This is a genomic window from beta proteobacterium MWH-UniP1 (assembly GCA_036362785.1).
Taxonomy (GTDB): Bacteria; Pseudomonadota; Gammaproteobacteria; order Burkholderiales; family Burkholderiaceae_A; genus Lacustribacter.
Map to the genome: position 1 here is coordinate 1031387 of CP143625.1, position 57671 is coordinate 1089057.

Genomic DNA, 57671 nt, shown 5'->3' on the forward strand with positions numbered 1-57671 from the left:
AGGCTCGGAAGACGAACTGAAGTTCGAGGCCGTGGTCGAGGTCTACCCCGAGATTGCCTGCCCCGATGTGTCCGGCGTGGAAATCAAAAAAACCACCTGTGACATTACGGATGCTGACCTGGAAAAAACACTCGATACCTTGCGTCGTCAGCGCACCGAATTTGTCGATGTGAGCCGCGCTTCGCAAAAAGGCGACCGCGTCACACTCGACTTCAAAGGCGAGATTGATGGCGTGGCCTTTACAGGTGGCAGCTCCGAGAACTTTAGTTTCGTGTTGGGCGATGGCTCCATGTTGAAAGAGTTCGACGAGGCGGCCACCAACATGAAGGCGGGTGAGAACAAATCATTCCCCTTGAGTTTTCCTGCCGATTACCACGGCAAAGATGTGGCCGGAAAAACCGCAACCTTTTCCATACGGATTCGCTCTGTCTCCGAGCCCAAGGTGCCAGAACTCAATGCCGAGTTCGCCAAATCCATGGGCATTGCCTCGGGTGATTTAGATAAGCTCAGAGAAGACGTGCGCAAGAACTTATCGCGTGAAGTCACCAATCGTTGCAAGTCCCGCACCAAGGCTGCGGTCATGGCGGCATTCGAGCAGTGGACCAGCTTTGAGGTGCCCAAGGCCCTGGTTGAAAACGAATCCCAGCGGCTGGCTGATTCTGCACGCCAAGACATGGCCGCCCGTGGCATGAACATGAAAGACGTGCCAATTCCAACCGACTTGTTTAAAGAGCAGGCCACCAAGCGTGTAAAACTTGGCCTGTTGATTGGCGAAGTGGTCAAGGCACAAAAGCTTTCCGCCACCACCGAGCAGGTCAAGGCCTTCGTGGAAGAGATGGCATCGGCTTACGAAAAGCCTGAGGTGTTCGTGAACTGGTTTATGGGTCAGGAAAAGCAGCGGGCCGAAGCAGAAGCCGTGGTCATCGAAGAGAATGTGGTGAACTGGGTGCTGGCCAACGCCAAAGTGGTGGAAGACCCCATGACGGTAGAAAGCCTGATGATGGCCGAGGCCAATCAGGCGGCCTGATCAGTATCATCGCGGTAGCGAAGTTAAAGAAACAGGAGCGCGGATGTCGAAGTTCGATGAAATCGTAGGGCTTGGCCTGGTGCCAATGGTGATTGAGCAGTCGGGCCGTGGTGAGCGTGCTTATGACATCTATTCGCGCTTGCTGCGTGAGCGGGTGGTCTTCATGGTGGGTCCGGTCAATGACCAAACCGCCAACCTGGTAATTGCTCAGCTGCTGTTTTTGGAATCCGAAAACCCAGACAAAGACATTTCGCTCTACATCAATTCCCCCGGCGGTTCGGTGTCGGCGGGCCTGGCCATCTACGACACCATGCAGTTCATTAAGCCCGATGTCAGCACGCTTTGCGTGGGCATGGCAGCCAGCATGGGCGCCTTCTTATTGGCGGCAGGCGAAAAGGGCAAGCGGTTCACGCTGCCCAATAGCCGCGTCATGATTCATCAGCCCTTGGGCGGTGTTCAGGGACAGGCCTCTGATATTGAAATCCACGCCCGTGAAATTCTTGCGCTGCGGGATAAGCTCAATGGCATTTTGGCCGAGCGCACGGGCCAGACGCTAGAAACAATTGCACGCGACACCGACCGTGACAACTTTCTGTCGGCACAAGATGCGCTAGAGTATGGCATCGTTGACAAGGTACTGACGCATCGCGAGAAAACGGATGGCTGAGAAAAAAGGGTCTAGCGAAAAACTTTTGTATTGCTCCTTTTGCGGCAAGAGCCAGCACGAGGTTAAAAAGCTTATTGCGGGTCCGTCGGTCTTCATCTGCGATGAATGTATCGATCTATGTAACGACATCATTCGTGATGAGCAGGCCGCCACACCGGAAGACGGTGCCAAAGATGGCCTGCCCACACCCCAAGAAATTTCTGCGCGGCTTGATCAGTTTGTGATTGGCCAGTCCACGGCCAAGCGCATTTTGTCGGTCGCGGTCTATAACCACTACAAGCGGCTTCGCCACCGTGGTGAGACCAAGGCCGAGATCGAGCTGGCCAAGAGCAATATTTTGCTCATCGGCCCCACGGGCTCGGGCAAGACCCTGCTGGCCCAGACCTTGGCCCGTCTTTTGAATGTGCCCTTTGTCATTGCCGATGCCACCACCCTGACCGAAGCCGGTTATGTGGGCGAAGACGTTGAAAACATCATTCAAAAGCTGCTGCAAAACTGCAATTACGAAATCGAGAAGGCCCAAAACGGTATCGTCTACATCGACGAGATCGACAAGATCACCCGCAAATCAGATAACCCATCAATCACCCGCGATGTGTCGGGCGAGGGCGTGCAGCAGGCGCTATTGAAACTGATCGAGGGCACGGTGGCATCCGTTCCGCCGCAGGGTGGCCGCAAGCATCCGAACCAAGACTTCGTTCAGATCGACACGACCAACATCTTGTTTATCTGCGGCGGCGCCTTTGATGGGCTGGATAAGGTCATTCGGAACCGAACCGAAAAGACTTCGATTGGCTTTGGTGCCGAGGTCCGCTCACCCAGCGATCGTGATGTCGGCGAACTTTTCCGCGAAGTGGAACCCGAAGACTTAATCAAGTTTGGGTTAATCCCCGAATTGGTGGGCCGTCTGCCCGTGGTGGCCACACTGGACGAACTCAATGAAGACGCCTTGGTCGAGATTTTGATCGAGCCCAAAAACGCCCTGGTCAAGCAGTATCAGGCGCTTTTTGCCATGGAAAATGTCGAACTCGAGATTCGCCCGGCAGCCTTGGTGGCGATTGCCAAAAAGGCGATCAAACGTAAAACCGGCGCCCGTGGCCTGCGTTCCATTCTGGAAGCGGTGCTGCTGGACACCATGTACACCCTGCCGGGCCAGGCCAACGTCACCAAGGTGGTGATTGATGAGCCCGCCATCACCGGCGATGGTCAGCCGCTTCTGATCTATGGCGAGTCGCCCAAGGTTGCCAGCAGCGCCTGATTCCGAACAACTGCCAGATTCCCCTCAGCACTCGGGGAATCTGCAAAGATCCCGGTTTTCTGCCCTTGTTTTTTCTCAGCTTTGCCCCCATCTTGGTGGCAAGAACCTGAATTGGAGGACGTCATGTCCAAAATAGAACTACTCCCCGAAGAGCCGATTTCCCTGCCCATGCTGCCGCTGCGCGATGTCGTGGTGTTTCCGCACATGGTGATCCCGCTGTTTGTGGGCCGGCCCAAATCCATCAAGGCCATGGAAGTGGCCATGGAAGCGGGCAAACATATTTTCTTGGCCGCCCAGAAAAGCGCCGCCCAGGACGACCCAACCGCCGCCGATATTTATGAAATTGGCTGTGTGGCCAGCATTTTGCAGATGCTAAAGCTTCCCGACGGCACAGTAAAAGTGCTGGTCGAGGGCTCTCAGCGCGCCCGAGTGTTGGAAGTGGAAGACGAGGGCACGTATCTCGCCTCCCGCTGCACACCCATGACCCCGGAAGTGCCCGAGGGCCCCGAGATCGAGGCCCTGCGTCGCACGATCCTGAATCAGTTTGATCAGTTCGTAAAACTGAACAAAAAGATTCCTGCTGAGATTTTGAATAGCCTGATGAGCATCGAAGATGCCGGCCGACTGGCTGACGCCATTGGTGCCCATCTGCCCATGAAGCTTGAGCAAAAGCAGGCCGTATTGGAAGTGGTGCCGGTGATCGAGCGCCTGGAAAAACTCTTGGCCCTGATTGAGACCGAGCTGGACATCCTGCAGGTCGAAAAGCGCATCCGTGGCCGCGTGAAGCGGCAGATGGAAAAAAGCCAGCGCGAGTACTACTTAAACGAGCAGGTCAAGGCCATCCAGAAAGAGCTGGGCGAGGGCGAAGACAGCGAGCTTGATGAGTTGGATAAAAAGATCAAGGCCGCCCGCATGCCCAAAGAGGCACTAGAAAAGGCCAATGCTGAGCTGAAAAAACTGCGCATGATGTCGCCCATGTCGGCCGAGGCCACTGTGGTGCGCAACTACATTGATGCCTTGGTCACGCTGCCTTGGAAAAAGAAGAGCAAGATCAACAACAATCTGGAAGACGCGGAGAAAGTACTCGAGGAAGAGCACTATGGCCTGGAAAAGGTCAAAGAGCGAATTCTGGAGTATCTCGCTGTGCAGCAGCGCGTTGATAAGGTCAAAGCGCCGATCTTGTGCCTGGTTGGGCCACCTGGGGTGGGTAAGACTTCCTTGGGCCAATCGATTGCCCGCGCCACAAACCGAAAGTTTGTGCGCATGGCCTTGGGTGGCGTGCGTGACGAGGCCGAGATTCGCGGCCACCGCAAGACCTATATTGGCTCCATGCCCGGCAAGGTGCTCTCGAACCTGACCAAAACAGGGGTGCGCAATCCGCTCTTCTTGTTTGATGAAGTCGACAAGATGGGCATGGATTTCCGTGGTGACCCGGCCAGCGCGCTGCTAGAAGTCTTGGACCCCGAGCAGAACCACGCTTTTGTGGACCACTACATTGAAGTCGAGTACGACTTATCCGATGTGATGTTTGTCGCGACGGCAAACTCATTGAATATTCCGCCAGCCTTGCTTGATCGTATGGAAGTCATCAAGCTTTCGGGCTACACCGAAGAGGAAAAGATCAATATCGCCACCCGCTATTTGCTGCCCAAGCAGATCAAGCAGACGGGCTTAAAGGCAGGCGAGATCGACGTGGATGACTCCGCGATTCGGGAGATTATTCGCACCTATACCCGTGAGTCGGGTGTGCGTGGCTTAGAGCGTGAAATCTCCAAGATCTGCCGCAAGGTCACCCGCATGGTCTTGACCAAAAAAGCCGCACTTCCGGTCAAGGTCAATGCCGAGAACATTGAAGACTTCTTGGGCGTGCGCCGCTTTACCTATGGCGTTGCCGAAAAAGAAGATCAGGTGGGCGAAGTCACTGGCTTGGCCTGGACCGAGGTGGGCGGTGAATTGCTCACCATTGAAGCCACCATGATGCCCGGCAAGGGCCAGATCATCCGCACGGGCTCCCTGGGCGAGGTCATGAAGGAGTCGGTCGAGGCCGCGCGGTCGGTGGTGCGTAGCCGTGCCCGTCGTCTGGGCATCCGTGACGACGCCTTTGAGAAAAAAGACTTGCACATCCACGCGCCAGAGGGGGCCACCCCCAAGGATGGCCCAAGTGCGGGTATCGCCATGACTACGGCCATGGTCTCGGCCATGACGGGGATTCCCGTGCGTGCCGATGTGGCTATGACCGGTGAGATCACGCTGCGCGGTGAGGTCTTGCAGATTGGCGGCCTGAAGGAAAAGCTGCTTGCTGCACATCGCGGTGGAATTAAGAAGGTCTTGATCCCCGAGCAAAACGTTCGGGATCTTGCCGAGATTCCGCAGAATGTGAAAAACGCGCTTGAGATTGTTCCGGTCAAGTGGATTGATCAGGTGTTAGATTTGGCGCTTTCAAAAGCGCCAACACCGCTTCCCGAAGAAGAGGACGCTGCAGCGGTGGCATCCAAAACCGATGCAACTGCGCCAGAGTCGCGCGTTATTTCGGGGACAACTTCAGATCAGTTGCCGCATTAATTTTTTGGTGCCGCGTATCAACCCGATCCCCTGAAAGCCTTTGTTAGCAAGGCTCTCAGGGGATTGTCTTTTTTGTTCGCAACTTGACAGCAATTTCGAATTGCGCGTTAATGAGGGCGTTTGCTCTAGTCGCTAAACTTAATTCTTAAGCGGTTCCCACAGAGCACACAAACCAAAACACTATAAAAATGTGATTTCAATCCGATTCGGCCAGCACTAAGCTGTCGGGTCTTTATTTATCAGCGAAGAGAGGACATGAATTGAATAAGACTGACATGATCGAGCACATTGCCAAGCAGGCAGATGTTTCCAAGGCAGCGGCAGGCCGCGCTTTGGACGCTGTGATTGGTGGCATTAAGACCACCCTGAAAAAAGGTGGCTCTGTGACTCTCGTGGGCTTTGGTACGTTTGCAGTTGGCAAGCGCGCGGCTCGCACGGGCCGTAACCCCCAGACGGGTGCCGCGATCAAAATTAAGGCTGCCAAGGTGCCTAAATTCCGCGCCGGCAAGGCCCTGAAAGACGCCATCAACAAGTAAGCGTCGGTCTAAACCGCGCCAAAAGGGGCTGCTTGATCTAGCGGCCCTTTTTTTTTATACTCTCGTGCTTGCTTGGGCGCACAGTAATTTTTGGGTGCTTAGCTCAGTTGGTAGAGCGGCGCCCTTACAAGGCGTAGGTCGGGAGTTCGACCCTCTCAGCACCCACCAAAAATTCTTGGCTTTGCGCGGGGCAGTGGTAGAACAAAGCAGTTCTAAGTGGTCTGTAGATATGGTTTTAAGGAGTGGTAGTTCAGTTGGTTAGAATACCGGCCTGTCACGCCGGGGGTCGCGGGTTCGAGTCCCGTCCACTCCGCCAACACCTTTGCCGCACATAAGGCGAGTCCCCATGTTTGAATCCGTCCGTCGCCACCAGCGTATTTTCCTTGGCGTAATCCTCCTTCTGATCATTCCTTCGTTTGTTGTCGTTGGTGCCTGGGACATCATTGCCCCCGGTGGCGGTGCCAATACCGTGGCCAAAGTTGGTAAACGAGAAATTACCTTGCAGCAGTGGGAGCAGTCCCACCAGCGTGCCATTGAACAGGTCCGCGCCCAGCTGGGCGGCCGCATTGATCCGGCGATCTTAGATAGCACTGCATCTCGTTTATCCACCCTGAATGACCTGGTCACGCAGCAGGTGCTCTTTGCCGCAGCGGTTGATCTGAAGGTGCGGGTGACCGACGAGCAGATGCGCCGCGCCATTGCCAGCATTCCGGCGGTTCAGAAAAATGGTCAATTCGATATGGCCTTGTATCAGCAGGCCTTAAAGGCCCAGGGCCTAACGGCCGAAGGCTTTGAGCAACGTGTGCGCGCCGACATGCTGACGGAAATTTTGCCCGCATCGATTGCGGGCAGCAGCATGGCGTCCCGATCTGTGGCGCGCCGGCTGGCCCAGTTATCGGCCGAGACCCGTAGTGTGCGCATCAAGAAATTTGCAGTGGCTGAGTTTGCCTCGGCCGTGAAGGTCTCAGACGCCGAGATTGAAGAGTTTTACAAAACCAATGCGGCCCAGTTTCAGACGCAAGAAGAGTTGGATATCGCCATTGTGGCTTTTGCCAAACCCGGTTCCGCTGACATGGTCGAGCAGTTTTCTAACCTGGTCTATGAGCAGTCCGACACCCTGGATCCTGCTGCCAAAAAAGTTGGGCTGCCCGTTCACACGGTAAAAAGTGTTCGCCGAAGCGGCCCGACTGTGATCGCGCCGCCAGAAGTGCTGCGTGCCTTGTCGGACCAGAAATTTATGACGGCGCTATTTAGCAGTGACACTATTGTGAATCGCCGCAATACCGAAGCGATTGAGATTGGTCCCGGCCTGTTGGCCAGTGCCCGTGTCATTGCCCATCGGCCAAGCGCCCCAGTGGCACTGGCCAGCGTGAAGGCCCAGATCGAGCGCACGATCCGCGACCGCAAGTCTTCCGAGCTTGCCAGTCAGGCCGCAGAGTCGGCATTAAAAGAATTCGCATCCAGCAAGGCCTTGCCGGCCGGCACGATGGCGGCCCGTTCGCTGGGCCGAGCTGATGCTCAAAAGCAGAGCAGCGAACTGCCAGCCGAGGTCCTGCAGGCGGTGTTCACTGCGGAGTTGAAGTCGCTTCCTGCAACAGTGTCGGTGCCTGCATCGAATCGGAATAATGCCGCATGGCTGGTGGTGGTGGAGTCGGCTCAGGTGCCTGCAGCAGACGCCCAGGTGGTCAAAGATCAGGTGGGCCGCTACTACCAAATTCTGGAGCAGTCGGCGGCCCGCGATACGCTTGACCGCTGGGTTGAGTTGCAGCGTGCATCGATTGGTGTGAAGACTTATCCGGAAAAACTCGCGAAGTCTGAATCGCGTTAATCAAACCGAATCAAACGCAAACCGATTTGGACTGCGTTTGATCAGTCGGGATAGCAGCAAGGAAATTTAAATCAGCGCAGTTGCTGCCGGGTGCTGGTTGATCATCTCGGCCTGCCCGTACTGGGCATAATTTTTCTCCATCGACCGCCGATAGGTCGGGTCGTAGTGGTGCACCAGCAACGACTCAACAAGCCGTGACCAGTCTTTGGCTTGAATAGCCTCGACCCATTCATTGAGTCGCGTACCGCCCACCAAGGGTTTGAGTCGGGTGAGCTGGGCCACCAGCACATCGGGCTGCTCAAAAAAATGGGCATAGTCCTGGCAAAGAAAATTCACGCGATCGGCAAGCGTTGGCGTGATCTCAATGCAGCGGCTCTCCCGCATCTTGGTAATCACCGCATCGGGCACCTGAACGGTGCCGATCTTTTTGCTCTCGGATTCCACAAAAACTTCTTGTTGTGGATCGAAGTGCCGAAGCTGGTCCCAGATCAGGGTCTCGAAAAATTTCTGGCTCGGCTGCTCTCCAATGGGTTCGTTGCCCAGCAGGGAACCACGGTGATGGGCAAGCTTTTCTAAATCCAGAACCTGATAGCCCTGGGCAGCGAGCTGCCGTAGATACAAGCTTTTCCCAGACCCGGTCACACCGCAGACCACCGCATACTGAAACTGTTCGGCAAGCCTTGCCATATCGCCCACCACATGGCGGCGATAGGCGGTATAGCCGCCGGTAAGCACATGGGCCCGCCAGCCAATGCGCTGCATGATGGTGGCCATGGCATTGCTTCGATTACCACCGCGCCAGCAATAAATCAGCGGCCGCCAGTTGCGGGGCTGATTCATAAATTGTGTTTCGAGTGCGATGGCAATGTTGCGTGCTACCAGGGCCGCGCCGCGTTTTTTGGCGTCAAACGGTGAGCTTGCATAAAGCGTGCCCACCTCGGCGCGCTCTTCATTATTTAAGACCGGCGAGTTGATCGCACCCGGTAAATGATCGTGGGCGAATTCGGCTGGCGAGCGGACATCAATAATGCTGTCGAATTCGCCCCAGCGATCGATTGCCTGATCTATGGTGATTTGCATGGCCGGCGAAGTTTACTTTCGCATCTCCGCAAAGATGGCTAGGCCGCGTTGTACCGCAGGCCGCGCCTCAATGGTGCGAAACCAGCGCTCGACATGCGGAAACGCAGCCAATTCAACGCCTTGGCGTTCATAAGAGGCTACCCAGGGCCAGGTGGCGATATCGGCAATGGAATAGCTTGAAGAGCCCAGGAATTTCGATTCGCCAAGCCGCGTATTCATCACGCCATACAGACGGTGGGCTTCTTTGGTGTAACGGTCAATGGCATAGGGAAGCTTTTCTGGCGCGTAAATGCGGAAGTGATGGGCCTGGCCCAGCATAGGCCCCACGCCCCCCATTTGAAACATGAGCCACTGCAAGACATCAAAACGTTCACGATCTGTCTTCCCCAGAAAGTGTCCAACCTTACCGGCTAAATAGATCAGAATGGCACCGGATTCAAACATGGCATAGGGTTTGCCGGGCTTAGCCCCTGGGCCCTCGGTGTCGGTGATCGCTGGAATTTTGTTATTCGGGCTAATCTTCAGAAAGTCGGGGGCCATCTGTTCATTGGCCGAGATATCGATCGGCACGGCGCAATAGGGCAGGCCGGTTTCTTCCAGCATGATCTGAACTTTTTTACCGTTGGGTGTGGGCCAGGTGTAAAGCGTAATCATCGGTTCGGTCTCCAGGGGTGTTGTTGCAGCTGTTGTGCGGTCAGCAAAAAGACATTATCCGATTGCTCGTCGGTTTCGATCCACAGCGCATGCAAGCCAGGAAATTCTTTTTCTAAGAGTGCCTCGCAGGCGGCGCGCTCGTGGCCAATTTCAATAAAAATTACGCCATCGGTTGCCAGATAATCCCCAGCGGTTTTGAGAATCTCACGAACAATGGCCATGCCATGGTCATTGGCAATCAGCGCCATATCCGGTTCGTGCTGAAACTCTTTGGGCAGGGTTTCTCGTTTGCTGGGTGGTACATACGGCGGGTTCGAAATTATTAGATCGAAGCGTTGATCAGGAATTTTTTGAAAGACGTCTGATTGAATCAATGTGATTTGATCGGTCAGTTCGTAGTCTTCCACATTGAGCGCCGCAACCTGCAAGGCGTCTGCACTTAGATCACTAGCGAGAACATGGGCATTCGGGAATTGGTCAGCCGCGATAATGGCCAGGCAGCCAGAGCCGGTGCATAAATCTAAAATGCTGCGCACGGCCAATGGATTTTGTATCCAGGGCTGGCAGTGATCGAGCAGTAACTCCGCGATGAACGATCGTGGAATAATCACGCGCGAATCTACCCGAAAGGGATAACCCTTTAACCAGGCTTCACCGGTCAGATAAGCTGCCGGTAAGCGATTGGTAATGCGCCGATCCAACAGGTCTTGCACATGGCGCACCTGATCGTCATTCAGGCTGGTTGATTCAATCTCTTGGGGGCTGTCGATTGGCAGACCAAGGCCCGCCAGCACGAGCCATCGCGACTCGTCCCAGGCGTTGAGTGTGCCCTGGCCAAACGCCAGACCTGCGGCCTGAAAGCGTGATTCGCCCTGCGCAATCAGTTCGCCAATATTCATGCGGGCAGCAGGCGGCGGATCGATTCTTCGTAGATGCGCGTAAGCGGTTCGAGATCAGCGACCGCGATGCGCTCGTTGATCTGATGGATCGTGGCGTTGGGCGGGCCAAATTCAATGACCTCGCGGCAGTGTTTGGCAATAAAGCGGCCATCGGAGGTGCCGCCAGTGGTCGATAGCTCTGCGGTCTGGCCAGTCACATTCGAAATGGCGTCGACCACCGCGTGGCAGAGCTTTCCCGGCGCGGTGAGATAAGGGTCGCCGCCCAGTGTCCACTCGATTTCAAAGCTGAGATTGTGTCGGCTTAAGACTGACTCAAGCCGGGTCCGCAGATCGTCGGGCGAACTCACGCTGCCAAATCGGAAATTAAACTGCGCACGCAGTTCACCCGGAATGACATTGGTGGCGCCAGTTCCGGCGTTTAAGTTAGACACCTGCCAGGTGGTGGGTGGGAAATAGGTATTGCCGTCGTCCCAGCGCATGGAGGCGAGTTCGGCAAGCGCCGGCGCAAACTGATGAATCGGATTGATCGCCATGTGCGGGTAGGCAATGTGGCCCTGCTTGCCGCGCACAATCAGGCTGCCCGACAGCGTGCCACGGCGGCCATTTTTGATCATGTCGCCCAGTGTTTTGACCGAGGTCGGCTCACCAATAATGCAGTAATCCAATAGCTCACCACGGTGGGCCAATTCACGCACCACCTGCACTGTGCCATCAATGGCGGGGCCTTCTTCGTCTGAAGTAATCAGGTAGGCGAGTCGGCCTTTGAATCTTGGGGTGCTCTGAACGAAACGCTCGGTGGCCACCACAAAGGCCGCAAGGGAAGACTTCATATCCGCAGCACCACGGCCATAGAGTTCACCCGCATCAATGGCTGCAGAAAATGGATCATGTTTCCACTGGTCTTTCGGGCCGGTGGGCACGACGTCGGTGTGGCCTGCCAACACCAGCGTGGGGCCGGGCTCGCCGCCTTCGCGCACGGCCCATAGATTGGTCACGTCGCCAAACCGCAGGAATTCGTTTTTAAACCCAAGGGCGGCCAATCGATCGGCAATCAGGTCGCAGCAGCCGTCATCATTGGGGGTGATGGATGGCCGCTGGATCAAGGCCTGGGCCAGCGCAAGGGTTGCAGATGAAGTGGGCATTAGTGGCTCGCAACAGTCGTAAACAGATTACGGTACAGGGCTTCTGAGAATCCGACGGAAATTTTTTCACCAAATTCCAGCACTGGGCGTTTGACCAAGAGCGGATGGGCCAGCAAAAGCTCGACCGCAGATTGCTGATCCACGATCTGCGCTCTGACCGACGGGTCAAGTTGGCGCCAGGTAAGCCCACGGCGATTCAGCAAAGCATCCCATGGCAGATGGGTGAGCCACCGATCCAGGGTTGCTCTGGAAAGGCCAGCTTTTTTAAAGTCAATAAACTCGGCTTGAAGAGACTGGGCTTTGAGCCAGGCGCGGGCGGCACGGACCTGATCACAGTTGGTGATGCCGTAGAGCCGAATTGGACTCGTCACGGCGATCAGGGCAGTGGGGGCATTCATGGCGTTTGGGGTGTCGATAGGCAATGTGTGAATGTCTGGCCGATGGGCGAGGGTGGATTAGTCGCCGCGCAGCAATTCGTTAATGCCGGTCTTGGCGCGGGTCTGTGCATCAACACGCTTCACAATGACAGCGCAAGCCAGCGAATAGCGGCCATCTTTCGAGGGCAAGCTTCCTGGCACAACCACGGCACCAGAGGGCACGCGGCCATAGGTGACTTCGCCGGTTTCGCGATCAAAGATCTTGGTGGACTGGCCAATGAACACGCCCATGGACAGCACCGCGTTGTCTTCAACGATCACACCTTCCACCACTTCGGAGCGTGCGCCGATAAAGCAGTTATCACCAATAATGGTGGGGTTGGCCTGAAGCGGCTCCAGCACGCCACCAATACCAACACCGCCAGAGAGGTGCACGTTTTTACCAATCTGCGCACACGAGCCAACGGTGGCCCAGGTGTCGACCATGGTGCCTTCATCGACATAGGCACCAATGTTGACGTATGACGGCATGAGCACCACATTTTTGCCAATAAAGGAGCCATAACGTGCCGTGGCTGGGGGCACGACACGAAAGCCACCCGCTCTAAAGTCGGCATCGGTGTAGCGCGAAAACTTGGTGTCGACTTTGTCGTAAAAGCGCAGGGCGCCGGATTCTTGTGGTGCGTTGTCACGCAGGCGGAAACTCAAGAGCACAGCCTTTTTGATCCACTGGTGGGTCACCCAGTCGCCATTGATTTTCTCGGCAACGCGAAGCTGGCCCTTATCCAAATGATCAATCACCTGTTGGACGGCATCTCGAATATCTTGCGGTGCATTGGTGGGGGCAAGGGCGGTGCGTGCTTCCCATGCGGCATCAATAATTTGGCTAATGTGGTGATCGTTGGTCGTGCTCATAAGGAATCGTTGTCCTGGTTGGGTGTGAAGTGTTGAAGTGTTCTGCGTGGTCTGCCAGAGTTACCGCTGGGCCATGGGTGAAGATGCCGGCCCGAAGTCACCGAGATCCACGCGAACGGGTGGCTTCCAGCCACGGGCGCGATGCTCGGCCACCACCGTGGTAAAGATGCCGCCACGGACATACCATTTGCCGGTGAGCCGCATGAAACGAGGTTTGGTCGCGGCAACAAAATCCGACAAGATCTTATTGGTGACCGCCTCGTGAAAGGCGCCTTCGTTTCGGTAGGACCACATATAGAGTTTCAGGGCCTTGAGTTCCAGATTTTTTTTCTCAGGAATGTAGTCAATCGTGAAGTGGGCAAAATCAGGCTGGCCGGTGAGTGGGCACAGGCAGGTGAACTCTGGAATTTCGATATGCACAACATAGTCCCGGCCCGGTTCTGGGTTGGGGAAAGTCTGAAGTGCTTTGCTGGGTTTGGTGGACATTGGCGTTGTATTTAAGAGTAGACGACGAAGACGGCAGTAAATTACGTTTTAAGCGAAGTTAGCCGTAGTTCAACCAGTTTTTACGGGAAAACCCGGTGAATTGCTGGGTGATATTATAGCCCGTGTCCCAATTTTGGCTTCATTTAACTGGATTTCTACAGAGCGGTTCAACGTGCGACTTTCTTATCTAAAACTCTCCGGCTTTAAATCCTTCGTGGACCCCACCACCTTGCATTTCCCGGGGTCCTTGGTGGGCATTGTTGGGCCTAACGGCTGCGGCAAGTCCAACGTGATCGATGCGGTGCGCTGGGTGTTGGGCGAGTCCAAGGCCTCTGAGCTGCGTGGCGAGTCCATGCAAGACGTGATCTTCAGTGGCTCGGGCACCCGCAAGCCGGCAGGCCGGGCCAGCGTGGAGCTGGTCTTTGAAAATACCGAAGGCCGCATTTCCGGCCCCTGGGGCCAGTACTCCGAGATCTCGGTGAAACGAATCCTGACCCGTGATGGCCAGTCGACTTACTGGATCAACAACCAGTCGGTCCGCCGTAAAGACGTGTATGACTTGTTTATGGGCACCGGCCTTGGGCCACGGGCCTACGCCATTATTGGCCAGGGCATGATCTCTCGGGTGATTGAGTCGCGGCCAGAAGAGCTGCGCGTGTTTCTGGAAGAAGCCGCTGGTGTATCCAAATACCGCGAGCGCCGCAAGGAAACCGAGGGCCGCCTGTCCGACACCCGCGAAAATCTCGCCCGCATTGAAGACATCCGGCTTGAGTTAGACGGCCAGATCACCCGGCTTGAACAGCAGGCCGAAGTCGCCCAGCGCTATTCCGAACTGACCACGCGCCGTGATGAGAAGCAGCGTTGGCTCTGGTGGACCCGTCGTGAAGAGTATGTGCAGAATTTAGAAAAGCTATCGATCAAGCGCCAGGAAACCGATCTTCAAATTGAATCGCAGACCGCATCGCTGCGCGCAATTGAGCGGGAACTTGAAGTGACACGTTCGGCCTATCACGAGGCCTCCGATGCGGTGCACGATGCCCAGCAGGCGGTCTACGAAACCAATACTGAAATCGCTCGTATCGAGAGTGAGCAGCGCAGGCTTCGCGACAACCGTGACCGCGCCGTCTTGGTCAAAGAGCAGGCCCAGCAGGTGATTGATACCGAGACCGCTGCCCAGTCCCAGGGCGACGCCAAGCGGGTGGCCGACCAAGAAGCCTTTGCCATGGCCGATATTGCACTGGCCGATAAGCGTGCCGAGCTGGAGCGGCTTCAGGCCACGATTGGCCCGCTCGAGCAGACCCTGGCATCGCGTAACGAATCCCTTGCTGCGGCCCAGGCCGATGTGGCGGCTGCCCAGGCAGAGTTACGCGCCTTATCCGACCGTCAGAATGATTTGTCAGGTCGTATCCGCCGAATTGAGCAGCGTATTGAAGAGCAAGACCGCGAGCGGCTATCGATTGAGCGCGTGGACCCGTCAGCAAAGTCTTTGATTGCCAATCAGCGTCAAGAGAGCTTGGCTGCCGCGCAGGCTGCGACTGAACAACTGAGTGCTGCTGAGTCGGCAATCGAGACGGCCAACACAGAGCGTGACCAGATGTCGCAGGAGTTACAAAAAGCCCGCGAATCACTGGCCCACGTGCAGGCGCAATCCGAGGCATTAAAAGCGATTCAGGCCCAGGCTGATGCCAAAGACGAATTGCGCCCGTGGCTTGCCCGCCAAGGCATGGAGTCACGGCCCCGACTCTGGGAACACATCAAGGTGAAAGAGGGCTGGCAGACTGCTGTTGAAGCTGCCCTGGCCGATCGTATTGGTGCGGTTGAGATTGGTTCTTTGGACACGGTGGCAGGCTTTGCTAACGACTTGCCACCAGCACGTTTGACTGTTTTTTCTGCCGAAGCCGCATCTGGCGCAGAATATGCGGGCGACAGTCTGGCCCACCAGATTCAAGGCGATGGCGCGATTGCATCGGTGGTCAAAGCATGGGTGGCCCAATACCGTTGCGCCGACAGTGTGTCGGCTGCAATTGGCAATGCGAAGTCTGCGGGCAGTGAGTCGGCCTGGATCACCAAAGATGGCCACATGGCCAGCCGTGGGGTCGTGCGGTTTTATGCCGAAGAAGATCTACAGGCGGGCCGCCTGGCCCGGCGCAGCAAAATTGAGCAGCTCGATACCGCCCTGCGGGCCCAGCAACTGGTGGTGGATGAATCCGTGCTGGCCTTGCAACGTGCCGAGCTTTCTTTAAACGAGCGCAAACAAGAATTGGTCGCCCTGCGTGAGCGGGCCAAGACTGCCCAGGCCCGTGCCCATGAACTAGAGATGGCCGAACTGCGCTTAGATGAAAAGATCCAGCGTCTGGCCAGTCGTGACGACGCCTTAAATGCATCGATTCAGGCGCTGCGTGCCGAACTTTCTGATTTGCAGACCCAGCAGACCAATGCGGCCCAGTCGTTTGAAGATGCTGATCAACGCTTTGCCGCCCAGCAGGAAGAGGCCGAGCGCCAGAAAGAATTGCAGGCCCAGCAGGCCCAGGAAGTGGCGCGTGCCCGTGAGCAGCGCCAAAACGCTGAGCGTGGTGTGCAAGAAGCCATGATGGCCCAGCGTGTGGCCGAAGAGCAACGCCGAAGCTTCGAAGAAAAAATGCGTGAATCGGCCCAGCGCTTAGCCGATGCCAAGCAGCGCTTTGAATCGGCAGAAGCCGAGCTGGCCCAGATCCAAACCGAATTGGATTCAAGCGACCTGCAGCCATTGCTTGAGCAGCGTGTGCAGCGCGAGGCGACCGTGGCAGAGATTCGAGAGCGTGCTGATCAGCTCAGCCAGAAATTAAAGCAGGCCGAAGAGCAACGGCTGCATGTTGAGCGAGCGCTTGAACCCCTTCGTGCCGTGCTCGCCCAGTGCGACGCCGATGCATCCGGTGCCCGCGTGGGTATTGAGCAGATTGATGAGCAGCTCACCGACAACAATCTGGTGGTGTCCTCCATCGCCCAAGAACTTCAGGCGGCATTTCCGGATAGCAAGTGGCCCAAGCCATCGGCACTGCATTCCGAAGTGCAGCGTCTTTCTAAAGAGATCGACGCCATGGGTGCCGTTAACCTGGCCGCACTATCGGAATTGGAGCAGTCGCGTGAGCGTAAACAATTCTTGGATGCGCAGGCCGCCGACTTGCTGTCGGCTGTTGAAACGCTGGAAGACGCCATCCGTAAGATTGACCGTGAGACCCGTTCACTCTTGCAAGAGACGTTTGACACGGTGAATGCCAACTTTGGCCAGCTATTTCCCCGGCTCTTTGGCGGCGGCGAGGCCAAGCTGGTCATGACCGGCGAAGAGATTTTGGATTGTGGTGTGCAGGTGATGGCCCAGCCACCCGGCAAGCGCAACACATCGATTCACTTGCTCTCGGGTGGTGAGAAGGCCTTAACGGCCACCGCCCTGGTGTTTGCGCTCTTCCAGCTGAACCCGGCACCATTTTGTATGCTGGATGAGGTCGATGCGCCTTTGGATGACCCGAACACAGAGCGCTTCTGTAACCTGGTTCGCCATATGTCGTCGTCGACGCAGTTCATTTTCATTACCCACAACAAGATTGCGATGGAGATGGGCCAGCATTTGATGGGCGTGACCATGCAGGAGCAGGGTGTCTCCCGGATCGTTGCGGTGGACTTGGATGCTGCAAACTCGATGGTTCAAGAAGCCGCATGACCGATTTACAGATAGCGATCTCGGTAGCCGCCGTGATCGCGGTCACACTGGTATTGGCGTTTAACATCCGCGAGTGGTCCAGGGCTAAAAAACGGATCGCACAACAACAGGTGGTCGTTGCTGCCGATGAGCCAGTCTTGCAGCCCGCGGTCGAGCGGCTGATTGAACCCGTACGTCCCTCGCTGATCTCGGAGTCAATTGCAGAACTCACCTGGCCATCGCCCTGTGCGTTTTCGCGGATTCAGCAAGAGATTCGGGGCTGGCGCCGTGTGGGTTCCAAGCCATTGGCCTTTGGCTGGAAAGTGGCGGGCTCGGATGAGATGCAGGCGGAACCCGTTTCGCAAGAAATTATTGGTCTGAGCGTTGGCGTTTTGCTGGCAACCCGGCAGGGGCCTTTAAACGCCATGGAATATTCCGAGTGGCAAGAGGCATTGACCAAACTTGCCAGCAATCTTGGTGCGCAGGTGGCCATTCCCTCCATGACTGAGACCTTGGCCAAGGCCAGATCTGTGGATCAACAATGCGCTGCTGTTGATGCACAGCTCACGATTGCCGTCACAACCACCAGTGTGTTGTCGGCCGCATCCATCACATCGGCAGCCCAGGCGGCAGGCCTGGAATCTCGTGGTGAGCTGCGGTTTGGATTGGGGCCTTTGCATCAGCAGCGATTCGCTGTGTTTCCTGGTGATCGCGGCTTAAGCCTTGTGTTGTTATTGGATGTGCCGCGCACGGCCGACCCACAGGGGGCATTCCAAGAAATGCGATTGGCTGCGCAGACCATGGCCGCAGTCTTATCCGGGGCCGTGACCGACGAAGCTGGCAGGCCGCTTCAGGCGGCAGACTTTGAGCGCATCGAAAAGCAGATCGGCCAAAAGGCGGGCCAGCTATTGGCCATGGGCATTGAGCCTGGGTCGGCGGTTGCACAGCGGCTCTTTCTCTAAGGCGCAAGAACTGCAGTGATTGAGATACGCAATCGTATTTTGCAGTTGCGCGGTGAAGTTGCGCAGCATCAGCGCGCCTATCACCAAGAAGATGCACCGCTCATTTCCGATGCGCAGTACGACGCATTGGTTCGCGAGCTGGAGACGCTGGAGTCCCAATACCCCGACTTAGTGCCCGGGCCATCGCCCGTGGATCAGGTGGGTTTCGCACCCAAACGTGAGTTTTCTGAAGTGGTGCACCGCGTGCCCATGTTGTCGTTGAATAACGCTTTTGAGACGACGGACGTTGAACAGTTTGTGGCCCGACTGGCCAAGGACCTTGCGCTTTCAGCTGCGGACTTACGATTTAGTGCGGAGCTTAAGTTTGATGGCATTGCGGTGAGCCTGCGTTATGAGCGGGGCAAGCTCGTGCAGGCTGCCACCCGCGGTGATGGATCGGTGGGCGAAGACATTACGCCAAACCTGTTGGTGGTGAAGGGTGTGCCGCATCGTTTACGGGGCAGCAACATTCCCGATGTGTTGGAAGTTCGTGGGGAAGTCTTGATGCAAAAAGCCGACTTTGCAGCACTGAATGCCCAACAGGCCGCCGCAGGCGACAAGGTCTTTGTGAACCCGCGCAATGCGGCAGCCGGCAGCCTGCGTCAGCTCGACCCCAACATCACCGCACGCCGGCCACTGACATTTTTTGCTTATGGCACAGGTGAGGTGGTCGATCACGCTGGACTAACCGAACACTTAGACACCCACTCTGCCTGGCTTGCCTGGCTTGCCGAGTTGGGGCTGCCCGTTGGACAAGAGCGTGGCAAAAATCTGGATGGCGCAGGGCTGCTGCAGTTTTATGAGCGGATTCTTTCTAAGCGAGCCGCGTTGCCCTTTGAGATTGATGGGGTCGTTTACAAGTTAGAGTCGATAGCGCTCCAGACACGGGCAGGCTTTGTGTCGCGTGCACCGCGATTTGCTCTGGCCCACAAATTTCCAGCGGAAGAGGCCAGCACGATATTGTTGGACATTGATGTGCAAGTGGGCCGCACGGGCGCCTTAACGCCTGTTGCACGACTAGAGCCGGTGTTTGTTGGCGGTGTGACGGTGACCAACGCCACCTTGCATAACGAAGATGAGATTGCCCGCAAGAACCTGATGCTTGGCGATACGGTGTGGGTGCGGCGGGCAGGCGATGTCATCCCAGAAGTGCTTGGCCCGGTATTAAGCCTGCGGCCAACAAATGCGCGGCTCTTTAAAATGCCCAGCCATTGCCCCGTGTGTGGGTCGCTCGCCGTCCGTGAGGCAGGCGAGGCCGTCAGCCGCTGCCCCGCGGGGTTGAGCTGCAAAGCCCAGCGTAAGCAGGCCTTTTTACACTTTGCGCAACGCCGGGCCATGGATATCGAGGGTCTGGGCGAAAAGATCGTGGACCAGTTGGTGGATCAATCTTTGGTCACAACGCTTGCGGATTTGTATCGCTTGGATCTACCCACACTTGCAGGCCTTGAGCGCATGGCCGACAAATCGGCCCAGAATTTAATTGATCAAATTAATCGTTCACGCCAGGCCAGCCTTGCCCGGTTTTTGTTTGGGTTAGGCGTGCGTCATGTGGGCGAACGAACCGCCCGTGATTTGGCGCTGCATTTCCAGTCGATTGACGAGATTCGAAACGCCAGTATTGAGCAGCTCATGGCCGCACCCGATGTGGGCCCCGTGGTGGCCCAGTCGATTCGTACATTTTTCGATCACCCGCAGCAGTCTGTTGTGGTCGATCAGTTGCTCCAAGAAATCACCATTGATCGCCTGGATGATCGGCCCGCAGTAGCGCCCACGCGCAGTACTAACAGTGGTGCCGCGGGGGCGGGTGCTGAGGCATCTGCGTTGCCGCTTGCCGGCATGACCGTGGTGCTAACCGGGACCTTGTCAGAGATGACGCGGGACGAGGCTGGTGACTGGGTATTGGCTCTGGGCGGCAAGACCAGTGGCTCGGTATCGGCCAAAACATCGCTGGTGGTCGCGGGCGAGGCGGCTGGCAGTAAGCTTGAAAAGGCCAACGCTCTGGGGGTGCGTGTGATTGATGAGGCCGCCTTCCTGGCTATGATTGCACCCTATCGATAACGGAAATTTTCTATGAGTCAATTCGCAGGCAAAGTACGCAAGGCGGTGTTTCCAGTGGCGGGCCTTGGCACACGATTCTTGCCCGCCACCAAGGCAAGTCCTAAAGAGATGCTGCCGGTGGTGGATAAGCCGCTCATTCAATATGCGGTGGAAGAGGCCGCCGCCGCCGGCATTACCGACATGATCTTTATTACCGGCCGATCAAAGCGTGCCATTGAAGATCATTTCGACAAGGCTTATGAGTTAGAGGCCGAACTCGAGGCCAAAAACAAAACTGCGTTGCTCGATGTGGTGCGTAGTGTGGCGCCTGCCAGTATCAACTGCATTTATATCCGCCAGCCCGAGGCGCTTGGCCTGGGCCATGCCGTGCTGTGTGCTGAGCCAGTGGTGGGCAATGAACCCTTTGCCATTTTATTGGCCGACGACCTAATGGATGCCGGCATTGGCGGCACTGCGGTCATGCGGCAGATGGTGGATGTCTATGCGCAGCACAAGGCCAGTGTGATCGCGGTAGAAGAGGTGCCGAAGCAAGACACATCGAAGTACGGCATTGTGAGTGCCGCGCCCTTTAGGGATCGGACTGAAAAAATTACGGCGATCGTGGAAAAACCAAAGCCCGAGGTGGCACCATCGAACCTGGCGGTGGTGGGCCGTTATCTCTTGTCCCCGCGCATCTTTGATCTAATCCGAACCCAAGGCAAGGGTGCCGGTGGCGAGATTCAGCTGACCGACGCGATTGCGCGATTGCTCAACGAAGAGCTTGTGCTGGCGTATCGGTTCGAAGGCAAACGCTTTGATTGCGGCTCTAAACTTGGCCTGATGCAGGCCGCGGTCACGCTCGCGAAACGTCATCCAGAGATCGGGGCTGAGTTTAGCGGCTGGCTAACAGAGCGTTGAATCGCATCGTGTTCAACTAAGCCCGTCGGTCTGTCATTGGGCCTGCCCCGGCTCCAAGCGTTCGCCGGGTTCAGATCCCAATGCCCACCGACCGTTCTGCGACTGATAAGAAATAATTGACTGGATATCGGCCGGAGAGCGTCGGGGATCCGTCGAGCGAAAACTTTAACGAGGGCAACGCCCTCGGTTTTCGCGAGCGGGCACCGAGGCTAGGCCGGCCGATTAAAACTAAGCGTTGGTATTAAGCAATCGCCTTCAGCAGATCTGCCTCCAGTGCGATCTGCGCCCTGGGGTCTTCCACCGCATCGCCCTCCACTAAGAAGACGTCTTCCGCGCGCTCGCCAAGCGTCATCACGCGTGCGGTTTGAACCCGCACCGCATGTTGGGCCAGCGTACGCGCAATGGCGTAAAGCAGACCCGTGCGGTCTGCGGCGGTTACGTTTAACACGTGGTACTGGCCGCGTGAGTCGGCCCGCAGATCAATGGTGGGGCGGATAGGGAAGTAGCGCGACAGCCGAGAAACACGGCCCTGTGATGGCTGAGGCAGGGGGCCCGATTCGCGAAGGGCAGCGCCAAGACCCGCCTCCACAATCGTGACCATCTCGCGTAAGTGTTCTGGAAATTGCTTCGGGTCCACGACAAAGGTGTCCATGGCATAGCCATCGCTGGTCGTGTGAATTTTCGCATCCAGGATGCTCATGTTCTGGCGATCAAAATAGGAGCAGATGCGGGCAAACAAATCGGCTGCATCGGGCTGATAGACCACCACCTGCAGGCCGGCTTCGTCTGGTGCAAGCCGTGCAATCACAATCGGGTCATCTGCGTTGGCCCGCCATGCAATGCGCCGGGCATGCCATTCAATTTCATTGGCGTCGTGCCGCAAGAAATATTGAAGTTCCAGTGTCTTCCAAAATGATCGTGCCGCATCAATTTCTTTGCCGTGTAGCCGCAGCAGGCGCTCGGCCTCGCCGGTCTTGGCCTCAAAAGCATCTTGCTGGCGCAAGGGTTCGTGTTGTTGGCCAGGCTGTGTCTGGGTTAGCAGTTTCATGGTCCGCTGATAAAGCTCTTCCAAGAGCCGCGCCTTCCACATGTTCCAGACCTTGGGGCTGGTGCCACGAATGTCGGCCACCGTAAGCAGGTAAAGCGCATTGAGCCGATCGGTGGTCTTCACCACTTTTGCAAACGCCATGATGGTCTCTGGGTCGGCGAGATCTTGCTTTTGTGCAACCACAGACATGGTCAAGTGGTGCTCCACCAAAAACATCAATAGCTTGCTGGTCTCGGTATCAAGCCCGTAATCTCGCGCAAAGCGTCTTACCTCGGCCTTGCCCAAGACCGAGTGATCGCCGCCGCGGCCCTTGGCAATGTCGTGAAAAAGCGCGGCGATGTAAAGCCGCCAGTAGCCGGGAAATTCATTGGCAAGTTGGCTGCACAAAGGAAACTCATGGGCGTGCTCGTCCATGGAAAACCGGCGCAGATTACGAATCACCTGCAGGATGTGCTGATCCACCGTGTAGACATGAAACAGGTCATGTTGCATCTGGCCGACAATTTTTCGAAAGACCGGCAGCATGCGGCCCAAGACACCCAGGTTATTCATCAGCCGCAGGCCATGAACAATTCCTGCCGGCTGCTGAAAGACCGAGAGAAAGAGCTGGCGGTTTTCTCTAGAGCGACGGAACTCGCTATCAATGCAGTCACGATGGTTCCACAGGGCACGCAGTGTGCGCGCAGTCATGCCGTGTAGTTCCGGGTGCTGCTGAAAGCATAGAAATGCTCGCAAAATAGCGGCGGGGTCTTGGGTAAAGAGCTGCTCGTGCCGCATGTCCAAGAGCCCATAGACATCTTGGAATTCGTCGTCAATGATGCGGGCGCTCTGAGCCGTGTTGGGATCACTCGATGGAAACAATCGGGGCTCAAGATTGGCCAAGAGCATGGAGCTGATCTGCAAAATGGCTTTTGCCGCACGGTAATAGCGCTGCATTAATACTTCACTGGCACGCTTACCGGCTACCGGTGCGAAGTCCATGCGTTCGGCCACTGCATTTTGCAAGTCAAAGACCAGTCGGTCTTCACGGCGCCCGGCGGCCAGGTGCAGATGGCCGCGTATGGTGTTTAAGAGCCGCTGGCAGCGATCCAGCTCGCGGGCCTCGGGTTCGGTGATCAGATCGTTGGTCGCTAAATCTTTCCAACGATGGCCCAGGCCAAAGGCGGTGGTGACCCAACGCAGCACTTGAAGGTCGCGCAGGCCACCAGGGCTTTCTTTGCAATTGGGCTCCAGGCTGTAAGGCGTGTCTTGATGGCGGCCATGGCGTTGTTGCAGTTCAAGCAGCTTGCCCTGAGCAAACTCCTTGACATTGATGGTGTCGAACCATTGTTTAAGCAGTCGATTCACGGGCGCCTTTGGCCCGGCGACCCAGCGTGACTCCAGTAATGCTGTGGCAATACTGAGTTCTTCGGAAGCGGCCTGCATGCACTCATCAATTGACCGAATGCTGTGGCCCGCATCGAGGCCAATGTCCCAAAAGGCGGAGACCAGCCGCTCGGCAGGCCCGGTAATCTCAGACTCTTGGTAGTCGTTGGGCATCAGGATCAGCAGATCCACATCGGAAAAGGGTGAGAGCTCACCGCGGCCATAGCCGCCAACGGCCACTAAGGTGGCATTGCCAAACCCCGCGCAGGCCCAGAGTTCCGATAAGACGGAATCCACCGATTTCGCCAGGTGCCGCAGGGCGCGGTCTGGGTTGGCCCTTGGGGTCCAGAGTTTGGCGTTATCGGCCCGATATTGGGTCAGACGTTGCCGCAGCAAGCGCAGGTCGATTGCCCCGCAGCCCGGCGATGCGGCGCTTGAACTAGCCGTGGAGGGCGAGGGCGCGCTCACGGTCGGGGCTCCCATCCGAGACGGTTAAGACCTCGACGCCGGTTTCGGTCACCAAAACGGTGTGCTCCCATTGGGCCGACAGGCTGTGGTCTTTGGTCACGATGGTCCAGCCGTCGTTGAGTTCTTTGATCTCGGGCCGGCCAGCGTTGATCATGGGTTCGATGGTAAACGTCATGCCGGGCTTGAGTTCCAGCCCCGTGCCAGGGCGGCCGTAATGCAGGACCTGGGGCTCTTCATGAAAGCCACGGCCAATCCCGTGGCCGCAGAATTCCCGGACCACCGAATAGCCGGCGGATTCGGCGAGTTTTTGGATGGCTGCGCCAATATCGCCAAGCCGTTTGCCCGGCGCCACCTGGGCGATACCCGCCCACATGGCCTCGCGGGTGATCTCGCAGAGCCGCTTGGCGGCAATCGATGGCTCGCCCGCAATGAACATCCGGCTGGTGTCCCCATGAAACCCGTCTTTGATAACGGTGATGTCCAGGTTCACGATATCGCCGGCTTTCAGGGCCCGGTCGCTGGGCACCCCGTGGCAGACCTGGTGGTTGATCGAGGTGCAGATGGATTTGGGGTAGGGCTTATAGCCCGGTGGGCAGTAATTCAGCGGGGCGGGGATGGTCCCCTGGACATTGACCATGTAGTCATGACAGAGCCGGTCGAGCTCACCCGTGGTCACCCCTGGCTTCACAAAGGGAGCGATGTAGTCCAGGACTTCCGAGGCAAGGCGGCCGGCAACCCGCATGGCGGCAATTTCCGGACCGGATTTGAAGCAAATCGTCATAACACGCTACAATTAATGGTTATCGAACCCCTTGATTATCAAAGAGTTTTTGCCCTTCGGGGTGAAGCCTGGGGGCGCGATAAGGTGGTGGAGTGGTGCACTTGTTGCTGCCATTCTGCCCGATTTTCAATCCGAAGCATCTGATGCAAGGGTGTCTGGTGAGGAAATTGTGTGTCAACACGCTTTCCTGTCGGACTTCTTTCAGATGCCAAGAGTCAACCCTTGCCAGGAGAACTTGCAATGTCAGTATCAATGCGTGAAATGCTGGAAGCAGGCGTCCATTTCGGACACCAGACCCGCTTCTGGAACCCCAAGATGGCCCCTTATATCTTTGGCCATCGCAACAAGATTCACATCATCAACCTAGAGGCAACGGTCGCCAACATGACCGACGCGTTGAAGTTCGTGAAAGAACTCGCACAGCGTCGCGGCACCATCATGTTTGTGGGTACCAAGCGTCAGTCGCGCGAGATCATCGCCGAAGAGGCCACCCGTGCCGGCATGCCTTATGTCGATCAGCGTTGGCTGGGCGGCATGCTGACCAACTTCAAAACAGTAAAGACATCGATCAAGCGTCTGAAAGACATGGAAACCACCATGGCCGAAGGCGGCGCTGAGCGCATGAGCAAAAAAGAAGCCCTGTCGTTTGGCCGCGAGTTGGAAAAGCTCAACAAGACCTTGGGCGGTATTAAAGACATGGCCGGCCTGCCCGATGCATTGTTCGTGGTCGATGTCGGCTATCACAAGATCGCCATTCAAGAAGCCAACAAACTGGGCATTCCAGTGGTGGCCATTGTGGACACCAACCACTCACCCGAGGGCGTGGACTATGTCATTCCCGGTAATGACGACGCCAGCCGTGCGGTGAAGTTGTATGCCCGTGCAGTGGCCGACGCCATTTTGGATGGCCGCGCCAATGCAGTAGCCGACGTGGTGGCTGCAATTCGTGGCGAGGGTGATGAATTCGTGGAAGTCGAAAGCGCCGCTTAATTTCATCGTCGTGACATGAAAGAGGGGCGCGATTGAAAGCATATCGGCCCCTCGTTTTTTATATAGGAATAGGAGAATAGAAATGGCTGAAATTACAGCTGCAATGGTGAAAGAACTGCGCGAGAAGACCGACGCGCCCATGATGGAGTGCAAAAAAGCACTGACCGAGGCTGATGGCGATCTGGCCAAGGCGGAAGAGATTTTGCGTGTGAAGCTGGGCAGCAAGGCCAGCAAAGCAGCAGCACGTGTCACCGCCGAAGGCATTGTGGCCATTCATGTGGCTGGCAATCAGGCGGCCATGGTGGAAGTGAACTGTGAGACCGACTTCGTTGCCAAGAATGATGATTTCTTGGCGTTTTCGGCGGATGTGGCCAAGCTGGTCTGCGGCGGTGGTGTGGCCAATGTCGAAGCCCTGGGCGGTCAGGCCATGGCCGGTGGCACAGTGGAATCAGTGCGCACCGCTTTGGTTGGCAAAATTGGCGAAAACATCTCGGTGCGCCGTTTTGCAACCTTCAATGCAAAGGGCAAGCTGTATTCCTACATCCACGGTGGTGCCAAGATCGGCGTGCTGGTGGATCTGGTGGGTGGTGATGATGCCCTTGGCCGCGATCTGGCCATGCACATTGCGGCATCTAAACCCAAGTCTTTGGATGCCTCTGGTGTGGATCAGGCATTGATCGACACCGAGCGCCGAGTGGCCACTGAAAAAGCTGCCGAGTCGGGCAAGCCCGCTGACATCGTGGCCAAGATGGTGGACGGTGCCGTTGCTAAATTCTTAAAAGAAGTCACGCTGCTTGGCCAGGTATTCGTGAAAGCAGAAGATGGCAAGCAGACCATTGAGCAGCTCTTGAAATCCAAGGGTGCTTCGATTGCTTCGTTTGCGCTTTACATCGTGGGTGAAGGCATTGAAAAGCGCACCGATGATTTTGCTGCTGAAGTGGCTGCTCAGGTTGCCGCTGCTCGGGCTGCATAAATCGTTTATCGAGCTCGGAGATTCCCGCCACCTTCTAAGAAACTGTCGATATGACTGCAACGACCAAACGTATCCTGCTCAAACTTTCTGGTGAGGCCCTGATGGGCAATGACCCATACGGCATCAATCGCGAAACGATTGATGGCATTGTCAAAGAGATTGCGCAGGTCACAGCGATGGGTGTTGAGGTTGCGGTCGTGATCGGTGGCGGCAACATTTTTCGGGGCGTGGCGCTCGGGGCGTCGGGCATGGACCGGGCAACCGCCGACTACATGGGCATGATTGCCACGGTGATGAATGCATTGGCATTGCAAGATGCCATGCGGCGTTGTGGCATGACGGCCCGTGTCCAGTCGGCCTTGCGCATTGATCAGGTGGTCGAGCCCTATATCCGGCCCAAGGCCATTCGTTATCTGGAAGAGGGCAAGGTGGTGATTTTTGCTGCCGGCACTGGCAACCCATTTTTCACCACGGACACGGCGGCTGCCTTGCGTGGTGCTGAAATCGGTGCGGAAATTGTGCTCAAAGCCACCAAGGTCGACGGCGTCTACACCGCAGACCCGGCAAAAGACCCAAGTGCGAAACGCTACGAAACCGTAAGTTTTGACGAGGCCATCTCACAAAACCTAAAGGTCATGGACGCCACAGCATTTGCCCTGTGCCGCGATCAGAAGCTGCCGATTCGCGTATTCAGTATTTTCAAAGCCGGGGCGTTGGCCCGGATTGTGCAAGGCGAGCCCGAGGGCACGCTAGTTCATGTGTAATTTGCCGCGTGATTACCCGCGCGGTGTTGGTCTAACGACAATCAGAGAGAAGCGATGACAAGCGTAAAAGATGTCCATGCGACTGCGGAACAGAAGATGAACCGCACCATTGAAAATCTAAAGTTAAATCTCACCAAGGTCCGCACCGGCCGCGCCCACACGGGTTTAATGGACCACATCACGGTGGACTATTACGGCAACCCCACGCCGCTTGCCCAAGTGGCCAATGTCACCCTGATTGATAGCCGCACCATCGGTGTTCAGCCTTGGGAAAAGAAGATGGTCGCTGTGGTGGAAAAGGCCATTCGGGAATCTGATTTGGGCTTAAACCCGGCCACCTCTGGCGATTTGATTCGTGTACCTATGCCCGCGCTCACCGAAGAGCGTCGTCGCGAACTCACCAAGGTGGTGAAGACCGAGGGCGAAGAAACCAAAGTGGCCATTCGTAATATCCGCCGCGAGGCCAATGAGAGCTTAAAGAAATTGGTGAAAGATAAGCTGATTTCGGAAGACGATGAGCGCCGTGGCCAAGACGACACCCAGAAACTAACCGATCGGTTTATTGCAGAAATTGATAAACTATTGATACAAAAGGAATCGGAGATCATGAAGGTCTGATTCCAGACTTTCATTGATTTGATTCCACATCCACATGACGATTCCCGCCCTGCAGAGCTCCACCCTGGTCGTGCCCGAGATCCCCAATGTGCCTCGGCATGTGGCGGTCATCATGGACGGCAATGGCCGTTGGGCCAATAAGCGGCACCTGCCGCGCATGGTGGGCCATGAGCGCGGTGTGGCCGCGCTGCGCGGGGTGGTGGAGTCCTGCATGAAGCGGGGCGTGAAGCACCTAACAGTCTTTGCATTTAGCTCGGAAAACTGGCGCCGCCCCGAAGAGGAGGTGTCTTTTTTGATGGGCTTGTTTTTGAAGGCTCTGGAGCGAGAAGTGCGGGACTTGCGGACCAATGGTGTGCGCCTGCGCGTGATTGGTGATCGCACAGCCTTTAGCAAAAAACTCTGCGACATGATCGAGCGGGCCGAGGGTGCTACCGCCGAAAATGACAAATTCCACTTAACCGTTGCGGCCAACTACGGTGGACGCTGGGATATTTTGCAGGCCACGCGAAAAATGTTGGATCTGCATCCCGAGCTGGCTGAGAGTGGTGCGCCCATCACGGAAGAAATGCTGGCCCCGCACCTGTCCATGCATTTCGCCCCCGAGCCCGACTTGTTTATTCGCACGGGCGGCGAAGAGCGCATCAGCAACTTCTTGTTGTGGCAGTCTGCCTACACCGAGTTTTATTTCACTGATTGTTTTTGGCCCGAGTTTGACGACCATCAGCTCGACTTAGCCATCCAGTCCTATCAGCAGCGTGAGCGCCGCTTTGGCCGCACGTCTGCCCAAGTCCTGCAATGCTCCACACCCGTATCCTAACGGCGGTAGTTCTTCTTCTGGTTTTAGTTGGCGTTGCGTGGTGGGCACCGGCCCTGTGGTTCGATGGTCTTCTTCTACTAATTATTGTTATTGCCTGTTTTGAGTGGATGCGGCTGCTTGGCCTATCCAATGCCGCAAGTGGCGTGGCCGCTTTTGCTCTGGCCTTACTCGGTGCGGCGGCACTTTCGAGCAGCACCTCCGTTATGGCAGCAGCCCAGGGGCTGGGGGCAGGTGTGATGCCGATCTACATTCTGGCCACTATTTTTTGGCTGATGGCGGTGCCTATTGCCGTGGCCCGGTTTGCTGGAATTGGCGGGCAACGGTTTACCGGCCGCCTTTTGGTCTTTGTGCTGTGCTTTGCCACCTGGCTTGGCCTGCTTCAGGCCGATGGCCTGGGCAAAGCATTTTTGCTGTCTTGTTTGTTGATCATTTGGGTTGCCGACACCGCCGCTTATTTTGCGGGCCGTGCCTTTGGTAAACGCAAGCTCGCACCGGCGGTGAGTCCCGGCAAGACCTGGGAGGGCGTGATCGGTGCCATTGTGGCCAACTTGATCCTGGCCGTGGTGATGGCCAACACCATGCCGGTCTCGGCCAACAATCCGGCGGGCAGTGTGTTTTCGTTAATTCAAATCAGTATGGGCTGGGGCTTTATGCTGGCCTTCACGGTGTTGATCACCCTGGTCAGTGTGATGGGCGATCTGTACGAATCGCTTTTAAAACGAATTGCCGGCGTGAAAGACTCGGGCAGCCTGTTGCCCGGCCACGGTGGGGTTTTAGATCGAATTGATGCATTGCTGGCGGTAATTCCGGTGACAATGTGTGTCGTGACGCTGATTCAGTCGGGGACGATATAAGCATGTGGGTAGGGCAACGAGTCGCGGTATTGGGCGCAACCGGATCAATTGGTGAGAGCACGCTTGATCTGATTGCATTGCACCCCGACCAATTTCGGGCAGAGGTCTTAACGGCCCATCGCAATGTTGAGAAGATGCTGCCACTGTGTCAGCGCTTCACCCCCAACACGGTTGTGATGACCGACCCCCAGGCCGCCAAGCAACTGCGCGATGCGCTGGCCAAGACCGACTGGGGTGGGGCCATCACCGTCATGGATGGCGAAGCTGCGCTTGCAGAAGTAGCGGCCCATCCGGCTGTCGAGTTGGTGGTGGCGGGTATTGTTGGGGCAGCGGGTCTGCCCTCTGCATTGGCCGCAGCCAAGGCGGGGAAAACGATTCTGCTGGCCAACAAAGAAGCCCTGGTCATGGCTGGCGCGCTGATGGTAGATGCCGCCAAGCAGGGCGGTGCCTGTGTGCTGCCAATCGATAGCGAACACAATGCAATTTTTCAGTGTCTGGGTGAAAACTATCGGTGTTTCAGTCCACCCCATGGCGTCACACGCTTATTGCTCACAGCATCGGGCGGACCATTTCGCACCTGGGAAAAAGACGCCATTTTTCAGGCCACGGTCAGCCAGGCCATCGCCCATCCGAATTGGTCCATGGGCCGCAAGATATCGGTGGACTCGGCCACCATGATGAATAAGGGCTTGGAACTGATCGAGGCCCACTGGCTTTTTGCCATCCCAGAGCACCGCATCGATGTAGTGGTGCATCCGCAGAGTGTGGTGCATTCCATGGTCGAATTCGATGATGGGTCGGTGCTGGCCCAGCTGGGCTCGCCCGATATGCGCACCCCGATTGCCTGCGCCATGAGCTGGCCCAAACGGATTGCCACGCCTGTGTCGAAATTGGATTGGTCATCGAACAAACGATTGGATTTCGAGCCACCCGATGACCAACGCTTTCCTTCGTTGGCTCTGGCCCGTCAGACCCTTCGCATGGGTGGTGCAGCCTCTGCCATTTTGAATGCCGCCAATGAAGTCGCGGTGGATGCGTTTTTAAATGAGCGTATTCGTTTCGGCCATATTTTTCAGATTGTTGAGAAAACACTTGAACATCTGTCTGGGGGTCATGGCGGGGCACCATCCTCTCTTCAGGAATTACTTGAAGTCGACCGTGGGGCACGGCGTGTGGCCTTGGAGTTCGCAGGGAAGGTGGCATTGTGACCACCGTGCTGTCGTTTCTGCTGGCCATTGCCATTTTGGTCTTTGTCCATGAGATGGGCCATTACCTGGCGGCCCGTCAGTGTGGCGTTCAGGTGCTTCGGTTTTCGATTGGCTTTGGCAAAGAACTCTTTAAAAAGACATCCAAAAAAACCGGCACCGAGTGGGTGATCTCGGCTGTTCCGCTGGGCGGCTATGTCCGTATGCAAGACGAATCGTTTGAATCCAAGCCGCTGCGCTCTCGTGCCTGGATTGTGTTTGCAGGCCCACTATCGAATTTAATTTTTGCCGCGATCGCCTATGGGGTCTTGTTCGGCTCGCCACGTGAAGAGCCCCAGGCCGTCTTGGCCCAGCCGCCTGCCCAGAGTCCGGCGGCGGTGGCAGGCCTGATGGCCGGAGATCAGATCGTGGCTGTCAACGGCAAAGAGGTGGTCAGCTTCACCGATTTGCGTTGGCGTATGGCACAGGCCCTGGTGGGTGATGGTCAAAGTGAAATTGCGCTGCGGGTGACCCGCGCGGCGGGTGGTGCAGCCGACATCACTTTGAAAACTCAGGCGTCATCGGAAGATCCCAGTGCGGTGATTGCAGCCTTGGGGCTTTCGCCTTTGAGTCGTTCGGTAAAGGTAGTGCGTGTTCAGCCGGGAAGTGCAGCCGAGGCGGCGGGCCTTCGGGCGGGGGATCGGCTTTTGAAGCTGGCTGGTCAGGATGTCCGTCAGCCCGATGTGGTCATTCAATCGGTACAAAAATCAGGTGGCAATCCCATTGAACTGGTGGTGGATGATGGCACTGGGCCTGAGCGTGTCATGGTGACCCCAAAAGCGGGCCCCGACGGCGTGATGCGTATCGGTGCGGTGGTGGGGGGCGATGTGGCCACGGTCACCGTCTCAGACGACCCCTTCACGGCCATGACCAAGGGCGTGACGCGGACTGCTGAAATGACCATGCTGACCTTTCAGGCATTGGGCCGAATGATCATGGGGGAAATCTCGTGGCGGCAAATCAGTGGTCCAGTGACCATTGCCGATGCAGCAGGCCAGTCTGCTGGCAGCGGGGCCAAGGCCTTCATCGGCTTTTTGGCTTTAATCAGTATCAGTATTGCGGTCTTAAACCTTCTGCCCATTCCAATGTTGGACGGGGGCCACCTCTTGTATTATCTGTGGGAGCTGGTCCGCGGCCAGCCCCTTGATGCCGAAGTCCAAGAGGCCGGCAGAAAGATCGGCCTGGCCCTGATTTTGATGCTGACGGTTTTGGCGTTGTTTAATGATTTTGCCCGCTTAGCGGGATTGTGAATGATCGGATGTCGACCCAATTTATGCTGCAACCTGTAACCCCCACCTTCACTAAGCCTTCCAAAGTCGCCGTTGCGATCGCCGCCAGTCTCTTGACCATGGGCGCATTGCTGCCGTCTGTGGCAGTGCATGCGCAGCCCGCAGCCGCGTCGCCTGCAGCACCCGCTGCCAGCCAGCCGGCCGCCAACAACAACCTGGGCGTGGTGGTTCGCGATGTGCGGGTCGAGGGTCTGCAGCGGATTGAGCCGGGCACGGTCTTTTCTTATCTCCCCATTCAAATTGGTGACCGTGTCACCGAGCAGGGCACCGCCGAAGCGGTTCGGGTCTTGTTTGCCACGGGCTTTTTTAAAGACGTGCGGATCGAGCTTGACGGCGAAGTGCTGGTGATCTCGGTGGAAGAACGGCCTGCCATTGGCGTGGTAGAAGTGAGTGGCTCAAAAGAATTCGATAAAGAAACCCTGCTAAAGGCCCTGCGTGACACCGGCCTGGCCGAATCCCGAATTTTTGATCGGGCGCTTTTGGATCGCGCCGAGCAGGAACTGAAACGCCAGTACCTGGGCCGCGGTAAGTACAACGTGAAGATTGTGTCCACCGTCACGCCGCTTGAGCGCAACCGTGTTGCCATTCAAATTGCGGTAGAAGAGGGTGAAGACGCCCGGATCAAAGAGATCAAGATTGTTGGCGCGAAGTCTTTTAAAGAGTCGGTTCTGCGGGAAGAGTTCAAGCTGTCCACACCCACCTGGATGTCTTGGTACACCAAGGCCGACCAGTATTCCCGTCAAAAGCTCACCGGTGACCTAGAGGCCCTGCGTTCTTTTTATTTGAACCGTGGATTTTTAGAGTTTGCGGTGGATTCCACCCAGGTCTCGGTCTCACCCGATCGAAAAGATGTCTTCATCACCATCGTGATCAACGAGGGTGAGCGCTTCAAGATTAAAAATGTGAAGTTGGTGGGCGATATGCTCGGCCGTGAGAGCGAGTTCACCAAGCTCGTCAACATCAAGCCCGGCGAAGTCTTCTCTAACGAAAAACTGCAAAACGTGAGCAAGGCGATCAACGACCGCTTGGGCGAGCTGGGCTATGCCTTTGCCAGCGTGACGCCCTTGCCCGAGATTGACCGCAAGACCCAGGAAGTTACCTTCGTGCTGCAGGTGGACCCGGGCCGCCGGGTCTATGTGCGTAACATCAACATCAGCGGGAACTCGAAAACCCGTGATGAAGTGATTCGCCGTGAGATGCGGCAGTTTGAAGCGTCCTGGTACGACTCCGATCGCATCAAGCTCTCGCGTAACCGTATTGATCGCCTGGGCTACTTTAAGGAAGTGGGGATTGATACTGCCCCGGTGCCAGGCACCTCAGATCAAGTCGATGTCAACGTGAAAGTGGAAGAGCGGCCACTTGGTGCGCTGACTCTGGGTGTGGGTTTTTCAAGTACCGATAACCTGGTGATTTCGGGCTCGATTACCCAGCAAAACTTCCTGGGTACTGGCACGAACCTGTCTTTGGAAGTCAACAGCAGCAGCCTGCGCCAGACCTTTGCGATTACCCATGTGGACCCGTATTGGACCGATGATGGTGTGAGCCGCTCGATCAACGTTTACACCCGTAAGTTCGAGCCGGATGAGCTCAATACCGCCAACAAGTATTCGGTGAACTCTCAGGGGGCTGGTGTTCGATTCGGTATCCCGTATACCGAAGAGGATCGGATCTTCTTGGGTGCCAACTTCGAGCAAAGCAAATATGGCGGGGACCGCAGCCAGTGGCCTTCCCGAATCACGACCGAAGTGAATCAGTTTGGCACCGATAATCTGGACGCATATTCGTTAACGCTTGGCTGGTCGCGGGACTCGCGTGACAGCGCGATTGCGCCAACCCGTGGCACATCGCAATACGTGAACGTGGACTACGCCACGCCCCTGGGGGAGATGGAGTTTGTGCGGACCACCCTGGGCCACCAGTGGTTCTTCCCGCTCACCCGCAGCATGACCTATGCCTTTAACGGCGAAATCGGCTGGGGCGAGGGCCTGGGTGGCAAGCCTTACCCAATTCTTAAGAACTTCTATGTTGGTGGTATCGGCTCCGTCCGTGGCTTTGCCGGTGGCGGTATCGGTGGTCGAGATGCGTCGGATAACGCAGCGCTCGGCGGCAACCGCAAGATCGTGCTGAACAACGAATTACTCTTCCCGCTGCCGGGCATGGCCCAGGACCGCACCATTCGACTCTTTACCTTCTTTGACGTGGGGTCGGTCTGGCAGGAAAACGAAGACATGAGCGGGTCTGACCTGCGGGCCTCGGTCGGTGTGGGCCTGTCGTGGCTCTCGCCCGTTGGGCCGCTGAAACTCAGCATGGGTAGCGCCATCCGCAAAAAGACCGGAGACGAGACCCAGCGCCTGCAGTTCCAGATCGGCACTGGCTTTTAAGTGGCCCCCTGGCCAGTCCCCGGCGGGAATAGGGGCTGGCCTATCGGCCTGTCCGGTTTTCGGGCGGGATTCGTGAGAAAATGGCTGAAAACCTGATTGGAGTTCTGTGTTGCCTATGTTCTTGAAGCGTTTGTCTATTGGCGTTGGCTTATCGGCCATGGTTTTGTTGGTTGCTCCTGCGTCTGCCCAGGACACCAAGATCGGTTTCGTAAATACCGAGCGCATCTTGCGTGAGTCCGCCCCCGCAAAAGCCTCTCAGCAAAAGCTGGAGCAAGAGTTTGCCAAGCGGGAAAAGGGCATTCAGGAAGCCGCCGCTAAGCTGAAAGAAGCCAGTTCCCGTCTTGAGCGTGACGCAACCGTTATGCCCGAATCTGAGCGCGTGAAGCGTCAACGCGAGACGGCCGAGCTTGAGCGTGATCTGCAGCGTCGTCAGCGGGAATTTCGCGAAGACCTGAATCAGCGTCGAAACGAAGAGTTGGCTGGTGTGATCGAGCGCGCGAACCGCGCCATCCGCCAGATTGCGGAAGCTGAGAAGTTCGACATCATCTTCCAAGAGGCCGTCTATGCCTCGCCACGTATCGACATCACTGAAAAAGTGCTGCGCTCGCTGAATTCAGCGGCGCGTTAAAACGCCTTCCACTGGCATTCAATGGACGCCAGCCACCATCACTTTGTAACTGCCCAGGAACTCGTTGGGCAGTTCGGTGGCCGGCTCGATGGCGACGCCACCACCAGAATCTGCCGCTTTGCGGGCTTGGCCAAGGCCCATCTTGGCGACGCCACGTTTCTGGCGAACCCGAAGTATCAAGATCAGCTGGCCAACACCAAGGCAAGCCTGATTATTCTGAAAGACGCCGCTTCGGCACGCTCGCTTGGGCTGACGGCGGCCCTGATCGAAACGCCCGAGCCCTATCTTTATTTCGCCAAGGCCGCCACCTGGCTATTGGCACGGGCACGCAGTGAATCCGTTCGAGAGACGGTGATTCACCCCAGTGCCTGTGTCGACCCAAGCGCCAAGATCGGCCAGCGTGTGCGAATTGCGGCGACTGCGGTAATCGGCGCGAAAAGTGTGATCGGGGATGACTGCGATATTGGCGCAGGCTGTGTGATCGATGAATCCGTGCAGATTGGTGCGGGCTCGGTGCTCTACCCACGGGTCACGCTGTATCGCGACACGGTTATTGGTGAACGGGCCATTATTCATAGCGGTGCGGTAATTGGTGCCGATGGCTTTGGCTTTGCGCCAACCGCAGATCGTTCTTGGGTGAAGATTCCCCAAGTGGGTGGTGTTCGGATTGGTGCCGATGTGGAAATCGGCGCCAACACCACGATTGATCGTGGCACGCTGGATGACACCCGCATTGGTGACGGTGTGAAACTAGATAATCAAATTCAGGTGGCGCACAACGTGGCCATTGGCGATCACACCGCCATTGCAGCCTGTGTGGGCATTGCCGGCAGCGCCACCATTGGGGCCCATTGCCAAATTGGCGGGGCAGCGGGGGTGTTGGGTCACCTCACCATTGCCGATGGCACGGTGATCGGGCCCATGAGCCTGGTGATGTCGAGTATTGAAGCTGCAGACAAATACGTGGGGGTCTATCCCTTGGCCAAACAGGCCGACTGGGAAAAGAGTGCTGCAGCAGTTCGCCGGCTGCCCGAGCTTCGCCGCCAGGTGCAGCATCTACGCCAATCGCAAGACAGTGACAACGATAAGTAAGTAAGACCTAAAGGATCAAAGCCAATGGACATTCGTGAAATTCTGGACACGCTGCCACACCGTTATCCCTTTTTGCTGGTGGATCGGGTCAATGAAATTGTGCCGGGTGAGCGCATCGTGGCCCAGAAAAATGTGACCATGAACGAAGAGTTCTTCAACGGCCACTTTCCCCACTTTCCGGTCATGCCTGGCGTGTTGATTGTGGAAGCCTTGGCCCAGGCCGCAGGCATCTTGTCGTTTAAGACCATGGGCAGTCAGTCCGACGACAACTCACTTTATTTTTTTGTCGGCATCGATAACTGTCGCTTTAAGCGGCCCGTGGTGCCTGGTGATGTCTTGATGTTGCATGTCACGATCGAGCGGCACTCACGTGGCCTGTGGAAGTACAAGTGCCAGGCTATGGTCGATGGTCAGATCGCTGCGGAAGCCGATCTGATGTGCGCCTTGCGTGACGTACCTGGCAAGGCCTAAGCCCATGGCCAAGATTCACGCGTCTGCCATTGTTGACCCGCAGGCAGAACTGGCCAGCGATGTCACGGTCGGGCCATTTGCCATTGTGGGTGCTGGCGTTCGTGTTGGTGCGGGCACTGTGATTCATCCTTATGCCCAGGTGGTGGGCAATACCGTGCTGGGCCAACACAACACCATTCACTCTCACTGCGTGATTGGTGGGCCACCCCAGGATAAGAAATACAAGGGTGAACCCACCCAGTTAGAAATTGGTGACCACAACACGTTTCGTGAATGCTGCACGGTCAATCTTGGCACTGTTCAAGACGGTGGCATCACGCGTATTGGGTCGAACAATTGGATCATGGCCTATGTCCACATTGCCCATGACTGCCAGGTGGGGTCCAACACCATCATGGCCAACGCTACCCAACTTGCGGGCCATGTGGTGGTGGGCGACTGGGCAATTCTTGGCGGCATCACGGGCGTGCATCAATTCGTGAAAATCGGGGCCCATGCCATGACGGGCGCGGGCACCACCTTGCTGCAAGATCTGCCGCCCTATGTCATGGCCAACGGTAACCCCGCATCGGCCCACGGAATTAACACCGAAGGCTTAAAACGTCGTGGCTTTACCGAAGGCCAGGTGGCAGCACTGCGGCGTGCTTACAAAGTGCTCTACAAATCGGGCAACACATTGGCTCAGGCCATTGAAAAGCTATCGGATCCAAACGAGATCGGCACGGCCGACGCAACTGATCGCCAGGCAGTCGCACCTTTAATTGAATTTCTGGGTGCCGCCACGCGGGGCATTGTCCGATAACGCGGTCATGGGCCAAGCTGAGCAGCTGCCAAAACGCCTGGTAGCAGTCACCGGCGAAGCTTCGGGTGATTTGATTGCGGCCGATGCACTGGCCCGTGTCATGACGGCCAATCCCGGCCTGGAAGTCGGTGGCATTGGTGGTGAGCGGCTCAAAGCCATTGGCATGGATTGCTGGTTCACCAGCGACGATCTTGCCGTGCGGGGCTATGTCGAGGCACTCTCAAAAATCGTGCACATTTTGTCGGTCCGCTACTGGCTCTTGGAATACATCGATAAGTGGAAGCCACAGGTTTATCTGGGCGTGGATGCACCGGACTTTAATCTGGGGGTCGAGGCCCGCGTCCGCAAAAAAGGAGTCCGCACGGTTCACCTGATCAGCCCATCGATCTGGGCATGGCGGCCAGAACGGATTTTGAAGATTCAAAAGGCGGTGGATCACATGCTGTGCATCTTTCCGTTTGAGCCCGACTGCTACAAGGGTACCGGTGTGCAGGCGACTTATGTCGGCCACCCGATTGCCGATCTGATCCCGCTGGTTCCCGACCAGCAGGCAGCACGACACAAATTAAATCTTTCACTGGATAAGCCGGTGATTGCGGTGTTGCCGGGCTCACGTGCGGGAGAACTCCGTCATAACGGAAGCGCGTTTTTCAAGGCGGCGGCCATGCTCTGCGCGCGAGCCACTGTTGTGATTCCGGCATCGTCTCAGGCCATGGCCAAACGCATTGAACAGCACCCAGGCTTTCAGCAGGCGCAGGCCGCAGGTGTGCGGCTGATTCAGCAAGATGGTGGCGACCCGGTGTCCCATTTGGTGATGGCGGCCTGTGATGTGGCCTTGGTGGCCAGCGGCACCGCAACACTGGAAACCGCCTTGTTTAAAAAGCCAATGGTCATTGCCTATCGTGTGCCGTCGTTAACCTACACGCTCATGAAACGCCGGGCTCTCATTCAAGACATTGGTCTGCCCAATATCTTGCTGGGCCGCCGCGCTGTTCCCGAACTGATTCAAGAGCAGGTCACACCAGACAATCTTGTCAGGGCTGTGTTGGACTGGCTGGATCAGCCTGCACGCGTGGCGGAATTAACCGAAGCTTTTTCTGGCCTGCACCATCAGCTGCGACAAAACGCCGCCCAGAAAATCGCCGACATCTTGACCATGGAGTTGGCACGCGGGAAAGGTGCGCTAGCGTGATTGTTGGCGTGGATGAAGCAGGCCGCGGCCCACTTGCTGGGCCGGTTTGTGCCGCTGCGGTGATCTTGGGTGCCGATCATGGCCTGGTGGGCCTGGCCGATTCAAAAGTCTTGTCAGAAAAAAAACGTGAACAGCTTGCCCCCAAAATTCAGGCCGACAGTCTGGCCTGGGGCATTGGCTGGGCCAGTGTGGAAGAGATTGATCAGATCGATATTCTGCGGGCCACCTTTTTGGCCATGGCCCGTGCGGTGGAGTGCTGTTTGCAACGGCTTGCGTCATCTCAGCCTGTGATTGATCCCAGATCTTTAGAAGTTCAGGTCGATGGCAATCGATCACCGGGTGATTTTCAGGGGCCATGGCATTGGCCTTATGCCACCCAGACCATTGTCAAAGGCGATCAAAAGGTGGCGGAGATCTCTGCAGCATCGATTCTTGCTAAGACGGCCCGCGATGCGGAGATGCGCCGGCTGCACGAGGTCTATCCGGCCTATGGGTTTGCCCAGCATGCAGGCTATGGCACGGCAGCCCATCTTCAGGCACTGCAAGAGCATGGCGTGACACCCGTTCACCGAAGAAGCTTTGCGCCAGTGGCGCGTGCCTTAGAAAAAATGCAGGGCCAAGATCATGCCCACTAAATCCATTGAATCGCGACACAACGCGGCCTTTAAACTTTTAAAAGACATCACCGCTGGTGGCCGTGTGCGACGCGCGCACCATGCCGCGTGGTTAGAGGGGTCACGGCTATGCCGCAGTTATGTGGAAGCGCAACAGGGCCGATCCAATCCCGGCAGTGGCGCGATTTCAGACCAGGCCGAGATTCGTGAACCGATTCTGGTGATCTCAAGCGAGAGTCGTCTGGATATGATTGACCACGAGATTGTTGCGGCCTGCGCGGCCACGTGGCTTTTAGATGCCAAGCTTTTTGCCGAGATCTCGCAGGTCGAAACATCTGCTGGCTGGGGCATGGTGGTACCGGTGTCGGCGTTTGCTCAGGGCGTCACCGAAACGCAAGTGGGTACGAAAAAATCGGCGGGGCAGGGCGATGTAGTGATTCTTGATCGCCTGCAAGACCCGGGAAATGCGGGGTCGATTCTGCGATCGGCAGCCGCATCGGGCGTGACCGAGGTCTGGTCCATTACGGGCACGGTCGATCTTTATGCACCCAAGGTGTTGCGCGCGGCGATGGGGGCCCACTTTGCCTTGCGTATTACAGAACTGTTGAGCACCGAGGCCGCGGTACTTCGGGCAGCCGATCAGGGGCTTTCACTTTTGGCCACTGCCAATTCACAGGCTGCGGTATCGCTTTATGAAAACCGCCTGCCGCTGGAGTCTGCTGTGGCCTGGGTGTTTGGCCAAGAGGGCGATGGCGTGTCGGCGGAATTACTGACCCGCTCACAAACCGTGGTGATCCCGCAGTCACCGCGAGTCGAATCCTTAAATGTGGCCGCTGCAGCCAGCGTCTGCCTGTTTGAAACCCTGCGGCGCAAGCGACTCGTTTAACGAACGTGGTTGAGCTTGGTCAGAATGGTGGTGGCGATTTCTTCAATCGATTTGGTGGTGGTGGATAACCAGCTGATCGCCTCACGTTTCATCATGGCTTCTGCAGAAGAAACTTCCATGCGGCAGTTTTCAATCGATGCGTACTTCGATCCAGGCCGGCGTTCATTGCGAATCTGAGAGAGCCGATCGGGATCAATCGTCAGTCCAAAGAGCTTGGACTTAAAGGGCTTCACGGTCGAGGGCAGTTCGTTGCGCTCGAAGTCTTCCGGGATCAACGGGCAGTTGGCCACTTTTAAACCGTACTGCATGGCCAGATAAAGGCTGGTGGGTGTTTTGCCACTGCGCGAAACGCCCACCAAAATGACATCGGACTCTTGCAGGTTTTTAATCGACTGGCCATCGTCATGGGCCAGCGAAAAATTGATCGCCTCGATCCGGCTTTTATAGGCGTCGGTATCCGTGGCGTGATGAAAGCGGCCAATGGCATGGGTGGACTTCACGCCGAGCTCTCGCTCTAAGGGCTCCACAAAGGTCTGGAACATGTCGAGATGCAGGGCCTCGACTTTTTTGATCCGCTCCAGAATTTTGGTGTTGACCAGGGTTGAAAACACGATGGGCCGTTTGCCGTCTTCCTGGGCCTGGGTCTCGATCACATTGGCGGCCTGGTCGGCCTTTTCGATCGAATCGACAAAAGGCAGGCGGCGAAGCCGAAATTTCAGCTTGTCGAACTGGGCCAGGATCGATGACCCAAAGGTCTCGGCCGTGATGCCGGTGCCATCCGAGACGAAAAACACCGTTCTGCCGGCAAGTGTGACCTCGCTGTCAGACTCCTGGCGGGCCGATAGGGCGGAATAGGGTGGCATGGGGCCTTTTGAAAAGACTGGGTAAAATTCAGAAGTCGCGTAGTCCCCATTATCTATTTAGGTGGCATTAATGAACAAATCCGCCCAGCCCTGGGTAGTCCCTTTCCAAGAACTCCGTATGACCGACGTGGATTCGGTCGGCGGCAAGAATTCTTCCCTTGGGGAAATGATTTCCCAGCTTGCCGCTGCTGGCGTGCGGGTGCCCGGGGGCTTTGCCACCACGGCTGCCGCGTTTCGGGCGTTTCTGGATTACGGCGGCCTGCGCGAGCGGATTAATCAGCGGCTCGATACCCTGGATGTCGAAGACGTTCGGGCCCTGGCCCAATGCGGCGAGGAAATCCGCCGCTGGGTGGTGGAGACCCCATTGCCCCCAGAGTTAGAAGCACAGATTAAGGACCATTACGCCAAGATGATTCAAGACAGCCCCGGCATTTCGGTGGCCGTCCGTTCTTCGGCCACCGCCGAAGATCTGCCGGATGCATCTTTTGCCGGCCAACAGGAAACATTTCTTAATGTGGTGGGCATTGACGACGTGCTCGATAAGATCAAGCACGTGTTTGCATCGCTTTACAACGACCGTGCCATTAGCTACCGCGTGCACAAGGGCTTTGCCCACGCCGATGTGGCCCTGTCGGCCGGTATTCAGCGCATGGTCCGCTCGGACTTGGGCGCGGCTGGCGTGATGTTCACCATGGACACCGAGTCTGGCTTTAACGATGTGGTCTTTATCACCAGCTCTTATGGTCTTGGTGAAACCGTGGTGCAGGGCGCGGTGAACCCTGATGAGTTTTATGTGCATAAGCCCATGCTCGCTGCGGGCAAGTCTGCGGTGATTCGCCGGCAGATTGGCAGCAAGCTGATCAAGATGACCTTTGCCACCGATGCGGAACGCAAGTCCACGGGCAAGGCGGTGAAGACAGTGGATGTGGCCGATGCCGATCGCCACCGTTATTCATTGACCAATGAGCAGGTGACCGAACTTGCCCGCTATGCACTGATTATCGAAAAGCATTACCAGCGCCCCATGGATATCGAGTGGGGCTTAGACGGCAATGACGGCAAGCTCTACATCTTGCAGGCCCGCCCCGAGACCGTGAAGTCGCAGCAGAAAAACGGCGACGCACAGCAGAAATTTAAGCTCAAGGCCACCGGCCATGTATTGGCTCAGGGCCGTGCCATTGGTCAGAAGGTTGGTGCCGGTGTTGTGCGTGTGATTGAAGATGCCCGTGAGATGGAACGTGTGCAGCCCGGTGATGTGCTGGTCACTGACATGACCGACCCCAACTGGGAACCGGTCATGAAGCGGGCATCAGCCATTGTGACCAATCGTGGCGGTCGTACCTGCCACGCGGCCATTATTGCCCGTGAGCTGGGTATTCCTGCAGTCGTGGGCTGTGGTGATGCGACCGACCATGTGAAAGACGGCCAGCAGGTCACGGTGTCTTGCGCGGAAGGCGATACCGGCAAGATCTACGAAGGATTATTGGAAACGGAAGTCACCACCGTGCACGTGGGCGAAATGCCCAAGGTGCCCGTGAAGATCATGATGAACGTGGGCAACCCGCAGTTGGCCTTTGAATTCCAGTCGATTCCCAATGCGGGGGTGGGCCTGGCCCGTTTGGAATTCATCATCAACAACAACATTGGCGTTCACCCCAAGGCGATTTTGGACTTCCCGAACGTTGATGCCGACTTGAAAAACGCAGTGGAAAAAGTGTCGCGTGGCCATGCATCGCCGCGTGATTTCTTTATCGACAAACTGGCTGAAGGCGTGGCCACGATTGCAGCGGCCTTCTGGCCAAAGCCGGTGATTGTTCGCCTGTCCGACTTCAAGTCCAATGAGTATCGCAAACTGATTGGTGGTTCACGTTACGAGCCCGAGGAAGAAAACCCAATGCTGGGCTTTCGCGGCGCCTCGCGTTATCTGGCCAAAGATTTCGAAGACTGCTTCGAGATGGAATGTATCGCCATGCGTCGTGTGCGTGAAGACATGGGCCTAACCAATGTGGAGCTCATGGTGCCCTTCGTGCGCACGGTTGCTGAGGCCAGGGGCGTGGAAGAGCTGCTCGCGAAATATGGTTTGAAGCGTGGCAGTGGCGCTGATAAAAATGGCCAAGGTGGCATGCGGCTGATCATGATGTGCGAGCTGCCGTCCAATGCATTGCTGGCTGATGCGTTCTTAAAGCACTTTGATGGTTTCTCGATCGGTTCAAACGATCTGACGCAGCTCACGCTGGGGCTTGATCGTGATTCTGGTCTGGTGGCCGACAAGTTTGACGAGCGTGACCCAGCAGTAAAGGCACTGCTTAAGATGGCGATTGATGCCTGCAACCGGGCTGGCAAATATGTCGGCATCTGTGGCCAGGGCCCATCGGATCACCCGGATCTGGCCCACTGGCTGATGGATATCGGGATTCAGTCGATCTCGCTGAATCCGGATACCGTGGTTGATACCTGGAATTCGCTCGCTAAATAGCGGTTCGTCTAGCGATTCGTCGGCGGTCGGCCTGTCATCGGGCCTACCCCGGCTCCAAGCGTTCGCCGGGTTCAGATCCCGATGCCTTCCGACCAGTGTTACCTGAGCGATTAATTCCTAGGCCGGTCGGGCTTTGGAAGCCCCTTCGTTACATCCAGTGCATGTGTTCTAGCCCCTCTGGCTAATTGAGGGCAGCGGCGGCGGCTCCGACAATTCCCAACTTACTGCTTGGGATTGCAATATGCATAAAATAGGTATACCTTGGTATGGCGATTGAATTCGATCCTGCCAAACCCGCTGAAAACTTGCGTAAACATGGGGTCGCATTTCCGGACGTAGAGGCAGCTTTTTATGACGACTATGCCCAGACGATCGAAGACCCGGATGCGGTGGGCGAACAACGATTTTTAACGCTCGCAATGGATAGCCTGAACCGCGTTTTGGTCATATGTTTTACTGAACGCGATGACAACATTCGGATCATTTCGGCGCGAAAAGCCAGCAATGCAGAAGCGAGAACCTACGATGAGAAAAGATTACGACTTCAGCAACGCTAAATCTGGCCCAGTGGTCAGCGGGGGAGGTAAAACCCGTCTAACCATCATGCTGGATAACGACGTCATTGCTGCATTTCGATCGCGTGCGGAAAAGTCTGGGAAGGGCTATCAAACCTTGATTAACGATGCGCTGCGTAGCGTCATTGATCCGAAGTCTGCACCGGTGACCGAGGCAACTGTTGAGCGGGTGGTTCTTCGGGCTATTCGGGCGGCAGCTCGGTCGGGCTAAAGGTTTCCTTCGCACACTGTGGTCGGAACGCATCGGGATCTGAACCCGGCGAACGCTTGGAGCCGGGGCAGGCCCGACGACAGGCCGACCTAGCTTACGTAACTAACGGACCATTTCCTGTCGGACGGGGCGACGGGCGATTAGCCCCGCTTCACGGAATCCCGAACCAGCCGTTGCTTTTCGCGCTGCCACTCTTTGTCTTTCTCAGTGGCCCGCTTGTCGTGCTGCTTTTTGCCCTTGGCCAGGCCGATCTCGATTTTGATGCGGCCACGCACGTAGTGCAGGTCAATGGGCACCAGGGTGTAGCCCGCCCGCTCCACCTTGCCGATCAGTTTACGGATCTCCTCAGCCTTAAGCAGCAGCTTGCGGGTTCGGGTGGGGTCGGGCAAGACATGGGTCGATGCGGTGGGCAGGGGCGAGATATGGCAGCCCAGCAAAAAGACTTCGCCATTACGCACCAAAACATAAGATTCCTTCAGATTGCTACGGCCGGCCCGGATGGCTTTGACCTCCCAACCCTCGAGCACGATCCCAGCCTCATAGCGTTCCTCTATGAAGAAGTCATGGAAAGCCTTCTTGTTTTGGATGATCGACATAAAATAGCGAAATGCCCGACGTTACGAAATCAGTTTTAGTGCCTTATTCGGCCCAGCAGATGTATGACCTGGTCTTTAAATGTGAAGACTACCCCGCTTTTCTGCCCTGGTGCGGGGGAGGGCGAATTCTAGAGCAAAACGGCAATACGCTGTCTGCCGAGCTCAAGATCGACTTCAAGGGGATTAAACAGTCGTTTAGCACCGAAAACGTGAACGACCCTGGCAAACGGATCGACATGAAGCTTAAAGACGGCCCCTTTAAGTCGCTCGAGGGCCACTGGGTCTTTACACCCTTGGCCGAAGACGCCTGCCGCGTGGATTTCAATCTGCAGTACCACTTCTCGAATGGGCTTTTGGAAAAAGTGGTGGGCCCGGTGTTTTCTTACATCACAGCGACCTTTGTGGATTCTTTTGTAAAGCGGGCCGAAGCGGTCTACGACAAGTAAGCCGTGGATCAGGGCCGAACGACCGTAAACATTCATGTCCAGGTCTGCGCCGCGTGGCCCGATAGGACCCTGCGCCAGGACATTCTTGTCCCATTGGGCAGTACACCTGCCGACATTCGCGACCATGCGGACCTGCTCCCGGAACTTAAGTCAGCCTGGCAGCGAGCCAGTGGCATCGGGGTCTTTGGGCTTGCCAAGCCGCTTGATGAGGCCTTAATCGACGGTGACCGCATTGAGCTCTGGCGGCCCCTGATCGCCGACCCAAAGGACGCCCGCCGGCAGCGGGCCAAGTTAAAGCTTGCCGAACTTAAAAAAGCCCGACTCGCAAAGCGCCAAAAGGCAGGGTCCGGGTCGGTATAATTCCGCTTTGGACCTTTGGAGCGCCCATGCGCCTGCTACAAAAAGCCCTGACCTTTGACGACGTCCTGCTGGTTCCGGACTATTCCCAGGTTCTTCCCCGCGACACGTCGCTGACCACCAAACTCACCCGCGATATTGCACTGAACCTGCCCGTGGTCTCTGCGGCCATGGACACGGTGACAGAAGGCCGCCTGGCCATCGCCTTAGCGGAAGAGGGTGGCATTGGCATCATCCACAAAAACCTAAGCCCAGAACTTCAGGCCAAAGAGGTCTTGAAAGTAAAACGCTTCGAGGCTGGTGTGGTGAAAGACCCGATCACGGTCCACCCAGAAATGTCGGTCCGCGAGCTTTTAGCCGTTTCATCGGAGCGCAAGATTTCTGGCCTGCCGGTCGTGAAAGACGGCAAGGTTGTGGGCATTGTGACCAATCGGGACCGTCGATTCGAGACACGGCTTGATCAGCCCGTCTCCAGCATCATGACGCCCAAAGAGCGGCTCGTTACCGTCAAAGAAGGGGCGAGTGTTGAAGAGGCCAAAGAACTCATGCATAAGCACCGCATCGAGCGTGTGCTGGTGGTCAACGATGCGTTTGAGCTTCGCGGGCTGATCACGGTAAAAGATATTTTCAAAGGTATTGAACACCCATTGGCCTGCCGTGATGCGCTTGGCAAGCTGCGTGTTGGCGCTGCCGTTGGCGTGGGCGAGGGCACAGAAGAGCGGGTCGATCTGCTGGCCAAAGCAGGGGTTGACGTCATCGTGGTGGATACGGCCCACGGCCACTCCAAGGGCGTGTTGGACCGAGTCCAATGGGTGAAAAAGCATTACCCCGATGTGCAGGTGATCGGCGGCAATATCGCCACTGGCGAGGCCGCCAAGGCGCTGCTCAAGCATGGCGCCGACGGGGTGAAAGTGGGGATTGGTCCTGGTTCCATCTGCACCACCCGAATTGTGGCGGGTGTGGGTGTGCCCCAGATCACGGCAATTGCCAATGTGGCTGCGGCGCTCAAGGGCACCGGTGTGCCGCTGATTGCGGATGGCGGCATTCGTTATTCCGGTGACCTTGCCAAGGCATTGGCGGCCGGCGCCCACACGGTCATGATGGGCGGCATGTTTGCGGGCACCGACGAGGCACCCGGTGAAATTATTCTCTTTCAGGGCCGCTCGTATAAAAGCTATCGCGGCATGGGTTCGGTGGGCGCAATGCAGGCAGGCTCTGCAGACCGTTACTTCCAAGAGGGCGACAATCCCAACCCGGATAAATTTGTGCCCGAAGGCATCGAGGGCCGTGTGCCCTACAAAGGCAGCGTGAAGGCAATTCTTTTCCAGTTGGCCGGTGGCGTGCGCTCTAGCCTGGGGTATTGTGGCTGCGGCTCGATTGCAGATTTTCATGAGCGGGCACAGTTTGTTGAAATCACAAGTGCCGGTATCCGCGAGTCGCACGTGCATGATGTGCAGATCACCAAAGAAGCGCCCAACTATCACGTCGACTGATGCATTCCAAAATTCTGATTCTTGACTTCGGCTCGCAAGTCACGCAGCTGATTGCGCGTCGTGTGCGTGAAGCCGGCGTGTTCTGCGAAATCTTCCCCTGTGATGTCTCTGATGATTTTGTGTTGAATTACGGCAAGGTGTCAGGCACGGTGTCAGACACCTTAAAGGGCATCATCTTGTCGGGCGGCCCCATGTCCGTGACCGAAGACGAAACACCGCGATCACCGAAAGCCGTGTTTGAGCGTGGCGTGCCGGTGCTGGGCATTTGCTATGGCATGCAGACCATGGCCGAACAGTTGGGCGGCAAAGTTGAAAGCGGAAAGGTTCGCGAATTTGGTTATGCCCAGGTGCGGGCCCGTGGCCACACTGATTTGCTGAAAGACATTGAAGACCATCGCACATCCGAGGGTTATGGCCTTTTGGATGTCTGGATGAGCCACGGCGACAAGGTGGTGGAGATGCCTGCCGGCTTTAAGCTGATGGCATCCACAGAGTCTTGCCCGATTGCTGGCATGGCCAACGAAGCCAAGAAGTTTTATGGTGTGCAGTTTCACCCTGAAGTTACTCACACCAAACAGGGCACCGCGATACTGAATCGCTTCGTGCTTGATATTTGTAAAGCGCAACCCGATTGGAACATGCCGAATTATGTAGAAGAGGCGGTTGCGGCGATTCGTAAACAGGTCGGCAGTGACCAAGTGATTCTGGGGCTGTCGGGCGGTGTGGATTCATCGGTTGCGGCGGCACTCATTCACAAAGCAATTGGCGATCAGTTAACTTGCGTGTTTGTGGACCATGGTCTGCTGCGTTGGCAAGAGGCCGAACAGGTGATGGATTTATTTGCCAAACACATGGGTGTGAAGGTGATCCACGTGAATGCCAAAGACCAGTTCATGGGGCACTTAAAGGGTGTGTCCGATCCCGAGCAGAAACGAAAGATCATTGGCCGCGAATTTGTGCATGTCTTTCAAGAAGAGTCCGCAAAGCTATCAAATGCAAAATGGCTGGCCCAGGGCACGATCTACCCCGATGTGATTGAGTCGGCCGGTGCGAAGACCAAAAAAGCCACCACGATTAAATCGCACCACAATGTCGGTGGTCTGCCAGACACGCTGAAACTGCAGTTGCTTGAGCCCCTGCGTGAACTCTTTAAAGATGAAGTGCGCAAGCTTGGCGTGGCGCTGGGGCTGCCGCCCGAGATGGTGTATCGGCACCCATTCCCAGGGCCGGGCCTTGGTGTGCGAATTCTTGGCGAGATTCACCCAGAATTCGTGCCGCTCTTGCAGCGCGCCGATGACATTTTTATTCGCACACTGCGTGACACCAAGACCACCGCACAAGATGTCGCTGCTGGCCTGTGTGATGCGGCCGATGTGGGCAAGAGCTGGTACGACTTAACCAGCCAGGCCTTTGCAGTGTTCTTGCCGGTGAAGTCGGTGGGCGTGATGGGCGATGGCCGCACCTATGAGTGGGTTGTGGCGCTGCGTGCTGTGGTGACCAGCGACTTCATGACAGCACACTGGGCCCATCTGCCGCATCAGCTGCTCTCGCATGTGTCGAACCGTATCATCAATGAAGTCCGCGGTATTAACCGCGTGGTCTACGATATTTCCGGAAAGCCGCCTGCCACGATTGAGTGGGAATAAACTCACTCAACCTAATTAAGCCGTCAGATCAAAGACCAAGACTTCCGCGTCTTCTCCGTCTGACAGTGCGACTTCACGCTCATCGGCCAACATGGCTGCATCGCCGGTGAGCAGTCGCTGGCCGTTCACTTTGAGAACACCGCTTACCAAGTGCACATAGGCCTTGCGTGCCGGGTTTAAGGGCAGCACGAATGACTCTGTTCCGTTGAACAGCCCAGCGTAAAGGGCGGCATCGGCATGAATGCGAACAGATCCATTGGCACCGTCGGGCGATGCGACCAGGCGCAGGGTGCCGCGCTTTTCGGTTTCAGAAAAGGCTTTCTGCTCGTAACTTGGCACAATTCCCCGCTGGTTTGGCTCGATCCAGATCTGGAGAAAATGGGTTGTGGCGTCGCTGGCGTGATTGAATTCGCTGTGGGTCACACCGCGCCCCGCGCTCATGCGCTGCACGTCTCCCGGCTGGATCGATGTGCCATTGCCCATGCTGTCTTGGTGGGCCAGCGCACCCGAGAGCACATAGCTGATGATCTCCATGTCGCGATGGCCATGGGTGCCAAAGCCCATGCCGGGCGCCACGCGGTCTTCATTGATCACGCGCAGGTTGCCCCAGCCCATGTGGGCGGGATCGTAATAATCGGCAAAAGAAAAGGAATGGTGGCTCTTGAGCCAGCCATGGTCGGCAAAGCCTCGGTCCTGGGATTTTCGAAGGGTCAGCATGCTCTGGTTCTCCTGTGTTGGGTCAGGCGTTGGGGGTAACGCCTTGGTATGAGCTGAACTTTAAGTGTCGGGAAGCGCCTTGGGTTCCAGGCGGTTTGATGTCATCATTCAAAAAAAATGAATGAATAGCCCTATGTCAAACCAATCCAAAGCCTCTACCCGGGATGTGCTCACCCCTGATGCGCTCGAGATGCTGCAGCGTATTGCCGAACAGGGCAGCTTTGCCGCGGCCGCCCGCGCCAGCGGCATTGTCCCCAGCGCGCTCACTTACCGGGTGCGGCAAATCGAAGATGCGCTGGATGTGCTGCTGTTTGATCGCAGTTCCCGCCAGGCACGCCTGACCGAGGCGGGATCGGAACTGATTCGCGAGGGCCAGCGGCTACTCAGCGAGATTGATGCGGTCGCTAATCGCGTCAAACGGGTTGCCACAGGCTGGGAGCCCCAGTTCACCCTTGCGGTGGATAGCATCGTCAACCAGACCACGGTCTTAGAACTCTGTGAAGCCTTTTTCGCGATGAATCCGCCAACGCGGCTACGCATTCGGGCCGAGACCCTGTCCGGCACGCTGGAAGCCCTGACCTCTGGCCTGGCGGATCTGTCGCTTGGGGTGGTGGCCGAACTCGGAGCCACGGCGGGGTTGCAAATGAAACCGCTGGGCACCCAACGCTTTGTCTTTGCCGTGGCGCCACACCACCCGCTGGCAAAGGGCTCTGAGCCGATCAGCGACCAAGAAATCAGCAGGCACCGCTTGGTCGCTGCTGCGGATTCGGTCCGGCAGGGCGGTGGTCTAAGTATCGGGCTGATTTCAGGGCAGGATGTCTTTACCGTGACCACCATGCAGGCCAAGCTTGCAGCACAACTGCGCGGCATGGGTTGTGGTTTTTTACCAGAGGGATTGGCGCGGCCCTATATCGACTCGGGTCGTTTGGTGGTCAAGCGGGTCGAGCGCACTGAACAAAACGTGCATGCCAGCTATGCCTGGCGCAGGATTCCCACCGCCTCGCGGGGGCGGGCACTGCAGTGGTGGCTAGACAGCCTGGAATCCGAGCCCACCCGGCGGGCGCTGATGAGCATGTAAACGGGGGGCAGGCCCCGGTATTGGCCCGCTTTCGGGTTGGAGAGGCCAGCACTATTCGAAAAATTTGAATGGTGACGTCAAAGCGTTACGTGCTTTGGGCCCGGTTTTGGTGGCGAAAATCTAACTTGTCTCTAGCTAAATCCCACGAATTGCAGTTCAACCCACTTTAAGGAGTTTTCCATGAGCCACATTAACGTTGCTGTCGTCGTTGGCAGCCTGCGCAAAGATTCTCTTAACGGCCAACTGGCCCGTGCCCTGGCCAAACTGGCCCCGGCTAATTTCAACTTCAAATACGTCGAAATCGGTGATCTGCCGCTCTACAACCAAGATGACGACAGCTCGCCCGCACCAGCCGTGTCGCGCTTGCGCGCCGACATCAAGGCAAGCGATGCCGTGATTTTCCTTACCCCTGAATACAACCGCTCGATCCCTGGTGTTTTGAAAAATGCCATCGATCATGCCTCGCGTCCTTGGGGTCAAAGCGTCTGGGGTGGAAAGCCGGCGGGCGTGATTGGTATCTCTGTCGGTGCGATGGGCACCGCCATGGCCCAACAGCATCTGCGCAACATCCTGGCCTTTCTCGACATGCCCACGATGGGCCAGCCAGAAGGCTTTATCCAGGCACGTGAAGGTTTGTTTGACGCGCAAGGCAACATTGGCGCAGACAGCAAAGCATTCCTGCAGGGTTGGATGGACAGCTTTGTGGCTTGGGTGGCCCGCCACACCAAATAAGCGCTTCAAAGTGCTTGACCAGGGCAGTGACGCTCCTGCGCTGCCCTGTCAACAAACAATCTCTCGGTCATGCAGCGAGGCCTGCGGGTTTAACGCCGCGGGGCCTGTTGCTACGGGGTATTCCCTAGGCAAAACGGCGAATTGGCAGAGAGATAATTCTTGTACGGGCTCTCTTACAAGAGCCGGGATTGCCGGTTCGGGTTCCTCCTGAACCGGTTTGTTTTGTTGACATGTCACTTAGGAGACCCAGATGGCTGACGCCACAAAAAAAACAAACGATGTAGCGGTTAACGCTTCCCCCAAACGCCGTAAATTCCTGGCCGGCGCTGGCGCCGCAGGTGCTGGTGCTCTGGCCTTCCCAATGATCGCCAAGTCTCAAGGCGTCATCAACTTCCGTTTCCAGTCGACCTGGCCTTCAAAAGACATCTTCCACGAGTATGCCCTTGACTTCGCCAAGAAGGTCAACGACATGACCGGCGGCGAGATGAAGATCGAAGTGCTGCCCGCTGGTGCAGTGGTCCCCGCTTTCGGCCTGCTCGATGCAGTGTCCAAGGGCACCCTGGATGGCGGCCACGGCGTGATGGTGTATCACTATGGTAAGAATTCGGCGCTCGCCCTGTGGGGTTCGGGCCCATCCTTCGGCATGGACGCCAACATGCTGCTGTCTTGGCACAAATACGGTGGTGGCGCAGCCCTGCTCGACGAACTCTATAAGAGCGTTGGCGCAGACGTTCGCTCCTATGTCTATGGCCCAATGCCCACCCAGCCCCTGGGCTGGTTCAAAAAGCCCATCACCAAGCTGGAAGACATGAAGGGCATGAAGTTCCGTACCGTCGGTATTTCCATCGACATGTTGACCAACATGGGCGTTTCTGTGAACGCACTGCCAGGCGGCGAGATCGTTCCCGCGATGGACCGTGGCCTGCTCGACGGCGCTGAGTTCAACAACGCCTCTTCGGACCGCCTGCTGGGCTTCCCCGACGTCTCCAAGGTCTGTATGCTGCAAAGCTTCCACCAGAACGCTGAGCAGTTCGAGATCCTGTTTAACGGTGCCAAGTACCGCGGCCTGCCCGCCAAGCTTCGCGCCCTGTTGGACAATGCCGTGGAGGCCGCTTCGGCCGACATGTCCTGGAAGGCTGTGGACCGCTACTCCAAAGACTATGAAGGCATGCAGAAAGAGCAAGGCGTTCGCTTCTTCAAAACGCCCGATGCCGTTCTGCGCGCCCAGTTGAGCGCCTATGAGCAAGTGGCCCAGAAGAAGTCTGCCGAGAACCCCATGTTCAAGAAGATCTTGGAATCTCAGCGTACCTTTGCGGCCCGTGCCGTGAAGTGGGATATGGACACCAACGCTCCCCGCCGGATGGCTTATGACTTCTATTTCCGCCAGGCTGCTGCCACTAAAGCAGCACCAGCCAAGAAGTCATAAAATAACGCCCAGCATTTTCCCGCCCGGCAGTATTGGGGCGGGGAAGGGTGCCATGTCGTAAAAAGCAGCCGGTTTACCACCGGCTGCTTTTGTTTAATTGCATGTCTCTTACTGGAAAAACATCGTGCAAAAACTATTTCTAGTCGTGGATAAGGTGTCCACATGGATTGGCCAGGCGTTTTCCTGGCTGATCGTCGCACTAACGCTGCTGATTGGCTGGGAAGTGTTTTCGCGCTACGTCATGAATAACCCACACCCTTGGGTGTTCGATGCGCAGATGATGCTCTACGGCTCTTTGTTCATGATGGCCGGTGCTTATACGCTTGCGAAAAGTGGCCATGTCCGCGGTGATATTTTGTATGGCTTTTTAAAGCCCCGCACACAGGCAACTCTGGATTTGATTTTGTATGTGGTGTTTTTTATCCCCGGCATCATTGCACTGATTTATGCCGGTTACTACTACGCTGCCGATTCCTGGCGCATTAACGAACACTCTTCCATCACGGCAGACGGCCCGCCCATTTACCCCTTCAAAACCATTATTCCGTTGGCGGGTGGACTATTGATTGTTCAGGGGTTAGTTGAAATTCTGCGCTGTATCGTCTGCATCAAAAATGGCGAATGGCCATCGCGTGAGCATGACGTGGAAGAGGTCGACGTGGAAGAACTCAAGGCCATGGTGAGCCACGACGACGAAGGAGCAAAACGCCATGCGTAAAGAACTACTGTTTGGTTTTTCCATCATGGCCCTTGTGGTCATCGGAACGCTAGCGTTCTTGCCATGGGGCAATATTCAGTCGGGCCATCTGGGCCTGCTGATGCTCTCGCTGGTGGTGGTGGCCATCATGATGGGCTTTCCCACGGCCTTTACCCTGATGGGTATGGGCGTGATCTTCACCTTCTTTGCCTATTACATGCGCGAGCCTAATCTTGCGCTGGACAACACCCTGGCGCTCATGGTGCAGCGGACATTTGCCGTCATGACCAATGACGTGCTGATTGCCATTCCGCTCTTCGTGTTCATGGGCTATCTGGTGGAGCGTGCCAACCTGATTGAAAAGCTCTTCCGCTCATTGCATTTGGCACTCGTGCGTGTGCCGGGCTCTTTGGCGGTGGCCACCATTTTTACCTGTGCAGTCTTTGCAACGGCGACCGGTATTGTTGGTGCAGTTGTCACGCTCATGGGGTTGCTGGCCTTGCCACAGATGCTCAAAGGCGGTTACGACGTGCGGGTCTCCGCCGGCTCGATTACCGCCGGTGGCTGCTTGGGTATTTTGATTCCGCCATCCGTCATGCTGATTGTGTACGGCGCCACTGCTGGCGTGTCGGTGGTGCAGCTTTATGCTGGTGCGTTCTTCCCCGGCATCATGCTGGCCTGCTTGTATGTCGGCTATGTGATCATTCTGGCCAAGCTCAAGCCAAACCTGATGCCGCCGTTGTCGGAAGAAGAGCGCAAGGTGCCACTGCCCCAGGCCTATGAGCAGATGAAGTCGGCCTTTAGCGATCGCGTGCTTCCCTCGCTCATGAAGGCAGTCGTTGGTTCACGCAATGTTGGTGTACCGACCGGCCAAGTGCTGCGTACCGGTTTTGTTGCTCTGCTGCCAGCCCTGGCCTTTGTGGCCATCATGGGTGGCACTTATCAGTTGGTCACCGCACCAGCCAAGGTCGATGAGTCCGCTGGCCTTGTCGAGATGGGTGCTGGTTTTGAGTCCGAGGAATACAAATCCGAAGACGGTGGTGGGCTTGAAGAGCCCCCGGGCGCAGAGGAGATCGCCGCTGAGCCTGCACCGGCCAATGCACCAGTAGCCGCGGCACAGGCCCCTGCGCCGGAAGCTGCAGCGCCTGCTGCCGCAGTCGCTGAACCGGTGCCGGCTCCCACTTGGTACTGGGTCACGCTTGGGGTGACAGCCGTCTTAATGCTGGCTTTTTATGCCCTCTTTACCTGGGCAAGGCTTGAAATCTTCAAGATGCTGCTGGGTTCGTTCTTCCCCTTGGCGGTTTTAATTCTGGCGGTGTTGGGCTCGATCGTGTTTGGCTTGGCAACGCCAACTGAGGCCGCTGCAGTGGGCGGCATTGGTGGTGCCGTGCTGGCTGCAGCCTATCGGCGCCTGAACTTCCAGGTGATTAAAGAATCGTCCTTCTTGACGGCGAAAACCAGTGCCATGGTTTGCTGGCTCTTTGTGGGCTCATCCATCTTCTCTGCAGCGTTTGCGTTGTTGGGCGGCCAGGAGTTGGTCGAGGCATGGGTATTGAGCCTGGGTCTCACGCCAATTGAATTCATGATCTTGTCGCAGATCATCATCTTCTTGTTGGGCTGGCCTTTGGAGTGGACCGAGATCATCGTGATCTTCATGCCAATCTTTATTCCGTTGTTGGCGAAGTTTGGTATTGACCCATTGTTCTTCGGCCTGCTGGTGGCCCTGAACCTGCAGACGGCCTTCTTGTCGCCACCCGTGGCCATGTCAGCCTTCTATCTGAAGGGTGTGGCACCACCCCATGTCACGCTAAATCAGATCTTCGCGGGCATGATGCCGTTTATGGCGATTCAGGTGCTGGCCGTGGTCTTGCTCTACACCTTCCCGGCAATCGGGATGTGGCTGCCAACGGTGTTGTATCGCTAGCGCCGTATAAAAAAGAGTGGCGCGCCCGCAGTTTTATATGCGGGCAGCCACTCAGACCAATCTGGAAAATAAAAAGGGCCGGCAAGAAATTGCTGGCCCTTTTGCTTGGTGCTTGGCGCCTTGGTTAGAAATACTGTGTGAAGCGCAGGATCACGTGTCGGTCTTCTTTAAAGCCGTTTTCAGTTTTAATGTCGCCGCCGTATTGCAGGGTGATGCGTGAACTGGTGAAGTGGTAATAGCCGGTGAGTTGATAGCGATGAACAGCAACTCGGTTGTCGCGATCAACGCCGTCATGTTGGGTCTCCCCGCCAGCCGTATAAAAGTAACTGGCCCCAAGGCCAATATTTTGATTTAGGCGATACGCTAGTGACGTCTGGCCGGCGTAAAGTGGCTTGCGCGACAAGCGAACCGTCTTCGTCGATCCGGCTCGCCCCTGAAGAAAATCATCGTTATCGCCATACCACGTCGTATCAAAGGCGACCTGCCAGCCGAATCTGCCCCACACCCTTTGGTGATAGCCCACCTGTAGGCTGCCGCGGTAGCGGTTCTCGCCAAGGTTGGTGTTAAGCGATGCCTGTGTGTATTTGGGATCGTAGTCACCGGTTGGTAAAAACAGGTAACCCGCAACGCCAAAAAACTGGTGTCGCTCGCGATCTGCATAGGGCCAGGTGCCAAGCATCAACACCAGGTCACCCATATTGCTTGGCGCATCGAGCGCGCCAGTATTCGGTGTTGTGTCGATTCGGCCGTATGGGACCTGTAGATAGGCCACTGAGGGACGGCCTGACCATTCAAAAGACCCGGCTAGCCGAACGTGGAATTGGGATAGGTCGAGTTGATTGTCGCCGGCCGCTTTTGAGCCCTTCGAGTAATAAGAGCCCCGTTCACTGTACGTGTACCCAAATTGCACGGATTGCAAGCCCGGCGGTGGGGCAACAGCGTCTTCCGGCTGCAGATCAATGGCTTGGGCCGGCCGGGAAACTGCGGCGCCTAGACATATCGCAAAGACAGCGGAAGTTTTTTTCATCGTTGATCGATTTTAGAGCGGGAATTTATGACCCTTGGGTAAAATAGAGGCTTGATTGATAACAATGAGGGTTATACCTATGTTCCCAGAGTACCGTGACCTAATCACCAAGCTGAAAACCACCGACCATCACTTTACTCGCCTGTTTGACAAGCATAACGAGCTCGATCAGCAGATCAAGAACATGGAAAGCCATATCTCCCCGGGAACGGAAGCCGAGATTGAAAATCTGAAAAAAGAAAAGCTTCATCTCAAGGATCAGATCTACGCCATTTTGAAAAAGGCGAGCGCCTGATTGCCCAGACAAGGTGTCAGACACCAAAGAACGGTGTCTGACACCTTGCCTCACACCGAGCTTAGTACCGTTCCTACCCCGGTGTCTGACACCGTGCCTGACACCTCTCACCGTGCCTACTGATCAGGATTTCATGGCCGCTGCGCTGGAGCAGGCCAGACTTGCGGGCAACGCTGCCGAGGTTCCCGTTGGGGCTGTGGTGGTCAAAGACGGGCAGGTCATCGCGACTGGCTTTAATGCCCCAATTTCTCAACATGACCCTTCGGCCCATGCGGAAATGGTGGCCATTCGCAATGCCGCCAAAACTCTTGGCAACTATCGGCTGACGGACTGCACGGTGTATGTCACCTTAGAGCCCTGCGCCATGTGTTCCGGTGCCATGTTTCATGCGCGGATTAAAGAGGTGGTCTATGGGGCGCCCGATCCAAAAACCGGCGTGGCCGGTAGCGTGATGAATCTCTACGACAACGCACAGTTAAATCACCACACCGCAGTGCGGGGTGGGGTGATGGCCCAAGAGTGCGGCGCAATGCTGCAAGATTTTTTTGCCCAACGGCGAAAGGCGGCCAAAGCATGAGGGGCGGTCTGCACATACGGATTTCCACCCAGGCCCAAACGCTCACACTACTTCGGCTTGATCCCGATGTGGTGGAAGGGGGCCTGCGTTGGGCGCCTGATGCGCCGGGCCAGGTACTGATGCAGGTCTTGGTGTCCACATCCAAAAACGGGGTGGGCCAGCAAAAGGGCAGCTATCAAACGCCAGCAGGGCGGC

Annotated in this window: 54 protein-coding genes and 2 tRNA genes (2 of these 56 running past the window's edge); 43 read left to right on the forward strand and 13 right to left on the reverse strand. The window is 56.6% G+C overall.

The features are described from left to right. The 8 genes from tig to AOB54_05075 all read left to right on the forward strand — a co-directional run. Positions 1 to 1027: the 3' portion of a trigger factor gene (gene tig / locus AOB54_05040; GenBank protein ID WVN40885.1), read on the forward strand. Its footprint begins 302 nt before the window's first position; only the last 1027 of its 1329 coding nucleotides appear in the window; its start codon lies off the left edge, out of view; it ends in the stop codon at positions 1025 to 1027. 43 nt (positions 1028 to 1070) lie between these two features. Next, positions 1071 to 1694, forward strand: coding sequence for an ATP-dependent Clp endopeptidase proteolytic subunit ClpP (clpP, locus tag AOB54_05045; protein WVN40886.1), 624 nt, complete (start codon positions 1071 to 1073; stop codon positions 1692 to 1694). Then, positions 1687 to 2952 carry an ATP-dependent Clp protease ATP-binding subunit ClpX gene (clpX, locus tag AOB54_05050; GenBank protein WVN40887.1) on the forward strand — a complete coding sequence of 422 codons (1266 nt, stop codon included), beginning with the start codon at positions 1687 to 1689 and terminating at the stop codon, positions 2950 to 2952. Before clpP ends, clpX begins: the two co-directional genes overlap by 8 nt. A 123-nt stretch (positions 2953 to 3075) precedes the next feature. Continuing rightward, positions 3076 to 5514, forward strand: coding sequence for an endopeptidase La (gene lon / locus AOB54_05055; protein ID WVN40888.1), 2439 nt, complete (start codon positions 3076 to 3078; stop codon positions 5512 to 5514). Between the two features lie 260 nt (positions 5515 to 5774). Then, positions 5775 to 6050, forward strand: coding sequence for an HU family DNA-binding protein (locus AOB54_05060; protein WVN40889.1), 276 nt, complete (start codon positions 5775 to 5777; stop codon positions 6048 to 6050). Between the two features lie 92 nt (positions 6051 to 6142). Further along, a tRNA-Val gene (locus tag AOB54_05065) sits at positions 6143 to 6218 on the forward strand. Positions 6219 to 6289: 71 nt separating this feature from the next. Further along, positions 6290 to 6366, forward strand: a tRNA-Asp gene (locus AOB54_05070). A gap of 30 nt (positions 6367 to 6396) precedes the next feature. Further along, positions 6397 to 7878: a SurA N-terminal domain-containing protein gene (locus tag AOB54_05075; GenBank protein ID WVN40890.1), complete on the forward strand. Its 1482-nt coding sequence runs from the start codon at positions 6397 to 6399 to the stop codon at positions 7876 to 7878. 66 nt (positions 7879 to 7944) lie between these two features. Here the strand turns inward: AOB54_05075 and mnmH are convergent, their stop codons facing one another. From mnmH to queF, 7 genes are read right to left on the reverse strand one after another with little or no spacing between them, the layout of a single operon-like run. Then, positions 7945 to 8958 (reverse strand): tRNA 2-selenouridine(34) synthase MnmH, encoded by a 1014-nt coding sequence (gene mnmH, locus AOB54_05080; protein ID WVN40891.1) that lies wholly within the window; start codon positions 8956 to 8958, stop codon positions 7945 to 7947. Positions 8959 to 8970: 12 nt separating this feature from the next. After that, positions 8971 to 9612 carry a glutathione S-transferase N-terminal domain-containing protein gene (locus AOB54_05085; GenBank protein WVN40892.1) on the reverse strand — a complete coding sequence of 214 codons (642 nt, stop codon included), beginning with the start codon at positions 9610 to 9612 and terminating at the stop codon, positions 8971 to 8973. Beyond that, complete coding sequence (gene prmB, locus AOB54_05090) at positions 9609 to 10511, reverse strand: 50S ribosomal protein L3 N(5)-glutamine methyltransferase (protein ID WVN40893.1); 903 nt, start codon at positions 10509 to 10511, stop codon at positions 9609 to 9611. The genes AOB54_05085 and prmB overlap by 4 nt, the downstream gene beginning before the upstream one ends. Then, positions 10508 to 11653, reverse strand: coding sequence for a succinyl-diaminopimelate desuccinylase (gene dapE, locus AOB54_05095; protein ID WVN40894.1), 1146 nt, complete (start codon positions 11651 to 11653; stop codon positions 10508 to 10510). Before dapE ends, prmB begins: the two co-directional genes overlap by 4 nt. Then, positions 11653 to 12051, reverse strand: a complete 399-nt coding sequence (locus tag AOB54_05100) for an arsenate reductase (GenBank protein WVN40895.1) — start codon at positions 12049 to 12051, stop codon at positions 11653 to 11655. Before AOB54_05100 ends, dapE begins: the two co-directional genes overlap by 1 nt. A gap of 57 nt (positions 12052 to 12108) precedes the next feature. Continuing rightward, positions 12109 to 12945, reverse strand: a complete 837-nt coding sequence (gene dapD, locus AOB54_05105; protein ID WVN40896.1) for a 2,3,4,5-tetrahydropyridine-2,6-dicarboxylate N-succinyltransferase — start codon at positions 12943 to 12945, stop codon at positions 12109 to 12111. Between the two features lie 60 nt (positions 12946 to 13005). After that, the gene (queF, locus tag AOB54_05110; GenBank protein ID WVN40897.1) at positions 13006 to 13431 is read right to left on the reverse strand and encodes a preQ(1) synthase; all 426 of its coding nucleotides are present in this window, start codon (positions 13429 to 13431) and stop codon (positions 13006 to 13008) included. A 172-nt stretch (positions 13432 to 13603) separates the two neighbouring features. On the opposite strand from queF, the gene smc reads away from it, so the two are divergent. From smc to galU, 4 genes are read left to right on the forward strand one after another with little or no spacing between them, the layout of a single operon-like run. After that, a complete protein-coding gene (smc, locus tag AOB54_05115; GenBank protein WVN40898.1) occupies positions 13604 to 17128 on the forward strand; it encodes a chromosome segregation protein SMC in 3525 nt (1174 codons plus the stop codon). Next, positions 17125 to 18069, forward strand: coding sequence for a cell division protein ZipA C-terminal FtsZ-binding domain-containing protein (locus AOB54_05120; protein WVN40899.1), 945 nt, complete (start codon positions 17125 to 17127; stop codon positions 18067 to 18069). Before smc ends, AOB54_05120 begins: the two co-directional genes overlap by 4 nt. Before the next feature lie 15 nt (positions 18070 to 18084). Further along, positions 18085 to 20166 carry an NAD-dependent DNA ligase LigA gene (gene ligA / locus AOB54_05125; protein ID WVN40900.1) on the forward strand — a complete coding sequence of 694 codons (2082 nt, stop codon included), beginning with the start codon at positions 18085 to 18087 and terminating at the stop codon, positions 20164 to 20166. Between the two features lie 12 nt (positions 20167 to 20178). After that, complete coding sequence (galU, locus tag AOB54_05130) at positions 20179 to 21063, forward strand: UTP--glucose-1-phosphate uridylyltransferase GalU (protein WVN40901.1); 885 nt, start codon at positions 20179 to 20181, stop codon at positions 21061 to 21063. 241 nt (positions 21064 to 21304) lie between these two features. Here the strand turns inward: galU and AOB54_05135 are convergent, their stop codons facing one another. Beyond that, positions 21305 to 23944: a [protein-PII] uridylyltransferase gene (locus AOB54_05135; protein ID WVN40902.1), complete on the reverse strand. Its 2640-nt coding sequence runs from the start codon at positions 23942 to 23944 to the stop codon at positions 21305 to 21307. Beyond that, on the reverse strand, positions 23916 to 24725 hold the full coding sequence (map, locus tag AOB54_05140) for a type I methionyl aminopeptidase (GenBank protein ID WVN40903.1): 810 nt from the start codon (positions 24723 to 24725) through the stop codon (positions 23916 to 23918). Before map ends, AOB54_05135 begins: the two co-directional genes overlap by 29 nt. Positions 24726 to 24965: 240 nt before the next feature. Here map and rpsB point away from each other — a divergent pair, with 240 nt between their 5' ends. From rpsB to AOB54_05220, 16 genes are all read left to right on the forward strand, one after another. Then, positions 24966 to 25715, forward strand: coding sequence for a 30S ribosomal protein S2 (gene rpsB / locus AOB54_05145; protein ID WVN40904.1), 750 nt, complete (start codon positions 24966 to 24968; stop codon positions 25713 to 25715). Between the two features lie 82 nt (positions 25716 to 25797). Continuing rightward, a complete protein-coding gene (gene tsf, locus AOB54_05150; GenBank protein WVN40905.1) occupies positions 25798 to 26688 on the forward strand; it encodes a translation elongation factor Ts in 891 nt (296 codons plus the stop codon). Positions 26689 to 26738: 50 nt separating this feature from the next. Next, positions 26739 to 27452, forward strand: a complete 714-nt coding sequence (pyrH, locus tag AOB54_05155) for a UMP kinase (protein WVN40906.1) — start codon at positions 26739 to 26741, stop codon at positions 27450 to 27452. Between the two features lie 54 nt (positions 27453 to 27506). Next, on the forward strand, positions 27507 to 28070 hold the full coding sequence (gene frr, locus AOB54_05160) for a ribosome recycling factor (GenBank protein WVN40907.1): 564 nt from the start codon (positions 27507 to 27509) through the stop codon (positions 28068 to 28070). 34 nt (positions 28071 to 28104) lie between these two features. Beyond that, a complete protein-coding gene (gene uppS, locus AOB54_05165; protein WVN40908.1) occupies positions 28105 to 28887 on the forward strand; it encodes a polyprenyl diphosphate synthase in 783 nt (260 codons plus the stop codon). Continuing rightward, entirely contained in the window at positions 28866 to 29741 is an 876-nt protein-coding gene (locus tag AOB54_05170) for a phosphatidate cytidylyltransferase (GenBank protein ID WVN40909.1), read from the forward strand. The genes uppS and AOB54_05170 overlap by 22 nt, the downstream gene beginning before the upstream one ends. A 2-nt stretch (positions 29742 to 29743) precedes the next feature. Then, positions 29744 to 30949, forward strand: coding sequence for a 1-deoxy-D-xylulose-5-phosphate reductoisomerase (locus AOB54_05175; protein WVN40910.1), 1206 nt, complete (start codon positions 29744 to 29746; stop codon positions 30947 to 30949). Beyond that, entirely contained in the window at positions 30946 to 32235 is a 1290-nt protein-coding gene (gene rseP / locus AOB54_05180; GenBank protein ID WVN40911.1) for an RIP metalloprotease RseP, read from the forward strand. Before AOB54_05175 ends, rseP begins: the two co-directional genes overlap by 4 nt. A gap of 98 nt (positions 32236 to 32333) precedes the next feature. Further along, positions 32334 to 34655: an outer membrane protein assembly factor BamA gene (bamA, locus tag AOB54_05185; protein ID WVN42770.1), complete on the forward strand. Its 2322-nt coding sequence runs from the start codon at positions 32334 to 32336 to the stop codon at positions 34653 to 34655. Between the two features lie 115 nt (positions 34656 to 34770). Beyond that, the gene (locus AOB54_05190) at positions 34771 to 35283 is read left to right on the forward strand and encodes an OmpH family outer membrane protein (protein ID WVN40912.1); all 513 of its coding nucleotides are present in this window, start codon (positions 34771 to 34773) and stop codon (positions 35281 to 35283) included. A 21-nt stretch (positions 35284 to 35304) separates the two neighbouring features. Further along, positions 35305 to 36375, forward strand: a complete 1071-nt coding sequence (lpxD, locus tag AOB54_05195; GenBank protein WVN40913.1) for a UDP-3-O-(3-hydroxymyristoyl)glucosamine N-acyltransferase — start codon at positions 35305 to 35307, stop codon at positions 36373 to 36375. A gap of 24 nt (positions 36376 to 36399) precedes the next feature. Continuing rightward, on the forward strand, positions 36400 to 36846 hold the full coding sequence (gene fabZ / locus AOB54_05200) for a 3-hydroxyacyl-ACP dehydratase FabZ (protein WVN40914.1): 447 nt from the start codon (positions 36400 to 36402) through the stop codon (positions 36844 to 36846). A gap of 4 nt (positions 36847 to 36850) precedes the next feature. Continuing rightward, on the forward strand, positions 36851 to 37648 hold the full coding sequence (lpxA, locus tag AOB54_05205; protein WVN40915.1) for an acyl-ACP--UDP-N-acetylglucosamine O-acyltransferase: 798 nt from the start codon (positions 36851 to 36853) through the stop codon (positions 37646 to 37648). Further along, entirely contained in the window at positions 37608 to 38840 is a 1233-nt protein-coding gene (lpxB, locus tag AOB54_05210) for a lipid-A-disaccharide synthase (protein ID WVN40916.1), read from the forward strand. The genes lpxA and lpxB overlap by 41 nt, the downstream gene beginning before the upstream one ends. Then, complete coding sequence (locus tag AOB54_05215) at positions 38837 to 39475, forward strand: ribonuclease HII (GenBank protein WVN40917.1); 639 nt, start codon at positions 38837 to 38839, stop codon at positions 39473 to 39475. Before lpxB ends, AOB54_05215 begins: the two co-directional genes overlap by 4 nt. Continuing rightward, the gene (locus tag AOB54_05220; GenBank protein WVN40918.1) at positions 39465 to 40340 is read left to right on the forward strand and encodes an RNA methyltransferase; all 876 of its coding nucleotides are present in this window, start codon (positions 39465 to 39467) and stop codon (positions 40338 to 40340) included. Before AOB54_05215 ends, AOB54_05220 begins: the two co-directional genes overlap by 11 nt. Here AOB54_05220 and AOB54_05225 read toward each other — a convergent pair. Then, positions 40337 to 41203, reverse strand: coding sequence for a pyruvate, water dikinase regulatory protein (locus tag AOB54_05225; GenBank protein WVN40919.1), 867 nt, complete (start codon positions 41201 to 41203; stop codon positions 40337 to 40339). The two genes, AOB54_05220 and AOB54_05225, sit on opposite strands and share 4 nt — an antisense overlap. 70 nt (positions 41204 to 41273) lie before the next feature. On the opposite strand from AOB54_05225, the gene ppsA reads away from it, so the two are divergent. From ppsA to AOB54_05240, 3 genes are all read left to right on the forward strand, one after another. Next, the gene (gene ppsA / locus AOB54_05230) at positions 41274 to 43679 is read left to right on the forward strand and encodes a phosphoenolpyruvate synthase (GenBank protein ID WVN40920.1); all 2406 of its coding nucleotides are present in this window, start codon (positions 41274 to 41276) and stop codon (positions 43677 to 43679) included. A 266-nt stretch (positions 43680 to 43945) separates the two neighbouring features. Next, on the forward strand, positions 43946 to 44236 hold the full coding sequence (locus AOB54_05235) for a BrnT family toxin (protein ID WVN40921.1): 291 nt from the start codon (positions 43946 to 43948) through the stop codon (positions 44234 to 44236). Continuing rightward, entirely contained in the window at positions 44205 to 44465 is a 261-nt protein-coding gene (locus AOB54_05240) for a BrnA antitoxin family protein (GenBank protein WVN40922.1), read from the forward strand. The genes AOB54_05235 and AOB54_05240 overlap by 32 nt, the downstream gene beginning before the upstream one ends. Positions 44466 to 44605: 140 nt before the next feature. Here the strand turns inward: AOB54_05240 and smpB are convergent, their stop codons facing one another. Beyond that, positions 44606 to 45061, reverse strand: a complete 456-nt coding sequence (gene smpB, locus AOB54_05245) for an SsrA-binding protein SmpB (protein WVN40923.1) — start codon at positions 45059 to 45061, stop codon at positions 44606 to 44608. 11 nt (positions 45062 to 45072) lie between these two features. On the opposite strand from smpB, the gene AOB54_05250 reads away from it, so the two are divergent. Genes AOB54_05250 through guaA form a run of 4 tightly spaced genes read left to right on the forward strand, consistent with a single transcriptional unit; the run spans position 45073 to position 49003 of the window. Continuing rightward, the gene (locus AOB54_05250; GenBank protein ID WVN40924.1) at positions 45073 to 45507 is read left to right on the forward strand and encodes a type II toxin-antitoxin system RatA family toxin; all 435 of its coding nucleotides are present in this window, start codon (positions 45073 to 45075) and stop codon (positions 45505 to 45507) included. Between the two features lie 3 nt (positions 45508 to 45510). Then, on the forward strand, positions 45511 to 45867 hold the full coding sequence (locus AOB54_05255) for an RnfH family protein (protein WVN40925.1): 357 nt from the start codon (positions 45511 to 45513) through the stop codon (positions 45865 to 45867). Positions 45868 to 45893: 26 nt separating this feature from the next. Continuing rightward, on the forward strand, positions 45894 to 47357 hold the full coding sequence (gene guaB / locus AOB54_05260) for an IMP dehydrogenase (protein ID WVN40926.1): 1464 nt from the start codon (positions 45894 to 45896) through the stop codon (positions 47355 to 47357). Beyond that, a complete protein-coding gene (guaA, locus tag AOB54_05265) occupies positions 47357 to 49003 on the forward strand; it encodes a glutamine-hydrolyzing GMP synthase (protein ID WVN40927.1) in 1647 nt (548 codons plus the stop codon). Before guaB ends, guaA begins: the two co-directional genes overlap by 1 nt. Positions 49004 to 49018: 15 nt before the next feature. On the opposite strand, the gene AOB54_05270 is transcribed toward guaA, so the two are convergent. Then, complete coding sequence (locus tag AOB54_05270; GenBank protein WVN40928.1) at positions 49019 to 49720, reverse strand: pirin family protein; 702 nt, start codon at positions 49718 to 49720, stop codon at positions 49019 to 49021. 133 nt (positions 49721 to 49853) lie between these two features. Here AOB54_05270 and AOB54_05275 point away from each other — a divergent pair, with 133 nt between their 5' ends. The 5 genes from AOB54_05275 (at position 49854) to AOB54_05295 (ending at position 55577) form a co-directional block, all read left to right on the forward strand. Next, positions 49854 to 50798 carry a LysR family transcriptional regulator gene (locus AOB54_05275; protein WVN40929.1) on the forward strand — a complete coding sequence of 315 codons (945 nt, stop codon included), beginning with the start codon at positions 49854 to 49856 and terminating at the stop codon, positions 50796 to 50798. A 180-nt stretch (positions 50799 to 50978) separates the two neighbouring features. Further along, a complete protein-coding gene (locus tag AOB54_05280; GenBank protein ID WVN40930.1) occupies positions 50979 to 51530 on the forward strand; it encodes an NAD(P)H-dependent oxidoreductase in 552 nt (183 codons plus the stop codon). A gap of 250 nt (positions 51531 to 51780) precedes the next feature. Further along, positions 51781 to 52956, forward strand: a complete 1176-nt coding sequence (locus tag AOB54_05285; GenBank protein ID WVN40931.1) for a C4-dicarboxylate ABC transporter — start codon at positions 51781 to 51783, stop codon at positions 52954 to 52956. A 124-nt stretch (positions 52957 to 53080) separates the two neighbouring features. Next, positions 53081 to 53674: a TRAP transporter small permease subunit gene (locus AOB54_05290; GenBank protein WVN40932.1), complete on the forward strand. Its 594-nt coding sequence runs from the start codon at positions 53081 to 53083 to the stop codon at positions 53672 to 53674. After that, on the forward strand, positions 53667 to 55577 hold the full coding sequence (locus tag AOB54_05295; GenBank protein WVN40933.1) for a TRAP transporter large permease subunit: 1911 nt from the start codon (positions 53667 to 53669) through the stop codon (positions 55575 to 55577). The genes AOB54_05290 and AOB54_05295 overlap by 8 nt, the downstream gene beginning before the upstream one ends. Before the next feature lie 124 nt (positions 55578 to 55701). Here AOB54_05295 and AOB54_05300 read toward each other — a convergent pair whose 3' ends face one another. Next, positions 55702 to 56604 (reverse strand): transporter, encoded by a 903-nt coding sequence (locus AOB54_05300; protein ID WVN40934.1) that lies wholly within the window; start codon positions 56602 to 56604, stop codon positions 55702 to 55704. 79 nt (positions 56605 to 56683) lie between these two features. Here AOB54_05300 and AOB54_05305 point away from each other — a divergent pair, with 79 nt between their 5' ends. The 3 genes from AOB54_05305 to AOB54_05315 all read left to right on the forward strand — a co-directional run. Then, complete coding sequence (locus tag AOB54_05305) at positions 56684 to 56899, forward strand: YdcH family protein (protein ID WVN40935.1); 216 nt, start codon at positions 56684 to 56686, stop codon at positions 56897 to 56899. Between the two features lie 97 nt (positions 56900 to 56996). Further along, entirely contained in the window at positions 56997 to 57476 is a 480-nt protein-coding gene (tadA, locus tag AOB54_05310; protein WVN42771.1) for a tRNA adenosine(34) deaminase TadA, read from the forward strand. Beyond that, on the forward strand, positions 57473 to 57671 hold the start of the coding sequence (locus AOB54_05315; GenBank protein ID WVN40936.1) for a L,D-transpeptidase. The gene runs 335 nt beyond the window's last position; only the first 199 of its 534 coding nucleotides appear in the window; the start codon lies at positions 57473 to 57475; the stop codon falls past the right edge of the window. Before tadA ends, AOB54_05315 begins: the two co-directional genes overlap by 4 nt.

What these genes read in the sequence shown, in the direction of transcription:
- clpP (WVN40886.1), top strand. Translation starts at nt 1,071, where the DNA reads ATGTCGAAGTTCGATGAAATCGTAGGGCTTGGCCTGGTGCCAATGGTG.
- clpX (WVN40887.1), top strand. Translation starts at nt 1,687, where the DNA reads ATGGCTGAGAAAAAAGGGTCTAGCGAAAAACTTTTGTATTGCTCCTTT.
- lon (WVN40888.1), top strand. Translation starts at nt 3,076, where the DNA reads ATGTCCAAAATAGAACTACTCCCCGAAGAGCCGATTTCCCTGCCCATG.
- AOB54_05075 (WVN40890.1), top strand. Translation starts at nt 6,397, where the DNA reads ATGTTTGAATCCGTCCGTCGCCACCAGCGTATTTTCCTTGGCGTAATC.
- mnmH (WVN40891.1), bottom strand. Translation starts at nt 8,958, where the DNA reads ATGCAAATCACCATAGATCAGGCAATCGATCGCTGGGGCGAATTCGAC.
- AOB54_05085 (WVN40892.1), bottom strand. Translation starts at nt 9,612, where the DNA reads ATGATTACGCTTTACACCTGGCCCACACCCAACGGTAAAAAAGTTCAG.
- prmB (WVN40893.1), bottom strand. Translation starts at nt 10,511, where the DNA reads ATGAATATTGGCGAACTGATTGCGCAGGGCGAATCACGCTTTCAGGCC.
- dapE (WVN40894.1), bottom strand. Translation starts at nt 11,653, where the DNA reads ATGCCCACTTCATCTGCAACCCTTGCGCTGGCCCAGGCCTTGATCCAG.
- AOB54_05100 (WVN40895.1), bottom strand. Translation starts at nt 12,051, where the DNA reads ATGAATGCCCCCACTGCCCTGATCGCCGTGACGAGTCCAATTCGGCTC.
- dapD (WVN40896.1), bottom strand. Translation starts at nt 12,945, where the DNA reads ATGAGCACGACCAACGATCACCACATTAGCCAAATTATTGATGCCGCA.
- queF (WVN40897.1), bottom strand. Translation starts at nt 13,431, where the DNA reads ATGTCCACCAAACCCAGCAAAGCACTTCAGACTTTCCCCAACCCAGAA.
- AOB54_05120 (WVN40899.1), top strand. Translation starts at nt 17,125, where the DNA reads ATGACCGATTTACAGATAGCGATCTCGGTAGCCGCCGTGATCGCGGTC.
- galU (WVN40901.1), top strand. Translation starts at nt 20,179, where the DNA reads ATGAGTCAATTCGCAGGCAAAGTACGCAAGGCGGTGTTTCCAGTGGCG.
- map (WVN40903.1), bottom strand. Translation starts at nt 24,725, where the DNA reads ATGACGATTTGCTTCAAATCCGGTCCGGAAATTGCCGCCATGCGGGTT.
- rpsB (WVN40904.1), top strand. Translation starts at nt 24,966, where the DNA reads ATGTCAGTATCAATGCGTGAAATGCTGGAAGCAGGCGTCCATTTCGGA.
- tsf (WVN40905.1), top strand. Translation starts at nt 25,798, where the DNA reads ATGGCTGAAATTACAGCTGCAATGGTGAAAGAACTGCGCGAGAAGACC.
- pyrH (WVN40906.1), top strand. Translation starts at nt 26,739, where the DNA reads ATGACTGCAACGACCAAACGTATCCTGCTCAAACTTTCTGGTGAGGCC.
- frr (WVN40907.1), top strand. Translation starts at nt 27,507, where the DNA reads ATGACAAGCGTAAAAGATGTCCATGCGACTGCGGAACAGAAGATGAAC.
- uppS (WVN40908.1), top strand. Translation starts at nt 28,105, where the DNA reads ATGACGATTCCCGCCCTGCAGAGCTCCACCCTGGTCGTGCCCGAGATC.
- AOB54_05170 (WVN40909.1), top strand. Translation starts at nt 28,866, where the DNA reads ATGCTCCACACCCGTATCCTAACGGCGGTAGTTCTTCTTCTGGTTTTA.
- AOB54_05175 (WVN40910.1), top strand. Translation starts at nt 29,744, where the DNA reads ATGTGGGTAGGGCAACGAGTCGCGGTATTGGGCGCAACCGGATCAATT.
- bamA (WVN42770.1), top strand. Translation starts at nt 32,334, where the DNA reads ATGGGCGCATTGCTGCCGTCTGTGGCAGTGCATGCGCAGCCCGCAGCC.
- AOB54_05190 (WVN40912.1), top strand. Translation starts at nt 34,771, where the DNA reads ATGTTCTTGAAGCGTTTGTCTATTGGCGTTGGCTTATCGGCCATGGTT.
- lpxD (WVN40913.1), top strand. Translation starts at nt 35,305, where the DNA reads ATGGACGCCAGCCACCATCACTTTGTAACTGCCCAGGAACTCGTTGGG.
- fabZ (WVN40914.1), top strand. Translation starts at nt 36,400, where the DNA reads ATGGACATTCGTGAAATTCTGGACACGCTGCCACACCGTTATCCCTTT.
- lpxA (WVN40915.1), top strand. Translation starts at nt 36,851, where the DNA reads ATGGCCAAGATTCACGCGTCTGCCATTGTTGACCCGCAGGCAGAACTG.
- AOB54_05220 (WVN40918.1), top strand. Translation starts at nt 39,465, where the DNA reads ATGCCCACTAAATCCATTGAATCGCGACACAACGCGGCCTTTAAACTT.
- AOB54_05225 (WVN40919.1), bottom strand. Translation starts at nt 41,203, where the DNA reads ATGCCACCCTATTCCGCCCTATCGGCCCGCCAGGAGTCTGACAGCGAG.
- ppsA (WVN40920.1), top strand. Translation starts at nt 41,274, where the DNA reads ATGAACAAATCCGCCCAGCCCTGGGTAGTCCCTTTCCAAGAACTCCGT.
- AOB54_05235 (WVN40921.1), top strand. Translation starts at nt 43,946, where the DNA reads ATGGCGATTGAATTCGATCCTGCCAAACCCGCTGAAAACTTGCGTAAA.
- AOB54_05240 (WVN40922.1), top strand. Translation starts at nt 44,205, where the DNA reads ATGAGAAAAGATTACGACTTCAGCAACGCTAAATCTGGCCCAGTGGTC.
- smpB (WVN40923.1), bottom strand. Translation starts at nt 45,061, where the DNA reads ATGTCGATCATCCAAAACAAGAAGGCTTTCCATGACTTCTTCATAGAG.
- AOB54_05250 (WVN40924.1), top strand. Translation starts at nt 45,073, where the DNA reads ATGCCCGACGTTACGAAATCAGTTTTAGTGCCTTATTCGGCCCAGCAG.
- guaB (WVN40926.1), top strand. Translation starts at nt 45,894, where the DNA reads ATGCGCCTGCTACAAAAAGCCCTGACCTTTGACGACGTCCTGCTGGTT.
- guaA (WVN40927.1), top strand. Translation starts at nt 47,357, where the DNA reads ATGCATTCCAAAATTCTGATTCTTGACTTCGGCTCGCAAGTCACGCAG.
- AOB54_05270 (WVN40928.1), bottom strand. Translation starts at nt 49,720, where the DNA reads ATGCTGACCCTTCGAAAATCCCAGGACCGAGGCTTTGCCGACCATGGC.
- AOB54_05275 (WVN40929.1), top strand. Translation starts at nt 49,854, where the DNA reads ATGTCAAACCAATCCAAAGCCTCTACCCGGGATGTGCTCACCCCTGAT.
- AOB54_05280 (WVN40930.1), top strand. Translation starts at nt 50,979, where the DNA reads ATGAGCCACATTAACGTTGCTGTCGTCGTTGGCAGCCTGCGCAAAGAT.
- AOB54_05285 (WVN40931.1), top strand. Translation starts at nt 51,781, where the DNA reads ATGGCTGACGCCACAAAAAAAACAAACGATGTAGCGGTTAACGCTTCC.
- AOB54_05295 (WVN40933.1), top strand. Translation starts at nt 53,667, where the DNA reads ATGCGTAAAGAACTACTGTTTGGTTTTTCCATCATGGCCCTTGTGGTC.
- AOB54_05300 (WVN40934.1), bottom strand. Translation starts at nt 56,604, where the DNA reads ATGAAAAAAACTTCCGCTGTCTTTGCGATATGTCTAGGCGCCGCAGTT.
- AOB54_05305 (WVN40935.1), top strand. Translation starts at nt 56,684, where the DNA reads ATGTTCCCAGAGTACCGTGACCTAATCACCAAGCTGAAAACCACCGAC.